This is a genomic window from Microbacterium sp. M3, assembly GCF_033548675.1.
Classification (GTDB): domain Bacteria; phylum Actinomycetota; class Actinomycetes; order Actinomycetales; family Microbacteriaceae; genus Microbacterium; species Microbacterium arthrosphaerae.
In genome coordinates this window covers 284,262-341,932 of record NZ_JAWTZT010000004.1, presented here as the reverse complement: position 1 = coordinate 341,932, position 57,671 = coordinate 284,262, and the positions used below count along the sequence as shown (strand labels likewise).

Annotated in this window: 45 protein-coding genes (2 of these 45 cut by a window edge); 23 read left to right on the top strand and 22 right to left on the bottom strand. The window is 72.0% G+C overall.

Features of this window, described 5'->3' with window-relative positions:
* From R8Z57_RS13815 to R8Z57_RS13805, 3 genes are all read right to left on the bottom strand, one after another.
* Positions 1-493: the 5' portion of a spermidine/putrescine ABC transporter substrate-binding protein gene (locus R8Z57_RS13815; protein ID WP_318354365.1), read on the bottom strand. Its footprint begins 176 nt before the window's first position; the window shows 493 of its 669 coding nt (coding positions 1-493); the start codon lies at positions 491-493; the stop codon falls past the left edge of the window.
* A 103-nt stretch (positions 494-596) separates the two neighbouring features.
* Positions 597-1,193: a hypothetical protein gene (locus R8Z57_RS13810; RefSeq protein WP_318354364.1), complete on the bottom strand. Its 597-nt coding sequence runs from the start codon at positions 1,191-1,193 to the stop codon at positions 597-599.
* 42 nt (positions 1,194-1,235) lie between these two features.
* Positions 1,236-2,261 carry an ABC transporter gene (locus R8Z57_RS13805; protein ID WP_318354363.1) on the bottom strand — a complete coding sequence of 342 codons (1,026 nt, stop codon included), beginning with the start codon at positions 2,259-2,261 and terminating at the stop codon, positions 1,236-1,238.
* Positions 2,262-2,431: 170 nt separating this feature from the next.
* On the opposite strand from R8Z57_RS13805, the gene R8Z57_RS13800 reads away from it, so the two are divergent.
* A complete protein-coding gene (locus tag R8Z57_RS13800; protein WP_318354362.1) occupies positions 2,432-3,088 on the top strand; it encodes a hypothetical protein in 657 nt (218 codons plus the stop codon).
* Here R8Z57_RS13800 and R8Z57_RS13795 read toward each other — a convergent pair.
* Positions 3,085-3,699, bottom strand: coding sequence for a hypothetical protein (locus R8Z57_RS13795; RefSeq protein WP_318354361.1), 615 nt, complete (start codon positions 3,697-3,699; stop codon positions 3,085-3,087). The genes R8Z57_RS13800 and R8Z57_RS13795 overlap by 4 nt on opposite strands.
* Positions 3,700-4,099: 400 nt before the next feature.
* Here R8Z57_RS13795 and R8Z57_RS13790 point away from each other — a divergent pair, with 400 nt between their 5' ends.
* From R8Z57_RS13790 to R8Z57_RS13780, 3 genes are read left to right on the top strand one after another with little or no spacing between them, the layout of a single operon-like run.
* Complete coding sequence (locus tag R8Z57_RS13790; RefSeq protein ID WP_318354360.1) at positions 4,100-4,849, top strand: hypothetical protein; 750 nt, start codon at positions 4,100-4,102, stop codon at positions 4,847-4,849.
* The gene (locus tag R8Z57_RS13785) at positions 4,846-5,265 is read left to right on the top strand and encodes a phage holin family protein (protein ID WP_318354359.1); all 420 of its coding nucleotides are present in this window, start codon (positions 4,846-4,848) and stop codon (positions 5,263-5,265) included. Before R8Z57_RS13790 ends, R8Z57_RS13785 begins: the two co-directional genes overlap by 4 nt.
* Positions 5,265-5,918 (top strand): DUF3618 domain-containing protein, encoded by a 654-nt coding sequence (locus R8Z57_RS13780; RefSeq protein WP_318354358.1) that lies wholly within the window; start codon positions 5,265-5,267, stop codon positions 5,916-5,918. Before R8Z57_RS13785 ends, R8Z57_RS13780 begins: the two co-directional genes overlap by 1 nt.
* Positions 5,919-6,094: 176 nt before the next feature.
* Here the strand turns inward: R8Z57_RS13780 and rpoC are convergent, their stop codons facing one another.
* The 3 genes from rpoC to R8Z57_RS13765 all read right to left on the bottom strand — a co-directional run bounded on the left by rpoC (position 6,095) and on the right by R8Z57_RS13765 (position 14,154).
* Positions 6,095-9,967, bottom strand: a complete 3,873-nt coding sequence (gene rpoC / locus R8Z57_RS13775) for a DNA-directed RNA polymerase subunit beta' (RefSeq protein ID WP_318354357.1) — start codon at positions 9,965-9,967, stop codon at positions 6,095-6,097.
* 46 nt (positions 9,968-10,013) lie between these two features.
* Positions 10,014-13,514: a DNA-directed RNA polymerase subunit beta gene (gene rpoB / locus R8Z57_RS13770; RefSeq protein WP_318354356.1), complete on the bottom strand. Its 3,501-nt coding sequence runs from the start codon at positions 13,512-13,514 to the stop codon at positions 10,014-10,016.
* A 298-nt stretch (positions 13,515-13,812) separates the two neighbouring features.
* Positions 13,813-14,154, bottom strand: a complete 342-nt coding sequence (locus tag R8Z57_RS13765) for a hypothetical protein (RefSeq protein ID WP_318354355.1) — start codon at positions 14,152-14,154, stop codon at positions 13,813-13,815.
* Between the two features lie 194 nt (positions 14,155-14,348).
* Here R8Z57_RS13765 and R8Z57_RS13760 point away from each other — a divergent pair, with 194 nt between their 5' ends.
* The 3 genes from R8Z57_RS13760 (at position 14,349) to R8Z57_RS13750 (ending at position 21,737) form a co-directional block, all read left to right on the top strand.
* Positions 14,349-16,982, top strand: coding sequence for an ATP-binding protein (locus R8Z57_RS13760; RefSeq protein WP_318354354.1), 2,634 nt, complete (start codon positions 14,349-14,351; stop codon positions 16,980-16,982).
* A 174-nt stretch (positions 16,983-17,156) separates the two neighbouring features.
* Complete coding sequence (locus R8Z57_RS13755; RefSeq protein WP_318354353.1) at positions 17,157-19,400, top strand: CHAT domain-containing protein; 2,244 nt, start codon at positions 17,157-17,159, stop codon at positions 19,398-19,400.
* Between the two features lie 102 nt (positions 19,401-19,502).
* Positions 19,503-21,737 carry a caspase family protein gene (locus R8Z57_RS13750; protein WP_318354352.1) on the top strand — a complete coding sequence of 745 codons (2,235 nt, stop codon included), beginning with the start codon at positions 19,503-19,505 and terminating at the stop codon, positions 21,735-21,737.
* Between the two features lie 42 nt (positions 21,738-21,779).
* On the opposite strand, the gene R8Z57_RS13745 is transcribed toward R8Z57_RS13750, so the two are convergent.
* Complete coding sequence (locus R8Z57_RS13745) at positions 21,780-23,471, bottom strand: urea amidolyase family protein (protein WP_318354351.1); 1,692 nt, start codon at positions 23,469-23,471, stop codon at positions 21,780-21,782.
* Positions 23,472-23,484: 13 nt separating this feature from the next.
* Positions 23,485-24,240 (bottom strand): 5-oxoprolinase subunit PxpA, encoded by a 756-nt coding sequence (locus tag R8Z57_RS13740; RefSeq protein WP_318354350.1) that lies wholly within the window; start codon positions 24,238-24,240, stop codon positions 23,485-23,487.
* A gap of 191 nt (positions 24,241-24,431) precedes the next feature.
* On the opposite strand from R8Z57_RS13740, the gene R8Z57_RS13735 reads away from it, so the two are divergent.
* The 3 genes from R8Z57_RS13735 to R8Z57_RS13725 all read left to right on the top strand — a co-directional run bounded on the left by R8Z57_RS13735 (position 24,432) and on the right by R8Z57_RS13725 (position 26,476).
* The gene (locus R8Z57_RS13735; protein WP_318354349.1) at positions 24,432-25,295 is read left to right on the top strand and encodes a fused MFS/spermidine synthase; all 864 of its coding nucleotides are present in this window, start codon (positions 24,432-24,434) and stop codon (positions 25,293-25,295) included.
* 113 nt (positions 25,296-25,408) lie between these two features.
* Positions 25,409-25,936, top strand: coding sequence for a hypothetical protein (locus R8Z57_RS13730; protein WP_318354348.1), 528 nt, complete (start codon positions 25,409-25,411; stop codon positions 25,934-25,936).
* A 48-nt stretch (positions 25,937-25,984) separates the two neighbouring features.
* Positions 25,985-26,476, top strand: coding sequence for a SprT-like domain-containing protein (locus R8Z57_RS13725; protein ID WP_318354347.1), 492 nt, complete (start codon positions 25,985-25,987; stop codon positions 26,474-26,476).
* A 5-nt stretch (positions 26,477-26,481) separates the two neighbouring features.
* Here R8Z57_RS13725 and R8Z57_RS13720 read toward each other — a convergent pair whose 3' ends face one another.
* Positions 26,482-27,123, bottom strand: coding sequence for a 2-phosphosulfolactate phosphatase (locus R8Z57_RS13720; RefSeq protein ID WP_318354346.1), 642 nt, complete (start codon positions 27,121-27,123; stop codon positions 26,482-26,484).
* Positions 27,124-27,217: 94 nt separating this feature from the next.
* Here R8Z57_RS13720 and R8Z57_RS13715 point away from each other — a divergent pair, with 94 nt between their 5' ends.
* The gene (locus R8Z57_RS13715) at positions 27,218-27,832 is read left to right on the top strand and encodes a hypothetical protein (protein ID WP_318354345.1); all 615 of its coding nucleotides are present in this window, start codon (positions 27,218-27,220) and stop codon (positions 27,830-27,832) included.
* Between the two features lie 155 nt (positions 27,833-27,987).
* Here R8Z57_RS13715 and R8Z57_RS13710 read toward each other — a convergent pair whose 3' ends face one another.
* Complete coding sequence (locus R8Z57_RS13710) at positions 27,988-28,581, bottom strand: NADPH-dependent FMN reductase (RefSeq protein WP_318354344.1); 594 nt, start codon at positions 28,579-28,581, stop codon at positions 27,988-27,990.
* Between the two features lie 180 nt (positions 28,582-28,761).
* Between R8Z57_RS13710 and R8Z57_RS13705 the strand changes: the two genes are divergently transcribed.
* Positions 28,762-30,501: a hypothetical protein gene (locus R8Z57_RS13705; protein WP_318354343.1), complete on the top strand. Its 1,740-nt coding sequence runs from the start codon at positions 28,762-28,764 to the stop codon at positions 30,499-30,501.
* On the top strand, positions 30,498-31,928 hold the full coding sequence (locus tag R8Z57_RS13700; RefSeq protein ID WP_318354342.1) for a hypothetical protein: 1,431 nt from the start codon (positions 30,498-30,500) through the stop codon (positions 31,926-31,928). The genes R8Z57_RS13705 and R8Z57_RS13700 overlap by 4 nt, the downstream gene beginning before the upstream one ends.
* Before the next feature lie 105 nt (positions 31,929-32,033).
* On the opposite strand, the gene R8Z57_RS13695 is transcribed toward R8Z57_RS13700, so the two are convergent.
* From R8Z57_RS13695 to R8Z57_RS13680, 4 genes are all read right to left on the bottom strand, one after another.
* On the bottom strand, positions 32,034-33,416 hold the full coding sequence (locus tag R8Z57_RS13695; RefSeq protein ID WP_378723886.1) for an ABC transporter permease: 1,383 nt from the start codon (positions 33,414-33,416) through the stop codon (positions 32,034-32,036).
* 107 nt (positions 33,417-33,523) lie between these two features.
* Positions 33,524-34,312 carry an ABC transporter ATP-binding protein gene (locus R8Z57_RS13690; protein ID WP_318354341.1) on the bottom strand — a complete coding sequence of 263 codons (789 nt, stop codon included), beginning with the start codon at positions 34,310-34,312 and terminating at the stop codon, positions 33,524-33,526.
* A gap of 290 nt (positions 34,313-34,602) precedes the next feature.
* Entirely contained in the window at positions 34,603-35,256 is a 654-nt protein-coding gene (locus R8Z57_RS13685) for a response regulator transcription factor (RefSeq protein ID WP_318354340.1), read from the bottom strand.
* Positions 35,257-35,584: 328 nt separating this feature from the next.
* Positions 35,585-36,772, bottom strand: coding sequence for a sensor histidine kinase (locus R8Z57_RS13680; RefSeq protein ID WP_318354339.1), 1,188 nt, complete (start codon positions 36,770-36,772; stop codon positions 35,585-35,587).
* Between the two features lie 190 nt (positions 36,773-36,962).
* Here R8Z57_RS13680 and R8Z57_RS13675 point away from each other — a divergent pair, with 190 nt between their 5' ends.
* From R8Z57_RS13675 to R8Z57_RS13665, 3 genes are all read left to right on the top strand, one after another.
* Positions 36,963-37,811 carry a nitrilase-related carbon-nitrogen hydrolase gene (locus tag R8Z57_RS13675; protein WP_318354338.1) on the top strand — a complete coding sequence of 283 codons (849 nt, stop codon included), beginning with the start codon at positions 36,963-36,965 and terminating at the stop codon, positions 37,809-37,811.
* 115 nt (positions 37,812-37,926) lie between these two features.
* Positions 37,927-39,360 carry a dihydropyrimidinase gene (gene hydA, locus R8Z57_RS13670; RefSeq protein ID WP_318354337.1) on the top strand — a complete coding sequence of 478 codons (1,434 nt, stop codon included), beginning with the start codon at positions 37,927-37,929 and terminating at the stop codon, positions 39,358-39,360.
* Positions 39,361-39,480: 120 nt separating this feature from the next.
* Positions 39,481-40,497 (top strand): TIGR03842 family LLM class F420-dependent oxidoreductase, encoded by a 1,017-nt coding sequence (locus R8Z57_RS13665; protein ID WP_318354336.1) that lies wholly within the window; start codon positions 39,481-39,483, stop codon positions 40,495-40,497.
* 16 nt (positions 40,498-40,513) lie between these two features.
* On the opposite strand, the gene R8Z57_RS13660 is transcribed toward R8Z57_RS13665, so the two are convergent.
* Together R8Z57_RS13660 and R8Z57_RS13655 are read right to left on the bottom strand one after the other, a co-directional pair.
* Positions 40,514-41,170: a response regulator transcription factor gene (locus tag R8Z57_RS13660; protein WP_318354335.1), complete on the bottom strand. Its 657-nt coding sequence runs from the start codon at positions 41,168-41,170 to the stop codon at positions 40,514-40,516.
* The gene (locus R8Z57_RS13655; protein ID WP_318354334.1) at positions 41,167-42,351 is read right to left on the bottom strand and encodes a sensor histidine kinase; all 1,185 of its coding nucleotides are present in this window, start codon (positions 42,349-42,351) and stop codon (positions 41,167-41,169) included. Before R8Z57_RS13655 ends, R8Z57_RS13660 begins: the two co-directional genes overlap by 4 nt.
* A 175-nt stretch (positions 42,352-42,526) precedes the next feature.
* On the opposite strand from R8Z57_RS13655, the gene R8Z57_RS13650 reads away from it, so the two are divergent.
* From R8Z57_RS13650 to R8Z57_RS13640, 3 genes are all read left to right on the top strand, one after another.
* Positions 42,527-43,216 carry a hypothetical protein gene (locus tag R8Z57_RS13650; protein ID WP_318354333.1) on the top strand — a complete coding sequence of 230 codons (690 nt, stop codon included), beginning with the start codon at positions 42,527-42,529 and terminating at the stop codon, positions 43,214-43,216.
* A 158-nt stretch (positions 43,217-43,374) separates the two neighbouring features.
* A complete protein-coding gene (locus R8Z57_RS13645) occupies positions 43,375-44,691 on the top strand; it encodes an aspartate aminotransferase family protein (RefSeq protein ID WP_318354332.1) in 1,317 nt (438 codons plus the stop codon).
* Positions 44,692-44,758: 67 nt separating this feature from the next.
* Positions 44,759-46,291, top strand: a complete 1,533-nt coding sequence (locus tag R8Z57_RS13640) for a CoA-acylating methylmalonate-semialdehyde dehydrogenase (RefSeq protein ID WP_318354331.1) — start codon at positions 44,759-44,761, stop codon at positions 46,289-46,291.
* 196 nt (positions 46,292-46,487) lie between these two features.
* On the opposite strand, the gene R8Z57_RS13635 is transcribed toward R8Z57_RS13640, so the two are convergent.
* Both R8Z57_RS13635 and R8Z57_RS13630 read right to left on the bottom strand, forming a co-directional pair.
* Positions 46,488-47,456: a diacylglycerol/lipid kinase family protein gene (locus R8Z57_RS13635; protein WP_318354330.1), complete on the bottom strand. Its 969-nt coding sequence runs from the start codon at positions 47,454-47,456 to the stop codon at positions 46,488-46,490.
* Positions 47,457-47,681: 225 nt separating this feature from the next.
* A complete protein-coding gene (locus R8Z57_RS13630; RefSeq protein ID WP_378722993.1) occupies positions 47,682-48,137 on the bottom strand; it encodes an Lrp/AsnC family transcriptional regulator in 456 nt (151 codons plus the stop codon).
* A 105-nt stretch (positions 48,138-48,242) separates the two neighbouring features.
* Between R8Z57_RS13630 and R8Z57_RS13625 the strand changes: the two genes are divergently transcribed.
* From R8Z57_RS13625 to R8Z57_RS13615, 3 genes are all read left to right on the top strand, one after another.
* Positions 48,243-49,673 carry a DUF6421 family protein gene (locus R8Z57_RS13625; RefSeq protein ID WP_318354329.1) on the top strand — a complete coding sequence of 477 codons (1,431 nt, stop codon included), beginning with the start codon at positions 48,243-48,245 and terminating at the stop codon, positions 49,671-49,673.
* A gap of 116 nt (positions 49,674-49,789) precedes the next feature.
* On the top strand, positions 49,790-50,503 hold the full coding sequence (locus R8Z57_RS13620) for an SDR family oxidoreductase (protein ID WP_318354328.1): 714 nt from the start codon (positions 49,790-49,792) through the stop codon (positions 50,501-50,503).
* A gap of 127 nt (positions 50,504-50,630) precedes the next feature.
* A complete protein-coding gene (locus tag R8Z57_RS13615) occupies positions 50,631-51,701 on the top strand; it encodes a low specificity L-threonine aldolase (RefSeq protein WP_318354327.1) in 1,071 nt (356 codons plus the stop codon).
* 700 nt (positions 51,702-52,401) lie between these two features.
* Here R8Z57_RS13615 and R8Z57_RS13610 read toward each other — a convergent pair.
* The 3 genes from R8Z57_RS13610 to R8Z57_RS13600 form a co-directional block, all read right to left on the bottom strand.
* Positions 52,402-54,177 carry a hypothetical protein gene (locus R8Z57_RS13610; protein ID WP_318354326.1) on the bottom strand — a complete coding sequence of 592 codons (1,776 nt, stop codon included), beginning with the start codon at positions 54,175-54,177 and terminating at the stop codon, positions 52,402-52,404.
* Positions 54,178-54,380: 203 nt separating this feature from the next.
* Positions 54,381-56,294 (bottom strand): M3 family metallopeptidase, encoded by a 1,914-nt coding sequence (locus R8Z57_RS13605; protein ID WP_318354325.1) that lies wholly within the window; start codon positions 56,292-56,294, stop codon positions 54,381-54,383.
* Positions 56,295-56,357: 63 nt separating this feature from the next.
* Positions 56,358-56,945 (bottom strand): NUDIX hydrolase family protein, encoded by a 588-nt coding sequence (locus R8Z57_RS13600; protein ID WP_318354324.1) that lies wholly within the window; start codon positions 56,943-56,945, stop codon positions 56,358-56,360.
* Positions 56,946-57,089: 144 nt separating this feature from the next.
* On the opposite strand from R8Z57_RS13600, the gene R8Z57_RS13595 reads away from it, so the two are divergent.
* On the top strand, positions 57,090-57,671 hold the 5' portion of the coding sequence (locus R8Z57_RS13595) for an alpha/beta hydrolase (RefSeq protein WP_318354323.1). Its footprint extends 90 nt past the window's final position; 582 of the gene's 672 nt are visible here — the first part of the coding sequence; its start codon is at positions 57,090-57,092; its stop codon lies beyond the right edge, outside the window.

Genomic DNA, 57,671 nt, shown 5'->3' with positions numbered 1-57,671 from the left:
CGTAGTCGTCGGCGAGCCCGACCTCCTGCCGCAGCGCGGCCTTGGCCTCGTCGGTCAGCGGAGGAAGCGCCGGGACGTCGGCGTCGGCCTGCTCGGCGAGGCCCGCGATCGTGAAGAGGAAGGGCGCGCCGGGCACCGGGTCGGGGTCGAGCGGCAGCCCTTCGAACTCGGGGTCGAGCCCCTCCCCCGGCCGGTAGCTGCGGGCGCGGTTGCGGGCGGCCTGCTGATCGAGCTCGGTCTGCAGCATCGGCAGGTTCACCGCCGTGTACTCGGCGACCGAGCGGTCGACGATCGTCTTGATCCGGGTCGACAGCCCGTGCTGCACGCCGTGGGGCACGTCGGCGCCGAGCCCGGCCGCCGAGAGCACCGGCGACCCGAAGCAGCGGCGGCACGGGGCCGTGCGTCCGCGGTGCGTGGCCGGCTCCCAGCGGGGCAGCCACACGAGCCAGGCGTCCACAGCCTGGCTGACCTGGGTCTCGAGCGACCGCTCCACGGGCTCAACGCTAGTACGCGGCATCCGTTCCCGCCCGGATTCCCGCGGTGGACGGCGGTTCTCACCCAGACGCGGGACGGATGCCGGCGGCCCGACCCGCCGGTCACTCGTCGAACTCGTCCTCCCACGGCCAGCGCGGCCGATGGGCGCGGGTGCGCACCAGCGCGATGCCGGCCCACGCGCAGACGAACGCGGCCGCCGCCACGACGGCGCCGAACCACGAGGTCGCCAGCCGCCCGGCGACCCCGGTCGCCACTCCGAGCGAGGCCCCGGTCACGAGAGCCCCGAGCCAGACCGCGCCGATGTACGCGAGGAACGCGGCCGCCGTCGTCCACGCGGCACCCCAGTACGACGGATGCCGCGCCCCGCGGCCGCGCGTGCCCGCCGCTGGTGCGGGATCGGTCCGCGGGCCCACGCCGGCGGGAACCGAGTCACCGCCGCGGGCTGCGGCATCCGTCCCCTCCGCGCGGCCGATCGTCGCCCACAGCCCGCCGGCGAAGGCGAGTCCGGCGCAGATGACGCCGGCGATGCCGGGCACCTGGCCGAGACCCGGCGTGGCGATGACGTCCTCGCCGGTGGCGAGGCTGGTCATGCCGAGGCCGAAGATCGTGAGCGCCACGAACGCGATCGTGGCGAAGGCGAGGGCGACGGGCGGGCGGACGGATCCGCTCGACAGTCCCGCCCCACCGTCAGCGGTCATGCCGCCAGCCTACGTCGGGGATCGCGCAGGCGGGCGCGGATGCTACGCGCGGACGAGCTGCGGGCCGGCCTCGAGCGTGCGCTCGTACTCGCGCTGCGCCTCGATGTTGAGCTCAGTGACGCGCTTGGCGCGCGCTGCGGCCCAGGCGCCGAACCAGATCGTGAGCTCACGACCGATGACGAACGCGGCGATCGCGAGCGGCGCGAGCAGCTCGGCCTCGACGAGGCGCGCGCCCTCGCTGGCGGTGAGCTCCCAGAACGGCGCCTGGAACAGCGCGCCGAGGATGTGCCCGCCGTAGGCGGCGACGCCGACCAGCAGGCCGAAGATCACCCAGGCGCCCCAGCGGCCGCGGTTGATGATCGCGCCGAGCAGCCAGAACGCGAGGAAGAAGACCACCACCGGCACCCAGAAGGCCGCCGTGGCGAGCGTGCCGAGGGCCCACGTGCCGATGTCGGCGCCCGTGACGTCGCCGGCGAGGGCGTCGAACCCGAGCCGTGCGGCCAGGTACAGCACGGCGAACGAGAGCGCCGCGAGCAGGCCGATCGCCCCCGCGGCGGCACGGTTGCCGCGCGGCCGCGGCGCTTCGGGCGCCTGGACGAAGATGGGCTGCGGTGCGGGGGCCGGCACGACCGCCGGCTCGATGACCGTGGTCTCGGCGACGGTGGGCTCGCTGGGCGTCACGACGGGCGCGGCGACCACGGTGGGCGCGTCCGCGGCGACCGGCGCGGGCGAGGAGTAGTCGAGGGAGGCGGCCTCCGGCGAGTCCCACGGGTCGGGCTCGGCGGGTGCGGGGGCGGGCTCGGCCGTGTTCGGGGCGGCGGTGCCGCTGTCGGCGGTCACGGGAGCGGCCGAGTCGGCGCGGTCTGCGGCATCCGCCTCGGCGCGGTACTCGGCGGCCGATGCGTCGTCGGGGGAGGTGTCGGCGTCTCGGTCGCTGGAGTTCTCGTCGACGGCGCCACGACCGGCGGCCTCCGCCTCGGCGAGGCCTTCGTTCGCACGACCGACGACATCGTCGACGCCGCGCGGCTCGTCGACGGGCTCGCCGTAGGACGACTTGGGGTCACTCATCGCAGGCACTCCTCACGCAGGGCTGATCCCCGCAGAGGCAGAGTAGCCCGCGGTTCCGCCCATCCGGCGGAGGCGTGCCGGGCGATTGCGCGCGTCGTTCTGCGCTGCCGCGGGCTGCGGCGGGCGCGTTGCTCGCGATGCAGCGAGCGGATGCCCCTACCCTGGGCACCATGGCACCCCGAGCGATGCGGCGAGCGGCCGCCCGGCCCACGCACCGCGGGCGTCGGCTCCGCGCGGCGACGATGCGTGCGGCGGGCGCCGGCGCAGCGCTGCTCGTCCTCGCCGGACTCGCCGCCTGCGCGCCCGAGGACGCACCGTCCGGATCCGGTGGGCAGCAGACGCCGTCGGCGTCGACGTCGGCGTCGGCGGGCCCGACCGGGACGCCGACGCCGTCGCCCTCCGCCACCTTCCGCGCCGAGATCCCGGACGACTGCCGGGAGATGCTCACCGCCGCCGTGCTCGACCAGCTCGACGGCGTACCGCTCAACGACCCGGCGTTCGGGGCATCCGGCCCCCAGGCCGACGGGAGCCTCGTGTGCGTGTGGCGCGACCCGGCCGCCGACACGACGGGGCTGATGACGACGATCAGCTACATGTCGCGCGGACCCGCGCTCGACATGCTGAACCAGCTCGTGGCCGATGAGGGCTTCGCCTGCTACACGCCCACCGGCGGCACGCGGTGCGAGAAGACGTGGCCGAACCCGACCTACCCGGTAACCGACGGGCGCACCCTGTTCTGGCGCGACGACATCCTCATCGACACGGTGTACTCCAACCTCGCGCCGAGCGGCTACACCGACGCCGTCGTCGGCGCCATCTTCGACTAGCCCCACACGCCGCGGTCGAGCCGGGGTCCGAAGTCCTCGGGCTGCCAGTCGGTCTCGACGCTCGCCAGCCACAGCCCTTCGCGGAACGTGTGATCCTCTCGCACCGCGCCCACCGTCCGGGTGCAGACGAGCCCCCCGTCGGCGGCCGCGCACGCGAACCCCTCGCCCGACAGCGCGGCCTCGGCGATGGACGAGGCATCTCCCGCCACCTTCGACAGCGTCGAGACGATCCCGCCCGCGTCCGACAGCCAGGTGCAGGTCACGATGACGTCCGGCGCCGCGGCGTCCCGGAACGAGGTCGCGGACGTGGCGGGTGGCGCCGCCGACTGGTTCAGCAGCGATCCCGGCTGCCAGGTGAGCTCGTTCCACAGATCATCGGGATAGATCGTGCGGCAGTCGACCGGCGCGCCCTCGACCGCGGCCTGCGCGGGTGTCGGAGCGGCGGTGACGCCGGGTTGCGGCGCCGTGGCGCTGCGCAGCGTGTCGCCGACCCACGCCACCGTCACCGGCACCATCGGCAGCGCCAGCCACACCAGCGCCCCCACGACCCCGGCGCACACGAGTCCTGCGGGCACGGCGATCCACGAGTTGCGACCCCCGATCCGCGCCATGCCCCCGACCTCCGTCTCCACGGTAAGCCGGGATGGACGGATGCCTTTGACCCACGCCGCGGCGGCGGCATCCGCGCGGAAAGGGGCCCGGGTTCGTGCGCTGATCAGGCGGGTCGTGGGGCGTTGCACGTCGGGAGAGCGCCCTCGAAGGGCACCGACGGACGCGCCGCCGGTTCTCGCGCAGGATACTCCGCAGTCGCCTGGACTGCGACCCCCTCTTTCAAACGCCTGTCATGACCGACGGTAGTTGCCACGGCGGATCTCCCAGGCCCGGCACATGGCCGGTCCGACACCGCGCGTGAGATGGAGGAGGAGCATGTCGACTTACGACACCGATCCGTATGCAACCCCGAGCACGGGCGCGGCCCATAGCACAGGCTCCGGCGACATGAAGGAACGAGTGACCGATTCGGTCGCCGAGGTGGACGCGGGTGCCAAGCACGTCGCGGGCGTCGCCGGCGAAGAGGTCAAGGGCGTGGCGCACGACGCGAAGAGCGCCGCGAAGGGCTTCCTGTACGAGACACGGACCCAGTTGACGGACCAGGCATCGACCCAGCAGCGTCGCGCCGCAGACGCCCTGCGCAGCACGAGCGACGAGCTCTCGGGCCTCGCGGACGGCACCGCCACGGGCTCGGGCGGGGCGGCGACCAGCGCGGTGCGCGCGGTCGGCGAGCATACCCGGCGAGTCGCCGACTGGCTGGAGCAGCGCGAGCCGGCCGACGTCGTGTACGAGGTGCGCAGCTTCGCGCGCCGGCACACCGGAGCCTTCCTGGCCATCGCGGCCGGCGTGGGACTCATCGCCGGGCGCGTCACCAAGGCGCTCGTCTCGGACGCGCGCGACGACAAGGGCACGTCCGGCGGCCAGCGGATGCTGACCGACGGCACCTCCGGGGGCTACGCGGGCACCACGGGCGCGTACGCCGGCACCACCGGCGCCTACGCGGGCACCGGCGCCTACGCGGGCGCGACGGGCGCCGGCACCGCAGCGTACGGCGGAGGGACGCCGATCGGCGACGCCCTCGCCGAGGAGCAGAGCGTGGACCCGCTGTCTGCGGGCGCGGAGTCGTCGACGGCCTCCGGCGATGTCTGGACACCGCCGGCCGGCACCACCGGTGACGAGTGGACCACGGGCGGAGAGGAACGACGATGACCGACATGCCCACGCCGTCTCAGCAGAAGGCGGCCGAGACCTCGCTGGGCGACCTGGTCGGGGAAGTCTCGCGCGACCTCTCCACGCTGATGCGGAAGGAGCTCGAGCTGGCCAAGGCCGAGCTCAGCGAATCCGCCAAGCGTGCCGGGAAGGGCGCGGGGCTCCTGGGTGGGGCAGGATACGCCGGCCTCATGGCCGTGTTCTTCCTGTCCGTCGCCCTCTGGTGGGCCCTCGGCGACCTGCTCGACAGCCTCGGCTGGTCGGCCGTCATCGTGGCCGTCATCTGGGCCATCATCGCCGGCATCCTGTTCGCCATCGGGCGGAGCCGGCTCAAGTCCGTGCAAGGAGCGCCTCAGACGGTCGAGACCGTCAAGGAGATCCCCGACGCGCTCAAGAGGAATGAGGAGAACCGATAATGAGCAACCCCGATCAGATCCGCGCTGACATCGAGGCGACGCGCGACGAGCTCGGCCGTGACGTCGACGCGCTCGCCGACAAGGTCTCGCCGCCGAAGATCATGGAGCGCCAGAAGACCCGCGCCCGCCAGGTGCTGGGCGACGTCAAGGGTCGCGTCATGGGTGTCGCCGACGACGTGGGCGACACGGCCTCCTCGGCCGGGCACGCGGTCGGCGACAAGCCCGGCGCCGCGGGCGACGCGGTGAAGGACCTGCCGAACCGCGCGCGCCGGCAGGCCCAGGGCACGCCGCTCGTGGTGGGCCTGCTCGCCGCCGGCGTCGGCTTCCTCGTGGCGAGCCTCATCCCGACGACCGACGCCGAGAAGCGGTGGAGCACCCAGCTGCGCGACCAGGCGCAGCCGCTCGTCGACAAGGCCATGGACAAGGCGAAGGATGCCGCGCACGAGGTGGCCGACAATCTCAAGGAGCCGGCGAAGGACGCCGTGGAGCAGGTCAAGGAGTCCGCGGTGTCGTCCGCCGAGACGGTCAAGGACGAGGCGCAGGCCACGGCCGACCGCGTCAAGGGCAACGTGACCGAGAACGTCTCCGGCACCACCGGCACGACCGGCACCACCGGCACCACCGGCGACACCGGAGTCACGACGCAGTACTGACCCCGGCATCCGTCCTCAGAAACGACGAAGGGCCCCGGCGATGCCGGGGCCCTTCGTCGTGGTCAATGTCTCAAGAGACCCTCCTCGAGATCTCGATACGCTCGCTGGCGCTCGCTACTCGATCTAGACCCGACTCGCGTCAACGCGGGCTTCGCTCGCATTGACCCGAGTCGCGTCTAGTTGTAGTCGGTCGTGAAACCGTCGGTGGAGAAGCTGTCGAAGTCGACGTAGCTCAGGTCGGCGTCGCTGTACGCGCCGTCCGAGGCGAAGATGCGGTTGGGGTACCGCTCGGACTTCGCCTCCTCCGTCGCCTCGACCGTGACGTTGCGGTACTTCGCAAGACCGGTTCCGGCAGGGATGAGCTTTCCGATGATGACGTTCTCCTTGAGGCCGACGAGCGGGTCGCTCTTGCCCTCCATGGCCGCCTGCGTGAGGACGCGGGTGGTCTCCTGGAACGACGCGGCCGACAGCCAAGACTCCGTCGCGAGCGACGCCTTCGTGATACCCATCAGCTCGGGACGACCCGACGCGGGGCGCTTGCCCTCGCCCACGGCCTCGCGGTTGATCGACTGGTAGCGCTTGAAGTCCACCAGCTCACCCGGCAGCAGCGTCGTGTCGCCGTGGTCGACCACGGTGACCTTCCGCAGCATCTGGCGGACGATGACCTCGATGTGCTTGTCGTGGATCGGCACACCCTGCGAGCGGTACACGCCCTGGACGCCGTTGACGAGGTACTTCTGCACCTCGCGGGCACCCTGCACGCGCATGACCTCCTTGGGGTCGAGCGTGCCGACCTGCAGCGGCTGACCGACGGTGACGTGCTGGCCGTCCTCGACCAGGAGCGTCGCGCGCTTCAGGACCGGGTAGACGTGCGGCTCGTCGCCGTTGTCGGGCGTGAGGATGACCTTCTTCGACTTCTCGGTCTCGTCGATCGTGATGCGGCCGTCGGCCTCCGCGATCGGCGACGCGCCCTTCGGGGTGCGGGCCTCGAACAGCTCCTGCACGCGGGGAAGACCCTGCGTGATGTCGTCGGCCGAGGCCGAACCACCGGTGTGGAAGGTACGCATCGTCAGCTGCGTGCCGGGCTCACCGATCGACTGGGCCGCGATGATGCCCACGGCCTCGCCGATGTCGACGATCTTGCCGGTGGCCAGCGAACGGCCGTAGCACTTCGCGCAGACGCCGACCGCCGAGTCGCAGGTGAGCACCGAGCGCACCTTGATGGACTCGACACCCGCCTCGACGAGCTTGTCGATGAGCACGTCGCCGACGTCCTCACCGGCCGAGGCGACGACATCGCCGTTCGGAGCCGTGGCGTCGGCCGCGAGCGTGCGGGCGAACACCGAGTTCTCGACGTTCGCGTCGCGCACCAGCACGCCGTCGGCGCCCGGAGCGGCGATCGTGAACTCGAGGCCCTTGGTCGTGCCGCAGTCCTCCTCGCGGATGATGACGTCCTGCGAGACGTCGACGAGGCGACGGGTCAGGTAGCCCGAGTCGGCGGTACGGAGGGCCGTGTCGGCCAGACCCTTACGGGCACCGTGCGTCGCGATGAAGTACTCCGCCACCGACAGACCCTCGCGGTACGAGGAGATGATCGGACGCGGGATGATCTCACCCTTCGGGTTGTTCACCAGGCCTCGCATACCCGCGATGTTGCGGATCTGCAGCCAGTTACCACGTGCACCGGACGACACCATGCGGTTGATGGTGTTGTCGGCCGGGAAGTGGTCGCGCATCGCCTTCTGGACCTCGTCGGTCGCCTCGGTCCAGATCTTGATGAGCTCCTGGCGACGCTCGGCGTCGGTGGTGAGGCCCTTCTCGAACTGGCCCTGGACCTTCGCGGCCTGCTTCTCGTAGCCCGCGACGATCTCGCCCTTGTTGGGCGGCGTGAGGATGTCGCTCAGCGCCACCGTGACACCCGAGCGGGTGGCCCAGTAGAAGCCGGCGTCCTTGATGCGGTCGAGCGAAGCCGCGACCTCCACCTTCGGGTACTCCTCGGCGAGCTTGTTGACGATCTGCGACAGCTTGCCCTTGTCGGCCTGCTCGCGCACGAACGGGTACCCCTTGGGCAGGGTGTCGTTGAAGATCGCCTGGCCGAGCGACGCGTCCACGAGGCCGTGGCGCTCGTAGCCCTCGGGAGCCTCGCCCTCGAGGAAGGCGAGCCCGGGGATGCGGATGCGGACCTTGGCCTGCAGGTCGAGGGTGCCCTCGTCCTTGGCCAGGATCGCCTCGCCGACCGAGCCGAACACACGACCCTCACCGGCGGCGCCCTCCTTGACCGTGGTCAGGTGGTGCAGGCCGATGATCATGTCCTGCGAGGGCAGGGTCACCGGGCGGCCGTCCGAGGGCTTCAGGATGTTGTTCGAGGCGAGCATCAGGATGCGGGCCTCGGCCTGGGCCTCGACCGACAGCGGCAGGTGCACGGCCATCTGGTCACCGTCGAAGTCCGCGTTGAAGGCGGCGCAGACGAGCGGGTGCAGCTGGATGGCCTTGCCCTCGACGAGCTGCGGCTCGAAGGCCTGGATGCCGAGGCGGTGCAGCGTGGGTGCGCGGTTGAGGAGCACGGGGCGCTCGCGGATGATCTCCTCGAGCACGTCCCACACCTCGGGACGCGTGCGCTCGACGGCGCGCTTGGCCGCCTTGATGTTCTGCGAGTGACCGAGGTCGATCAGGCGCTTGATCACGAACGGCTTGAACAGCTCGAGCGCCATCTGCTTGGGCAGACCGCACTGGTGGAGCTTGAGCTGCGGGCCCACGATGATGACCGAACGGCCCGAGTAGTCCACGCGCTTTCCGAGCAGGTTCTGGCGGAAGCGACCCTGCTTTCCCTTGAGCATGTCGCTCAGGGACTTCAGGGCGCGGTTGCCGGTACCCGTGACGGGGCGGCCGCGGCGGCCGTTGTCGAACAGCGCGTCGACGGCCTCCTGCAGCATGCGCTTCTCGTTGTTGACGATGATCTCGGGAGCACCGAGGTCGATCAGGCGACGGAGGCGGTTGTTGCGGTTGATCACGCGGCGGTACAGGTCGTTGAGGTCGGAGGTCGCGAAGCGGCCACCGTCCAGCTGCACCATCGGGCGCAGCTCCGGCGGGATCACCGGCACGACGTCGAGCACCATCGAGGCCGGGCTCATGCCGGTCGCGAGGAACGAGTTGACGACCTTGAGGCGCTTGATCGCACGGATCTTGCGCTGGCCCTTGCCCTCCGAGATCTGCAGGTGGAGGCTGTCGGCCTCGGCCTGCAGGTCGAAGCTCTCCAGGCGGCGCTTGATCGACTCGGCACCCATGTGGGCGTCGAAGTACTGACCGAAGCGGTCCTGCAGCTCGTGGAAGATCTCGTCCTCACCCTTGAGCTGACCGACCTCGAGCGTGCGGAAGTCCTCCCACACGCGCTCGAGACGGGCGATCTGCTCGTCGGAGTTCTTGCGGATCGCCGCCATCTCCTTCTCGGCGGCGTCCTTGACCTTCTTCTTCTGGTCGGCCTTGGCGCCCTCCTCCTCGAGCGCGGCGAGCTCCTCCTCCAGCTTCTGGAGGCGGGTGGCCACGCGCGCGTCGCGGCGGTCGGCGAGCGTCTTCAGCTCGAGGCGGATGTTGTTCTCCTGCGTCGCGAGGTCGCGGTGGCGCGCCTCCTCGTCGACGGAGATCACCATGTAGGCGGCGAAGTAGATGACCTTCTCGAGGTCCTTCGGCGCCATGTCGAGCAGGTACCCGAGGCGCGAGGGCACGCCCTTGAAGTACCAGATGTGAGTGACGGGCGCGGCGAGCTCGATGTGGCCCATGCGCTCGCGGCGGACGGAGGACTTGGTGACCTCCACGCCGCAGCGCTCGCACACGATGCCCTTGAAGCGGACGCGCTTGTACTTGCCGCAGGCGCACTCCCAGTCGCGGGAGGGGCCGAAGATCTGCTCGCCGAAGAGGCCGTCCTTCTCGGGCTTGAGCGTGCGGTAGTTGATGGTCTCGGGCTTCTTGACCTCGCCGTAGGACCAACGACGGATGTCGTCGGCGGTGGCCAGGCCGATGCGAAGCTCATCGAAAGTGGTTGCGTCGAGCACTAGTTCTCCTGTGTCTCTGTAAATCGCGAAATCGCTGTCGGCCGGATCAGATCTCGTCGATCGACGAGGACTCGAAACGGCTGGAGATGTTGATGCCGAGCTCTTCGGCGGCACGGAAGGCCTCGTCGTCGGTGTCGCGGAGGTTGACCGCGGTGCCGTCGGCCGAGAGGACCTCGACGTTCAGGCAGAGCGACTGCATCTCCTTCATGAGCACCTTGAACGACTCGGGGATGCCGGGCTCCTGGATGTTCTCGCCCTTGACGATCGCCTCGTACACCTTGACGCGGCCGAGGATGTCGTCGGACTTGATCGTGAGGAGCTCCTGGAGCGCGTATGCGGCGCCGTAGGCCTCGAGGGCCCACACCTCCATCTCACCGAAGCGCTGACCGCCGAACTGCGCCTTACCACCGAGCGGCTGCTGGGTGATCATCGAGTACGGGCCCGTCGAGCGCGCGTGGATCTTGTCGTCCACGAGGTGGTGCAGCTTCAGGATGTACATGTAGCCGACCGAGATCGGAGCCGGGAACGGCTCGCCGGAGCGGCCGTCGAACAGCTGCGTCTTGCCCGAGGAGTCGATCAGGCGCTCGCCGTCGCGCGTGGGGAGCGTCGAGTCGAGCAGACCCGCGATCTCCGCCTCGAACGCGCCGTCGAACACCGGCGTGGCGACCTTGGTGCCCGCGGGTGCCTCGAAGGCCTGCTCGGGCAGCTGAGCGGCCCACTCCGGGGTGCCCTCGACCTTCCAGCCCTGCTTGGCGATCCAGCCGAGGTGCAGCTCGAGGACCTGGCCGAAGTTCATTCGACCGGGGATGCCGAGCGGGTTCAGGATGACCTGGACCGGCGTGCCGTCGGCGAGGAACGGCATGTCCTCGACGGGCAGGATCTTCGCGATGACGCCCTTGTTGCCGTGGCGGCCGGCGAGCTTGTCGCCCTCGGTGATCTTGCGCTTCTGGGCGATGTAGACCACGACGCGGCGGTTGACGCCCGAGCCGAGCTCGTCGTCGCCGTCCTCGGCGTTGAACTCCTTGACCGCGATGATCGTGCCCTGCTCACCGTGGGGCACCTTCAGCGACGTGTCGCGCACCTCGCGGCTCTTCTCGTTGAAGATCGCGCGGAGCAGGCGCTCCTCGGCCGACAGCTCGGTCTCGCCCTTGGGCGTGACCTTGCCGACGAGGATGTCACCGGGACGCACCTCGGCGCCGATGCGGATGATGCCGCGCTCGTCGAGGTCCTTCAGGAGGTCGGGGCTGACGTTGGGGAGATCACGCGTGATCTCCTCCTTGCCGAGCTTCGTGTCGCGCGCGTCGACCTCGTACTCCTCGATGTGGATCGAGGAGAGGGTGTCGTCCTTCACCAGGTCCTGGCTGAGGATGATCGCGTCCTCGAAGTTGTGACCCTCCCACGTCATGAAGGCGACGAGGAGGTTCTTGCCGAGGGCGAGCTCGCCGTCCTCGGTCGCGGGACCGTCGGCGATGACCTCGCCGGCCTCGACGCGCTCACCGGCCGAGACGACCACGCGCTGGTTGTACGACGTGCCCTGGTTCGAGCGGTCGAACTTGCGCAGGAAGTAGTCCTGCGTGCCGCCCTCGTCCAGCTGCACGGTCACGACGTCGGCCGAGACCTCGACGACGACACCGGCCTTGTCGGCGGTGACGACGTCACCGGCGTCGATCGCGGCGAAGCCCTCCATGCCCGTGCCGACCACCGGCGACTCCGAACGCAGGAGCGGCACGGCCTGGCGCTGCATGTTCGCACCCATGAGGGCGCGGTTGGCGTCGTCGTGCTCGAGGAAGGGGATGAGCGAGGTCGCCACCGACACCATCTGGCGCGGCGAGACGTCCATGTAGCCGATCTCCTCGGCGTGGAACAGGTCGACCTCGCCACCCTGGCCGCGACGGGCCAGCACGCGGTCCTGCGCGAAGCTGCCGTCGGCCTTCAGCTCGACACCGGCCTGCGCGACGATGTAGTCGCTCTCCTCGGAGGCGGTCAGGTAGTCGATCTGGTCGGTGACCTTGCCCTCGACCACGCGGCGGTACGGCGTCTCGATGAAGCCGAACGCGTTGATGCGCGCGAACGACGCGAGCGAGCCGATCAGGCCGATGTTCGGGCCTTCCGGCGTCTCGATCGGGCACATGCGGCCGTAGTGCGACGGGTGGACGTCACGGACCTCGACGCCCGCGCGCTCACGCGACAGACCGCCGGGGCCGAGGGCCGAGAGGCGGCGCTTGTGCGTCAGACCCGCGAGCGGGTTGTTCTGGTCCATGAACTGCGAGAGCTGCGAGGTTCCGAAGAACTCCTTGATCGCGGCCACGACAGGGCGGACGTTGATCAGGGTCTGCGGCGTGATCGCCTCGATGTCCTGCGTGGTCATGCGCTCGCGGACGACGCGCTCCATGCGCGACAGACCCGTGCGGACCTGGTTCTGGATGAGCTCGCCGACCGCGCGGATGCGGCGGTTGCCGAAGTTGTCGATGTCGTCGACGTCGAGGCGGATCTCGGCCGGCTTGCCGCCGCGCACGCCGTCGAAGGTGACGTCGCCGCGGTGCAGGCGGACGAGGTACTTGATCGTCGCGACGATGTCGTCGACCGTCAGCACCGAGTCGGTGAGCGGCTTGTCGAGACCGAGCTTGTGGTTGATCTTGTACCGGCCGACCTTCGCCAGGTCGTAGCGCTTCGGGTTGAAGTAGAAGTTGTCCAGCAGCGCGCGGGCGGCCTCGGCGGCGACCTGCTCGCCCGGACGCAGCTTGCGGTAGATGTCGCGGAGGGCGTCCTCCTTGCTGAGGATCGTGTCCTTCGAGAGCGTCTCCTCGATCGAGTCGAAGCCGGCGAACTCGGCGAGGATGTCCTCGCTGGTGAGGCCGAGCGCCTTGAGGAACACCGTCACCGACTGCTTGCGCTTGCGGTCGATGCGCACGCCGACCTGGTCGCGCTTGTCGATCTCGAACTCGAGCCATGCGCCGCGCGAGGGGATGACGCGCGCCGACACGATGTCCTTGTCGGAGGTCTTGTCGGGCGTCTTGTCGAAGTAGACGCCGGGCGAACGGACGAGCTGCGACACGACGACGCGCTCGGTGCCGTTGATGATGAACGTGCCCTTGTCGGTCTGGAGCGGGAAGTCGCCCATGAAGACCGTCTGGGTCTTGATCTCACCGGTCTGGTGGTTCATGAACTCGGCCTCGACGTAGAGCGGGGCCGCGTACGTCTTGCCGCGCTCCTTGCACTCCTCGATGGAGTACTTCTCGGGCTCGAGGTACGGGTTCGTGAACGAGAGCTGCATGGTCTCGCTCAGGTCCTCGATCGGAGAGATCTCCTCGAAGATCTCCTCGAGGCCGCTGACCTCGGGCACATCGGTGCGACCGGCGGCCTTCGCGTCGGCGACGCGGGCCTTCCATGCCTCGTTGCCGACGAGCCAGTCGAACGACTCGGTCTGCAGCGCGAGAAGGTCGGGGACCGTCAGCGTGTCGGAGATCTTGGCGAACGAGAGGCGGGATGCTCCGCGTCCGTTCTTGGGGGTGGTGGTGGGGTTGGATGCGTTGCGCGCAGCAGCCAAGGGGATTACCTCCGTGGGCCCGTGGGGCTCGTTTCCTTGTGATCAGGTGGAGTGCTCAGTCGTCCCCGAAGTCCGCGGCGCACGCCTCGCAGTCACGCGAGTGGGCGCAGACACAGCCGACCACCATATGAGGGCAGGGGGAATCCAAGAGCGCAAAGACCAACTATATCCCGGACGACGCGCCGTGTCCAGTCGGATTCTTGACGACTTTCGGATGCTGCGGTATAAGCCGCCTCCGACGCCGCAGCGCCTGCGCTCCCGGGGCCCGCCCGGGAACGCAGGCGCGTGTTCGAGCGGATTACTCCATCGGCTCCATCGGCGGCAGGTTGCCGCGGCAGGCCATTCCCGGGCTCGGGACCATGGCCTTGAGCCCGGCCTTCACGAACACGCCGTAGCTCTGCACCCCCTTGTAGCCCTTGTCCTGGTTGCCGCGCATCCCCAGCATGTCGTCGTCGAACCCCGGAGGGTTGTTCTCGACGCTGTCGACGGTGTCCTGCCCGGAGAAGACGCACTCCGACGACGCCTTGCCCGGCGCCGGGATGTCCTCGCCGTTGCCGTTCACCTCACCTGCCATCGCGGCTCCGCCGCCGCCGAGCACCAGCCCGACGGCCACGATCGCGCATGCCAAGGCCTTCTTCATCGCATTCCCCTCCCAGTGAGCTCGCCCTCCCCGGTCGGGCGGACGGCTCCCCCATCGGCGCCGTCAGGGCCGCACCATACTCCTGGGCCGGGGCGGGCGGAAGGGCCCTCGCGACATGCGAAAGCCCGGATCCTTCCGGCGCAGCGCAACGGCAGACCATGGCGCATCCGGCGCGATCGGGCCAATATATGCACATGACTGGGGTGGGACACCCCGTGATCCGCACTCCCGACCAGCGGATCCGGGTGTTCGTGAGCTCGACGCTGCGCGAGCTCGCGGAAGAACGCGAAGCGGTGCGGTCGGCGATCGAGCGGCTGCGGCTCGCGCCCGTGATGTTCGAGCTGGGCGCGCGTCCTCATCCGCCGCGCGACCTGTACCGCTCGTACCTCGCGCAGAGCGACGTGTTCGTCGGGATCTACGGCGCCAGCTACGGCTGGGTGGCGCCGGAGGAGCAGGTGTCGGGCCTCGAGGACGAGTACAACCTCGCCCCGCGGGGCATGCCGAAGCTCATCTACGTCAAAGATGCCGACGGCCGTGACGAGCGTCTGGCCGAGCTCATCGCGCGCATCCAGGCCGACGACACCGCGGCATACCTGCACTTCCGCTCGGCGGCCGAGCTCGAGGACCAGGTGGCCGGCGATCTGGCGATGCTGCTCGCCGAGCGTTTCGACGAGTCGCGCGTCCCGAGCGCGCCCGAGCTCGAGGAGGCGCCGACGACCCTCGTCGGTCGCGTGCCGGTGCCGTACACGACCACCATCGGCCGAGAGCCCGACATCGACGCGGTGCGCACGCTCCTCGCGCGCGGCACCGACCGGGTGGTCAGCCTCATCGGCCCCGGCGGCATCGGCAAGAGCCGGCTCGCGATCGAGACGGCGCTCGCGTGCGAGGACCTCTTCCCCGACGGGGTGTACTTCGTGCTGCTCGAGGGGGTGCTCGAGCCGGGTCTGCTGCTGCCGACGATCGCCTACTATCTCGGCATCCGCGACAACGGCGAAGCCGCGCTCGAAGAGCGCATCGCGCACGCGCTGGCCGAGCGGCGGGTGCTGATCGTGCTCGACAACTTCGAGCAGATCGTGGATGCCGCACCCGTCCTGGTGCGGCTGTACACGGTCGCGCCGTCGGCGACGTTCCTCGTCACCAGCCGCGTCGTGCTGCGCATCCGCGGCGAGCGCGTGTACGAGGTGCCGGCGCTGTCGACGCCGCCGGGCGACGGGCCGGCGAGCCTCGACCGCGCCACCCGGTCGGCGGCGGTGTCGCTCTTCGTGGACCGGGCCCGCGCGATCGACCCGGACTTCGACGTCACCGGCGACAACGCGCGCGATCTCGCCGACATCTGCCGCACGCTCGAGGGCCTGCCGCTGGCGATCGAGCTCGCCGCCGCGAAGGTGCGGATCCTCACCCCCGCCGGCATCGCCGAGCGCCTCGGGCAGAGCCTGCCGCTGCTGACCGCGGCGGTGCGCGACCTGCCGGAGCGGCACCGCACCATGCGCGCGACCATCGACTGGAGTGTGAGCCTCCTCCCCGCGGCCGAGCGCGCGCTGCTCGACGACCTCGGCGTGTTCGCGACGCGTTTCACGCTCGAGGCGGTGGAGGCGCTGGGCGCCGGCCGCCCGTGGGAGGGCCAGGCGATCGACGGGCTGGCCGCCCTGGTCGACGGCTCGCTCGTGAAGCAGTACGAGATCGGCGGGCGCCGGGTGTTCTCGCTGCTGGCGATCGTGCGCGAGTACGCGGTCGGCCGCCTCAAGGCGAACGGCGACGCCGACCGGGTGCGGCGCGCCCACGCCGACTACTACTGCGAGCTGGTGCGGCAGGTGGCCCCGGAGCTCGGCGGGCGCGGCCAGGCGGACGCGGTGCTGCGGCTGGGGCTCGAGCTGCCCAATCTTCGCGCGGCGGTGCGGCATCTGGTCTACACGAACCGCCTCGACGACGCCGGCGACTTCGCGTGGAGCCTTCTCATCTACTGGTGGATCTCGGGCTTCTTCGCCGAGGTGCGGGTGTGGATGCTGGAGCTGCTCGAGAAGCAGCACGATCAGCCCATCACGCAGCACACGCGCGCGATCGCCTGGTTCTTCGCCCTGTGGGGCGAGATGTGGCAGCGGCCGAGCGAGCAGGTGGTCGCGGGCCTGGGCGAGTGCGTGCGCCTTTTCACCGAGAGCGGCGACGAGGACGCGGCGGCGATGGCGCTGGCCGCGCGCGCGACGGCGCGGGTGCAGTTCTCGGAGCTCGACGCCGACAAGGCCGAGGCCGAGCTGCGCGAGGCCGTGGTCACCCTGCGCGAGCGCGGCAACACCTGGGCCGAGGCGATCACCGAGGTCTCGCTCGGCCGCCTGGCGTGGGTGCGCGGCGCCACCGGCGACGCGCTGGCGCACTTCGACCGCGCGACGTCGGTCGCCGAGTCGGGCGGCGACCTGTTCACGACGTCGGTCGCCGGCAACCTCCGCTCTCGGCTGAACTTCCAGCTCGGGCGCATCGAGGACGCCGAGCACGAGTTCATCCACACCCTTCTGCTGTCGGTCACGCTGCACTACGAGGAGGGCGTCGCGTACGGCCTCGAAGGCGTGTGCGCGGTCGCCGCGGCGCACGGCGAGGCGTGGCGCGCCGCGGCGCTCGCGGTGGCGGCCGGTGAGATCCGCCGCCGCATCGGCATCTTCGACGTCGAGGCGTTCACGGTGCACACGCCGTACCTCGAGATCCTGCGCGGGCGCGACCCGCAGAGCGTCGCGGCCGGCGAGGCGGCCGGCGAGGAGCTCACCGTCGGCGAGGCCGTGCAGCTGGCGCTGCCCGAGGACGAGTACGCCGCGGTCGCCGAGAAGCTGCGCACCTGGTAGCGAGCGGATGCCGGGGGCCGCGGCATCCGCTCTCCTCCGACGTATCAAGACGACAGCACGGCGCTCTGGTGCGGTGAGGGGCACGCTCGTATGCTGTGCACCGGACTGTGGCTCCTCGGATTGGTCGGGTGACGGTGCCCGTGGGGAATCGGGCACCGGTGCGAGGGGGTCGAGATGGCTCGCGTTCCGGATGCGCCGCGTGGCGTCGTCGAGGTCATCGGCGACCGTGGCGCCGTGGACGTGCGCATCGATCATGCGCCGCCGGATGCCGCGGCCGACGCCCACGGCATCGCGCTGCTCGCCGATGTCGTCGTGCACGCGTTCGCGACGGGGACGGCGACCGTCCGCGTGCGAGGCGCGGCCGACCTCCACTACGCGGCGATCGTCGTGCGGGAGGGGATCGCGGAGTTCGTGCGCCTCGACCGGCTGCCTGGCGGCGACGTCGCCCGCGAGATCGCCGTCGAGGCCGACCGCACGCTGCACCTCACCGTGGTGGCGGGCGCGTCCGCGGATGCCCTGACCGAGCTCGAAGCGGAGGTGATGCGCGGCGGCATGGGCATGGGCGGCGAGCTCGAGTCGGCACCGCCGCCGCCCGCCGTTCCGGAGATCGACCTGGGCGACGCGGTTTTCGACACGGGGCCGATCGGCGGGGCTGTCGGCGGGCGCTCGCCCGGGCTCGCTCCGGCGCCGGATCTCGTGCCGGTGCCGGCTCCTGCGCCGCCGCCGGCCGTCGCCCCCGCGCCCGACCATGCGCTGCCGCATGCGCCGGTGGCCGCCTCGCCCGGGGCCGCGGACGGGGGCGGGGCAGCCCCCGGGCCCGTTGAGGGGCTCGACGGCGCAGCCCCGGTGCCGGCCTTCGTCGATGCCGAGATCCCGTCGGGCATCGTCGCGGGCGTCGCCTTCGACGCCGTGGTGCGGCTGTCGCTCGCCGAGCTTGCCTCGACCCCCGGCACCTCCCGGCGACGCACGCGGGCGCGCTTCGACCCCTCCCGCGACATCGAGGTGAGCGTCCAGCTGCGCGGCCTCGCCCTCGCGGGCGGCGCACCGTCGACCGTCACCACCACGCTGCCGACGACGGCGGACCAGCCGCGGCGGCTCGTGTTCCGCCTCGTGCCCGACGCGCCGGGGCGCGGCCACATCACCGTGACGTTCACGCAGCCGCCCGTCGTCACGCCGCTCGCCGTGCTCGCGCTGAGCGCGCCCATCCTGCCGGCCGACGAAGCCGACGGGCTCGGCGGCGGCGACTCGCACGTGGTCGCGGCATCCGTCGCCGTCCCGCCGCGCGAGATCGCCGACCTGCCGACGCTCGCCATCGACGAGTCGCTCTCGCACGGCACCTCCGAGCTGCACATCACGGCGAAGGTCGGCCGCACCGTGAGACACCACGTCGTGCGGCTTGACGACAAGGCGGGCTACGTCGAGGAGATCTACGCCGAGCTCGCCAGGATCCGCGACGGCTTCGAGCCCGAGGCCGCCGACGACCCGGACGAAGCGGCCGACACCGTCCGCCGCGACGTGCGCTCGCTCGGCGCCCGGATCGCGCGCGAGCTGCTCGGCGACGACATCAACGCCCTGCTGTGGAGCAAGCGCCGGCGCATCTCTCAGCTGGTGCTGCAGACCTCGGGCGAGCTCGACATCCCGTGGGAGATCGTGCACCTGGTGCCCGTCGACCGGCAGCGCGCCGATCCGGACCGGTTCTTCCTCGGGGATCTGGGGCTGACGCGCTGGATGTACGGCACGCCGCGCCCGACCGTCATCCCCCTCGACGCGGAACGCGTCGTCGCGATCGCGCCGGAGTACGTCAACCCCGAGTACGACCTCCCGCGCGCCCGGGAGGAGGTCACCACCATCGGGGCGCTGCTCTCGGCGCCGCCGCGGTCGGCCGCCGATCCGGCGGAGCTGCGTGCTGTCATCGCCGAAGGCTTCGACCTGCTGCACTTCGCCGGGCACGGCCGGTGGCGCGACGCGGCGCCGCTCGGCCAGGAGATCGCCTTCGCGACCTGGTCGGAAGACAGCGACGACGGCACGGGCTCGTATACGGATTCGGACGCCCGTCGCGACCTGCCCGAGCTCGGCGATGTCGTCGGGGCCGCCGACGGCAGTGCGCGAGGCGCGCCGTTCGTGTTCCTGAGCGCGTGCGACGTCGGCCGCCTGCGCGCGGGCGCCACCGGCCTCGGCGGCTTCGCCGAGGTGTTCCTGCGCGGCGGCGTCGGCGTGTTCATCGGCTGCTCGTGGGCGGTGCGCGACGACGTGTCGGCGGCCTTCGTGCGCACCTTCTACGAGCACGCGCTCGGCAGGCGCGAGACGCTCGGCGAAGCGGTGCTCGCCGCCCGACACGCGGCGAGGGATGCCGGAGACCTCACCTCGCTCGCCTTCACCGTCTTCGCCGACCCCCGCGCCCGGCTCGTGCCCCGCTGATCGCCCCCACCGTACGACCCGACCCGACCCGACCCCACCGCCACCGCCACCGCCACCGCCACCACCACCGCCCCCACCACCGACCAGACAGGACGTGACATCATGCCCGCCACCACCACGACCACCCGTGGCGCCGGCCTCAGCGCCGCCGATCTCGCCGCGCTGCGCAAGCACGTCGTGCACACCGCCGACGGCAAGCTCGCCGCGAGCGCCGCCGCCAAGCCGCGTACGGTGGACGACTTCGCCACCACCGCCGACGACGTCCGCCGCATGATCGACGAGGACCTCGCGGCGTTCGTCGATCAGCGCGCGAAGAAGACACCGGCCGGCGAGACGCCCGCGCCGGTCCCGGTGCTGATCTGGGCGCACGGCGGACTGACCGACAAGTCGGCCGGGCTGCTGACGGCGCAGCGGCAGGTGGGGTGGTGGAAGAAGAACGGCGTCTACCCCATCCACCTGGTGTGGGAGAGCGGGTTCAAGACCACGCTCCAGGACGTGCTGCGCGGCAAGGCCGGCGAGCGCGGCTTCACCGACGTCACCGACCTCGCCGTCGAAGCCGCCGCGCGCGTGCTCGGGGGTCGCAAGTTCTGGGACGACATGAAGCTCGACTCCGCGGGTTCCTGCCTGCCGAGCGTCGAGGGCGGCGATCCGGGCGGGGCGTTCGTGCTCGCCGCGGCGCTGCGCGAGTACATGGCGGCCAATCCGGGGGCGGTCGAGCTGCACGTCGCCGGCCACAGCGCCGGCTCGATCTACCACTCGCACTTCGTGCCTCGGCTGTTCGAGGGCGACGATCGCGTCGAGAGCGTGAAGAGCGTCACCCTGCTCGCGCCGGCCGTCCGCGTCGACACGTTCGAGGCGACGCTGCTGCCCCTGGCCGAGACGGGGAAGATCCAGGACCTCGCGATCTTCACCATGGACGAGACGCACGAGAAGCGCGACAACACGGCCGGCGTGTACCGCAAGTCGCTGCTGTACCTCGTGTCACGCGCCTTCGAGGCGGAGCGCGACGCGCAGATCCTGGGTCTCGAGGAGCACCTGCGGCGCTCGGGGCGGACGATGGCCTACCTCGGCGACCGCGGTGAGCGGCTGGTGCTCGGGCCCATCGCCCGCGGCCGCCGCAGCAGCACGCAGGCGACCTCGCACGGGGCCTTCGACAACGACGAGGAGACGATGATGTCGCTGGCTCGCCGCGTGGTCGGCGTGCCCGACAGCAACGAGCCCGATCGGCTCACCGTCTTTCCAGCGCGCTCGCGCGACGTCGTCGCGGATGTCACGCCGGCGCCCCGGGCCGAGCCCACGGCGGCCCGTGGCGCAACCCCCCGCAAGCGGGCGCTGTGCATCGGCATCGACGAGTACCCGCGCGACCCCCTGGGCGGCTGCGTGGCCGACGCGCAGGCGTGGTCGGACGCCCTCGGCAAGGCGGGATTCCAGGTCGAGTCGATCCACAACCAGGAGGCGACGCGCGACCGGATCCTGCGCGCCATGCTCGACAAGGTCTCGTCGTCCCGCGACGGCGACGTGGTGGCGATCCAGTTCTCGGGTCACGGCACCTTCGTGCCCGACCTCGACGGCGACGAGACCGACGAGTTCGGGCGGCGCGACGAGGCGCTGTGCCCGGTCGACTTCCGGGACGGGCAGCTCATCGTCGACGACGACCTCGGCGCCATCTGGGACGCGATCCCCGAGGGCGTCTCGGTCACCCTGTTCTTCGACTCGTGCCACTCGGGCACCGTGAATCGCGAGATCACGCCGGAAGAGGCTGAAGCGCGCACGACGCCGCCCGGCGCGAAGAAGCGCATGACGGTGCTCGACGCCGACGAGGAGGCCCGCTTCCGCGCCGAGCGGGCGGCGGCGCTCGGCGACCCGTTCCGCGCCGCCGCCTGGCGGCAGGTGGTCGCGGTCGAGACCGACCGGGCGGCGGCCCCGCCGTCGGCGCGCGCCGACGGTCGCGAGGTGCTCATCAGCGCCTGCCAGCCCGACCAGGTGGCCCTCGAGACGAACGGGCACGGGGTCTTCACCTCGGCCGCGCTCAGCGTGCTCGCGAAATCACCCGCCTTGACGTACCGCGACTTCACTGCGGCGGTGGTCGACATCATCGACGACGCGTACGAACAGCGCCCCCTGCTGTCGGCGGCCGGCGCCCTGGGCACGCGCGTGCTGCTGTCGTCGGCCGGCGACGCGGCGCCCGACGCGTCTGCCGCACCGGCAGCGGCCGCCGCGGCGCTCGCCGCCGCGGTCTCGGGCGACGGGCAGCGGGCGTCCGCCGAGGTGCGCACCGCCGCCATCGTGGCGATCCTCCGAGCGACCGCCGACCTGCTGGAGGCCGGTGCGGACTGACAGTGCCGGCCGGCGGCTCCTCCGCGGGGTCGCCCGCCCGGCTCAGGGGCGCGGACGGGCGTGCCGGAACCGGATGCGCGTGCCCGGCCGGGCCTGCGCCACGAGGTCGAGCGAGGCATCCGTCATCACCGCGATGACCGGATACCCGCCCGTCACCGGACCGTCGGCCAGCAGGATCGTCGGGCGCCCGCTGGGCGGCACCTGCAGCGCGCCCGGCACCATGCCCTCGCTCGCCAGCTCACCGCTGCGGGCGCGGACGAGCTCCGGCCCGTCGAGGCGCGCACCCACGCGATCCGCCTGGTTCGACACCGTCCAGACGGCGTCGAAGAGCGACGACAGCGCCGTCGGGGCGAACCAGTCGGCGCGGGGTCCGGGGGCGAGCTCCAGCTCGAGCTGGTCGTCGTGCGGCGCACCCCACGCGCCGGGCGGGGCCACGGGGATCGGCTCCCGCGCCCCGTCGAGGAGGGCCACGACATCGCCGGCACGAAGCGGCGGTCGGCCGAGGCCCGCCAGCACATCGGTGGCGCGCGACCCGAGCACGACCGGACCATCGAGCCCGCCGCGCACCGCGACGTAGGCGCGCGCGCCGTGCGCGAACCAGCCGAGCTCGAGCTCCGCGCCGGCGGGCCACGCGTGCGCCTGGTAGGGGTCGACCTCGCGGCCGGCGATCCGCACGGGACCCCAGGCCCCCGTCACCGCCACCCACGCGTCGCGCTCGGCGATGGCGCGCAGACCGCCCATCGTGACCTCGATCGCCGTGGCGTCCTCGGGGTTGCCGACGAGGCGGTGCGCGGTGCGGAGCGCCGACCGGTCGAGGGCGCCCGAGACGGCGACGCCGACGGATGCCGCGCCCGCCCGCCCGAGATCCTGCAGCGTCGCCAAGAGGCCCGGTTCGAGGATCCGGATGCCGCCACCCGACGCCGCCGGCAGGTGCTGGTGCGCCGCTCCCGGAGTCGCAGGTCCGTCGCGGAGATGAGGAGATCTGCGGAACTGAGGACGATTCGGCGCAGATCCTCCTCCGTTCGGCCGATCTCCTCGGTGGGCATCCGCCTCCGCCGGCGCGGGCTCGCGGACCGGGCCGCCCGCCGCAACGACGGCCCGGGGAGCGCGGGCGATGGCGCGGAAGCGGACGCGCGTGCCTGGCGCGAGGAGTGCCGGGGAGGCGGCATCCGGATCGAAGAGCGCTGCGGTCGTCGTGCCGATGAGCCGCCAGCCACCGGGGGTCTCGCGCGGATAGGCGCCCGAGAACGTGCCCGCCAGCCCCACCGCACCGGACGGCACGCGGGTGCGGGGTGATGCCAGGCGGGGCACGTCGAACGGCCAGTCGTCGCTGACCAGATATCCGAAGCCCGGCGCGAACCCGGTGAAGGCCACGCGCCACTCGGCGTCGCCGTGCCGGCGCACCAGCTCGCCGGCCGTGAGCCCGAGCAGGGCGGCCGTCTCGTCGAGGTCGGCCCCGTCGTAGACCGTGTCGAGCTCGACGAGGGGTCCGTGCGTCATGTTCGTCGCCTCGGCCGATGACACCGCCGCGCGCGCCCACGCGTGCGCCGCGGCCAGGGCGAGCCGGCGCGGATCCACCCGCACGAGCACGGTGCGCGCCGCCGGCACGAGGTCGACCACTCCCGGCGGACGCGAGGCGGCGAGCGCGGCGTGCAGCGCGAGCACGTCGTCGAGGGAGCCCGCTTCCACCAGGAACGCCCGCTCCCCCATCGGCAGCACCCGTGCCGTCACCATCTCCGGCTCCTGCTCACCACGGGGCCCGCACCGCGACGCCGTCGGAATCCAGCGCCGCCCGCACCGCGCGCGACATCTCGACCGCGGCGGGTGAGTCGCCGTGCAGGCACAGCGATGCGGCATCCGCTTCCACCTCCGTGCCGTCGACCGCCGCCACCACCCCTTCGCGCACGAGCCGCACGGCGCGCGCCGCGACCTCCGCGGGGTCGTGGAGCAGTGCCCCCGGCTGCGAACGCGGCACCAGCCCGCCGCCGGGCAGGTAGCCGCGATCGAGGAACGCCTCGCGGACGAAGGGAAGACCGACGGATGCCGCGGCCCCCGCGATCTCGCCCCGCAGGCCCAGCAGGGGCAGGGGCCGGCCGAGCGACGCGGCGAGATCGGCCACCGCGCGGGCGACGGCATCCGCCTGCCGCCGGTCGAGGGTGACGGCGTGGTAGAGCGCGCCGTGCGGCTTCACGTAGCGGATGTCGGCGCCCGCCCCCGCGAGCGCGGTCAGCTGCCCGCTCACGGCGGTAGCCAGGTCGGCGGGGTCCATCGACATCGCGACCCGGCCGAAGTTCGCGGCGTCGGGGTAGGACGGGTGCGCGCCGATCGCGACGCCGTATCGGGCGGCGCGGTCGACCGCCGCGCGCATCGAGACGGCATCGCCGGCGTGGCCGCCGCACGCCACGCTCGCGCTCGAGATCACCGCGAACATCGCCTCGTCGTCGGCCGTCGGCACCCCGTCGACGGTCTCGCCGAGGTCCGCGTTGAGGTCGATCTCCGCCATGCCTCCACGCTAGCCCGGCGGCTGCCCGGGCAGTCGTCTGCGCAACTCCACGGAAGCGAGGCCCTTCGGTGCCCGAACCCCGCCAGGCGGGGCTGGGCGCGCCGGATCCGTGGAGTTCTGCAGGTCGCGTCGCCGCGGAGCGGCCGGGACGACGGGCCGCCGGGACGACGGGGCGGGGCTAACGTGGTGGCATGGCACGTTCGCGGGGCGCGGCATCCGTCCCCTCCGTCCGGCTGTCGGACGACACGCTCGCCCGCGTCGTGCCGTCGGCCTTCGGCGGCGGCTGGGAGCTCGACGTCGACGGCACGCCGCAGTCCCACGTCGACCTCGACGATCCGACGCACCTGCACTTCGAGTACGTCGCACGTATGGGTGCGGTGATCGACCGGCTCCGGATGCCGGGGCAGCCCCTGACCGCGATCCACCTGGGCGCCGGGGCCCTGACCATCCCGCGCTACATCGAGGCGACGCGGCCGGGCTCGCGGCAGCAGGTCGTCGAGCTCGAGCCGGCCCTGTGGGACCTCGTCCGCGAGAACCTGCCGCTCCCCCGGGGCGCGCGGATCCGCGTGCGGATCGGCGACGCCCGCGCGACGCTCGGCCGCCTGCCCGCCGGACTCGTCGGCACGGCCGACCTCGTCGTGTCGGACGTGTACTCGGGTGCGCAGACGCCCGCGCACCTGACGACGGTGGAGTTCTTCACCGAGGCGGCGCGGTTCCTGGCACCCGACGGCGTGCTGCTGGTGAACGTCGCCGACGGCGCCGGCCTCGCCTTCGCCCGCCGCGAGGTGGCGACCGTGCAGGCCGTGCTCGAGCACGTCATCGTGCTCGCCGAGGTGCAGACGCTCAAGGGCCGCCGGTTCGGCAACCTCGTCATCGCAGCATCGCGCGCGCCGCTTCCGACCGAGTGGCTGCCGCGGCTCATGGCCGCGGGTCCGCACCCCGCCAAGGTCGCCGAGGGACGCGAGCTGGACGAGTTCGCGCGCGGCGCCCGCGTCGCGACGGACGCCGACGCGACCCCTTCGCCCAAGCCCTCGGCATCCGTCTTCACCCGCTGACGTTCGGCCCGTGTGAAGAGGGACGGATGCCGCGGCCCGGCGTGGCACGACGGGCTCCGGGCGGGCGAGAGGGCACACTGGAACAGCCATCGACGCGGCGAAGGGAGTCAGACGTGAGCTACATCCGCGGGTTCGACCCCGACACTCTCCGCGAGCAGGTGGATGCGCGTCAGTGCTCCGAGCGGCTCGACGAGATCGGCGAGCAGCGGAGCCTCCCCGCGCTCCTCGAGCGCGTATGGCTGCTGAAGGTGCTCGACCGCGCCGAGGACGCGCTCGTCGTCTCGGAGCAGTCCGTGCGCGTCGCGCGCATGGCCGGCACCCGCAAGGACCTGCTGCGTGCCCGCATCCTGCATGCCACGGTGCTGCAGGCGCGCGGCGCGTACGCCGCGGCCGAGCAGGAGCTCACGACGTGCGCCGAAGAGGCCGAGGGGCAGGGCTGGGCCGGCATCGGCGCCTTCGCCTACCAGCACCGCGGCAAGGTCAACTACGACGCCGGCGACTTCGAGGCCGCCCGCAAGGACTTCAAGCGCGCGCTCTTCCTGCGTCAGGAGTCCGGAGCCACCGAAGACCAGCTCGAGTCGACGCTGCTCGCCATCGACGCCGCCGACCGGCGCCGGGCCGCGGCATCCGTCGCCAGCTGAGACCCACCGCCACCATGAGTGTCGGAGATACGTTCTAGTCTCGCGCACATGTCGGAACTGCATCGCGTGCGGCACTGGGCCGAGGCCCTGATCGCCCTCCACCTCGACGACTCGTGGAGCTTCGCCTTCGACAACGCCAAGCGCCGCGCGGGGCTGTGCGACTACACGCACAAGCGCATCAGCGTGTCGCGCTATCTCGCGGCGCGCTACGACGACGACACCAATCACCAGACGCTCCTGCACGAGGTCGCGCACGCGCTGGCGGGTTCCCGCGCGGGGCACGGCCCCCGCTGGAAGGCGGTGGCGCACGACCTCGGTTACGTGGGCGGCACGACCCACAACGGCGAGACCGCGACCGAGCTCGCGCCGTGGATCGGCGTGTGCCCGGCCGGCCACGTCGCCTACCGGCACCGCAAGGCGACCCGGCCCACGTCCTGCGCGAAGTGCGCACCGCACTTCGACGAGCAGTACGCCTTCGCCTGGACGCGTCGCGAGATCACCCGGGCCACCCGCCTCGCGGCGATGACCCCGCGCGACTGACGTCGTCAGAGGGCCACGAACGCGCCGTCACGGAGCACCGGGACGACGGATGCCGCATCCACCGCCGCAGCGTTCAGCACCTCGTCGCGGCGGCCGAGATCGAGCAGCTCCTGCCCCGACCCGCTCGCGGTCAGCAGGTGGCGCACCGCCCCGCGGAGCCCGCGGAACGCCTCGCAGGCCGCGGCAGCCTCGGGTGACGTGTGGTCGACGCCGAGGTCGCCGAGGGCGTCGATGATCGCGCCCGCACCGAGCTGATCCTCGACCGCGAACCGCAGCGCTGCTCCGGGTGCGCGGCCCGCGAGCTCGCCGGCGGCGATGACCGCGATGCTGGTGCGTGCGCCCCGCTCGTGCTGGACGTCGAGCACGGCTCGGGCGACCGCCGCCGCATTGCGGAGGCATCCGAGGAGCACCACGGCTCCGGTCGCGTCCGCGGCCTGCGCCACCGCGGCGCCGTTGAGCGAGACCGCGTGCGCGGCGGCGTCGAGCGGCACGCTCTCGCCGCGGGCCACGGCATCCGTCACCGTCGTCGAGAACCGGAGCACGTCGACGACGACCACGACATCGGCGGGGGCGAGGCGTTGCAGCCCCTCGGCGCCCCAGTCGTGGCGGACCTGGTAGCGGTGCTGGTCGAACGGGCTCTCGGGCATCCGTCCAGCGTAGGCCGCGGCATCCGGCCCTTCCCCCTCAGCGACCGCCGCGTCCAGACCATGTGCCCTCGCCGAGCGCACACGTCATGCGCGCGTGGCATCTCGGCAAGAGCGCATGATGTCGACGCCCGGCGCAAGCCCCGATCTGCGGCACGGGGCGGGTGCGACACTGGAGCGCATGCGGATCCTGCTGAAGTTCGTGATCGACTGCGACGCCGACGCGGCATGGCGCGCGGTGCACTCGCCCCGCGCGGTGGCCGAGCTCTACGGCCCGCTGCTCGACCTCGCGCCGCTCGTGCCGAGCGGCCTGCCGACGTCGTGGACGCCGGGCGACGACGTGCCGGTGCAGCTGTCGGCACTCGGCTCGGTGCCGATGGGGCGCCAGCTCATCCACGTCAGCGAGCGGTCGGTCGACGAACCCGGCGGGCAGGTGCGGATCTTCCGTGACAGCGGCATCCCGCTCACCGGTCCGCTCGCGAGCCTCGACGTGTGGGACCACCAGATGGCGGTGTCGCCGGCGCCGGGCGAGCCCGGCAAGACCCTGTGGCGCGACCGTCTCGTGATCGGCGGGCCCACCGCGCCACTGCTCTGGCCGGTGCTGTGGGGCGTGTGGCAGTGGCGCGCGGCGCGCGTCCGCGCGCTGGCCCCGACGTGGGCGCACGACCCCGAGTCCGACCCCGAGGCCGACGCCGAGACGCCGGCCGCCTGACCCGGCGATTCGGGCCCGACGCCGAGACCCCGGCCGCCTGACCCGGCGATCCGGGAGACGGATGCCGCCACCGCCGCCCGCGGTGCCCTACGGGGCATCGCGCGCGGTCACCGGGCGCCGCGCACGGGCGCGGGCCGCCGGCATCCGCTCGTCTTTCAGTCCTGCGGGATCACCGTGAGGACGCGGGCGATGTACTCGCGGAACTTCGACATGAACAGACGCAGGAACTCCTCGGTCTCGCCGTCGGTGACCCGGCCCTCGTCATCGATGAGCCCGGGGGTCAGCTGGATGTACGCCTCGGGCGAGGTCATCTGCCGCGCGTTCAGGTAGCTGAGGGTGCCGCGCAGGGTCTGCTGCCCCACGGCGGTGCCGATCTTGCCCGGCGAACCGCCGATGACGCCGGTGGGCTTGTCTTCCCAGGCGTTGTCGCCGTAGGGGCGGCTGCCCCAGTCGATGGCGTTCTTGAGCGGTCCGGGGATGGAGCGGTTGTACTCCGGGGTGACGAAGAGCACCGCGTCGGCCGACCGGATCGCCGCCTTGAAGTCCCGCGCCACCTGGGGGTAGTCGGCGTCCAGGTCGCGGTTGTACAGGGGCAGGTCGCCGTAGCGGATCTCGAAGAACTCCAGCTCGGCGGGTGCGAGCTTCTGCAGCGCCTCGGCCAGGCGGCGGTTGACGGATTCGCGCGACAGGCTGCCGATGACGACACCGACGCGGTAGGGCGGTTCGTGCTCCACGATCTCGATCTGCATGAGGCCAGCCTGTCCGGCGCTCGGGCGTGGGCGCACCCCTCTTGACGGATGCCGCGGCACCTGCCAGAGCGCCGCGCGCAGGGGTAGCCTGTCCGGTATCACGGGGCCTGCCCCCGCCCTCATCCAGGGCGGGGGGAGAACGCCTCGACGGCGAGGCGACGCCCCCGCCGGAGGTGTGACATGCCGGACGATGTCGAGTTCGCCCAGCCCGTCGACAAGCCGCGCACGCACACCACGCTGCGGCTGGTGGCCCAGGACCCGTCTGTCCACGGCGACGACGAGAAGATCCTCACGGCGCAGGTCAAGGTGCCCTGGTCGCGCATGGAGGACGGGCCGCGCGGCGCGCGGCTGCACGTCGTCGACTACGACACCGCCACGGGCGAGTACATCAAGCACGTGCCGTTCGGGAACGAGGACGTGTTCGCGGATGCCGAGGACCACACCCTGCGCACCGACAAGGCGTTCCACGCGCAGCACGTGTACGCCACGGCGGCGCGCACGCTCGCGACGTTCGAGACCGCGCTCGGGCGCCGCCTGCCGTGGGCGTTCGAGAGCCACCAGCTCTACCTCGTGCCGCACGCGTTCCCCGAGGCGAACGCGTACTACTCGTTCGACGACCGGGCGCTGCTGTTCGGCTACGTCCCCGCCGCGGCGGAGGCGCCGCCGGTCTACACGTGCCTCAGCCACGACGTCGTGGTGCACGAGACGACGCACGCCGTGCTCGACGGGCTCCGCCGCCGGTTCCTCGAGCCGAGCCTCGCCGATCAGGCGGCATTCCACGAGGGCTTCGCCGACATCGTCGCGCTGCTGTCGGTCTTCTCGATGCGCACGGTCGTCGAGCAGACGCTCGGCACGCCCGACCGTCACGGCCGCATCCATCGCCGGGCGATCGAGCCCGAGGCGCTGCAGGCCAGCGTGCTGGCCAAGGTCGCCGAGCAGGTGGGCAGCGTGCTGACGCAGGGCCGGGGTGCGCTGCGCGAGTCGGCACTGCGTCCGCCGCCGCCGAACTGGGCCGAGCTGCCCGAATACGCCGAGCCCCACCGCCGGGGTGAAGTGCTGGTGGCGATCGCGTTCAACCTGCTCGTGGAGATCTGGACGACGCGGCTGGATGCGGTGCTGTCGATCCCGAAAGGTGCGGACGCGGGCGGCCGCCGGATCACCGTCGATCGCGCGCGGGCCGCCGAAGAGGGCGCCAAGGCCGCGAGTCAGCTGCTGACGATGCTCATCCGCGGGCTCGACTACCTGCCGCCCGTCGAGTTCGACTTCTCCGATCTGCTCAACGCCGTGCTGCTCGCCGACAAGGAGGTCGTGCCCGACGACGACCTGGGGTACCGCCGCCTCCTCGTCGACGGCTTCGGGCGGGCCGGCATCCGGCGCCCCGCCGACCGCGTGACCGACGTCCTCGACGCCGAGCTGCCGCCGCACTACCTCGGGATCAACTTCGCGGGCCTGCGCAACGACCGCGACGAGGTCTTCCGCTTCCTGTGGCAGAACGCCCGGCGACTCGACGTCGCGACAAAGTACTACACCGTCATCGAATCGGTGCTGCCGACGCAGCGGATCGGGCCCGACGGGCTCATCGTGCCGGAGTCGGTCGCGACCTACGTGCAGACGGCCGACATGAGCGCCCGCGAGTTCGTGAACGAGTCGGGTCTGCAGCTCTCCCCCGACATCGATCCGGATGCCGCGGTGCAGCTGTTCGGCGGCGGCACGCTGATCTTCGACCAGTTCGGCCGGCTGAAGCTGCACATCTACAAGCGGCTCGACGACTGGCGGCGCCAGAAGCGGCGGCTGGAGTACCTCGCCGGAACGGGCCGCCGCACTGCGGCGCAGCGGCTGGGCTTCTCGGAGGAAGCCGGGCGCGGTCAGACGTTCGCGGCGCTGCACAGCGCCGACATGAGCTCCGGGGAGGCATGGTGAGCACCCCGGTCCGCGTGCGCGTGCGCATGTACCAGGTGGGCTTCGGCGACTGCTTCCTGCTGTCGGTCGAGTATGACGAGCCGCTGCCCGATGGCCGCGCCGAGCGCCACCTGCTGATCGACTTCGGCAGCAGTCACCCGCCCCGGCCCGGGAAGGCCCGCGGGCGCATGGCCGACGTGGCTGCGCTCGTCGACGAGCACACCGGCGGCGTGCTCGACGTGCTGGTGGTCACGCACCGCCACCGCGACCACCTCCGGGGCTTCGAGGTGGGCGCCGCGGCCGCCGTGATGAAGAAGCTCGCGCCGAAGCTGGTGCTGCGCTCGTGGACCGAGGATCCCGCCCTCGCGCCGACCGCCGACGGCCCGTCGGGCGCGGGTGCCCGAGCGGCCGGACCGGCGTCCGCGGCGGCGGGGGCGGCCGCGACGCGGACGGCCGGGGCGGGTTCGACTGCGGCGTCCCGGGCCGCTGACCGGGCGCCGGCCGCGGGCGGCGTGAGCCCGGCGGCACCGGCGGGCGGCGTGAGCGCTGCGTCGGCACGGTACGCGGCGCTCCTCGCCCGGGCGCAGGAGCACGTCGCGCGGCTGAGCGATGTCGCCGGACTCGACGACGACATCCGCGCCGCCGCGGAGGACCAGCTCAAGAACGCCGAGGCGGTCGCACTGCTCGAGGAGCTCTCTGAGGACGGGCGGGGGCGCTACCTGCACGCCGGAATGGATCTGGACCTCGCCGAGGTGGTGCCGGGACTCGAGACGCTCGTGCTCGGGCCGCCGACCGTCGACCAGGATCCGCGAGTCGCGAAGCAGCGCGAGAACGACCCCGAGTACTGGCTCACGGCCCTCGACGCCTCGCTGCGGGCGGCCGGCTCGGCAGCCGAAGCCGGTGCTCCCACGCCGCCGAGCCCGCCGCCAGGGCCGGTGCGGTGGCTCGTCGAGCGGCTCGCGAGCGAGCGCTCGCACTCGGCGGCGCGTCTCGTGCGCGACCTCGATGATGCGCTGAACAACACCAGCCTCGTCCTGCTGCTGCGGGTCGGCGGGGTGACGCTCCTGTTCCCCGGCGACGCGCAGATCGAGAACTGGCGCCACACCCTCGACCAGCTTCCGCGCGATGCGAAGCTGCGCGCGCGACTGGCCCGCGTCGACCTCTACAAGGTCGGTCACCACGGCAGCCGGAACGCGACGCCGCGATCACTGCACGCGCTGTGGAAGGCGCGTCCCGACGACGCTCCCGGCCTCACCGCCCTGATGTCGACGTGCGAGGGCGTGCACGGCGAGCGCGACAACGCGGTGCCGCAGACGAACCTCGTGAGCGCCCTGCGCGAGGTGGCCGAGCTGATCTCGACCGACGATCTCGACACCGAGGAGTACGTCGAGCTCGTCTCCGACGCCGCGCACGGCCCGTTCGTCCGTGTCGCGGCCCCCGGTCGTTGAGCGAGCGAGGAACGAGCGAGACGAAACGTCCACCGACAGCCCGCGCCGGGTCCGTGCCGTTTCGACTCGCTCCGCTCGCTCAACGACCGGTACTGCCCCCCAGCCTCAGTCGGCCAGCGCCTCGACCGGCGCGACCCGGGTCGCGAGGCGCGTGGGCACGACCGCCGCGACGAGCGTCAGCACGGCGGTGGCGACCACGATGATGAGGACCGGGACCCACGGCACCGCGGGCGCCACGAGCGTCGGCGCCGAGAACGACGGCGGCATCGGCACGCTGCCCAGCAGCGACTGCGCGCCTGCCCAGCCGTAGGCGACCCCCAGCACGAGCCCGGTGACCGTCGCGGTGATAGTGATGTGCGCGGCCTCGAGCAGCACCATCCGGCGCACCTGACCGGTCGACACGCCCAGTGCCCGCAGCAGTCCCAGCTCTCGCCGCCGCTGCACCACGCCGATCGTCAGGAGGTTCACGAGGCCGACGGCGGCGATGACGGCCGACACGGCGACGAGGCCCATCATGATGCCCGAGAAGGTGTCGATCACCGTCGCGAACTCGGTGTCGAGCTCGCCCCCGGCCGAGGTGGCGAGCACGACCTTCACCGTCTCCAGCGCGACCGCGAGCATCGTCACGAGGGTGACGCCCATCACCACGCCGATGGCCATCCGGCTCGACCGCTCCGGGTAGCGCAGCGCGTTCTCGGCAGCGAGACGCGCCGTCGGCGCCTGACCGAACCACCGGCCCACGAGCCGCAGCATCGGGGGCATCACGAGCGTGGCGCCGAGGGCGAGGCCCGTGAACGAGAAGATGCCGCCGAAGAACGCGACGACCACGCCGAGCGGCGTGATGAGGCCGAGCGCGATGCCGCCGGCCAGCAGCGCCCCGCCGATCGCGAACAGCGCGATCGCGGCGCCGTTGCGCGCTCCGCGACGGACGAAGGCGTCATGGGATGCCTCGACCGCACCGCCGAGCGCCTGCAGCGGCGTCACCGTGAGCACCCGCCGTGAACCGGCCCACGCTGCCGCCCACGTGGTGAGGGCGACGATCACGGCCGGGATCACGAGGACCGGCTGCGCGACGACGTAGTCGACGCCGTCGATGCCGAGCAGCGCGACGGCGAGCGCCACTCCCGCCCACGACACGACGGTGCCGCCGACGAGTCCGAGCACCGCGCCGATGATCCCGACGACGAGACCCTGACGGGCGACCTCGGCGCGCTGCGAGCGCGCGGAGGCGCCGATGAGGCGCAGCAGCGCGATGCGGCGGGTGCGCCCGGCGATGACGGTCGCGAAGGTGTTGGCGGTGACGATCGAGGCCACATAGACCGCGACGCCGATGAGCAGGAAGCTCATGATGCCCAGCACGACGGCGAGCGTTCCACTGTCCCCGATGTACGGGTCGGCGCTCAGCACCGCCGCGATGAACCCGGTCGCGCTCAGCAGGATCGCGCCGAACGCGGTCGAGATCGCCGCGACGAGGATGCTCGCCCCCATCCCCCGCTCCCGCAGCCATGCGAAAGGAGCGGTCGCCGCGCGCGGGCGGATTCCGGATGCCGCGGGCCGCGGCATCCGCTCTCCCGTCGTGGTCTCTGCCACGGCGCTCACGAGGCCACCCCCGTCGCCCGGGCATCGGCGCCCAGCTCGGAGGCGAGCATGTACGCCGAGATCTCCTCGGCGCTCTGCCGCGGCTTGTCGGCGACGATCCGGCCGTCGCCGAGGAACAGGACGCGGTCGGCGTGCGACGCGGCGACGGGGTCGTGCGTCACCATCGCGATCGACTGCCCCTGCTCGCGCGTGGCGGCGGCCAGAAGCGCCAGCACCTCGCGCCCCGAGCGGGAGTCGAGGTTGCCCGTGGGCTCGTCGGCGAAGACGAGGTCGGGCGCGGTGGCGAGCGCACGCGCGATGGCGACACGCTGCTGCTGGCCGCCCGAGAGCTGGTGCGGGCGATGGTTCAGGCGCGATGCCAGTCCGAGCCGCTCGACGAGCCCGTCGATGCGCGCGCGCTCGAGCGTCGTCGGCCGGCGGCCGTCGAGGTCGAACGGCAGGAGGATGTTGCCGAGCGCGTCGAGGGTGGGGACGAGGTTGAACGCCTGGAAGACGAAGCCGACGCGGCGGCGGCGCAGGATCGTGAGCTCGAGGTCGGAGAGGCCCGTGATGTCGGTGTCGCCGATCCACGCGCGGCCCGACGACGGCGCGTCGAGGCCCGCCATGATGTGCATGAGCGTCGACTTGCCCGAGCCCGACGGACCCATGATCGCCGTGAACTCGCCGCGGCGGATCCCGACGCTCACGCCGTCGAGCGCGTGCACCGCGCTCTCGCCCGCACCGAAGGTCTTGGTCAGCTGCTGCACCCGGGCCGCCAGGCCCAGGTCGGTCGAAGAGAGTTCCATGTCTCCGACGCTAGGAAGGCGGTTCTGTCGCGCGCGTCCGCCGGGCGAGGCATCCGTCCTACATCTTGAGGATGATCGGCGGCGCGAGGCGGTCGTCGAGCCGGAGCCTGCCGGATTCAGCCTCAGCGTCGGCCACGCGGGCGCGAGGCACGGAAACTCACGGCCAGGCCGCCGAGCGGCTTCGGCCCAGACTGAATCCGGCAGGTCTCAAGACCGAAGACTGGCCGACCGGAGGCCCGGAAGCCCGGCCGGCTCCGACGCCGGCACGACCCCGGGCGCCGGTGCGGGAGCTACACCAGGCCGTGCTCGAAGGCGAAGACGACGAGCTGCACCCGGTCGCGCAGTGCGAGCTTGGTGAGGATGCGGCTGATGTGCGTCTTCACCGTCGCCTCCGACAGGAACTCCCGCGCGGCGATCTCGGCATTGGACAGCCCGCGGGCGGCGAGGGCGAAGATCTCGCGCTCGCGCTCGGTGAGCTCCTCGTAGGCCGGCGGGATGGGCCGGGATGCGGCATCCGTGAATCTCTCGAAGAGCTCGCGCGTCGCGGAGGCCGCGATCACCGCGGAACCGGAATGCACCGTGCGGATCGCCGCGAGCAGGAACTCGGGATCGGCGTCCTTCAGCAGGAACCCGCTCGCCCCCTGCCGGATCGCGCGCGCCGCGGCCTCGTCGAGGTCGAAGGTCGTGAGCATCACGATGCGCGGCGACGGTGTGCCCTCGGTCGGGGGGTCGGCGAGCAGCTCGGCGGTGGCCGCGAGCCCGTCCATGACGGGCATGCGGATGTCCATCAGCACGACGTCGGGCCGCGCCTGACGGATGGCGGCGATCGCCTCGCGGCCGTCGGATGCCTCGGCCACGACCTCCAGGTCGGGCTGCGAGTCGACGAGCATGCGGATGCCGGCGCGGAACAGCGCCTGGTCGTCGACGAGCGCGACGCGGATCATGCCCGGCCTCCTTCCATGTCCCACTTTCTGCCCTTGGTGTCCCACTTTCTGCCCTTGGTGTCCCACTTTCTGCCCTTGGTGTCCCACTTTCTGCCGCAAAACGCCCCGTTTGCGGTCGAAAGTGGGACATGGTCGGCGAGCACAGCACCCCTCATGCCGGGGCTCCGAGCGCGGCGGCCGGCGAGCACGGCACCCCTCATGCCGGGGCTCCGAGCGGGAGGTCGGCGCGCACGGAAGGCATCATGCCGGGGCTCCGAGCGGGAGGTCGGCGCGCGCGGAAGGCGTCATGCCGGGGCTCCGAGCGGGAGGTCGGCGAGCACGGAAGGCATCATGCCGGGGCTCCGAGCGGGATGGTGGCGCGCACGGTGAACGCGCCGGCCTCGTCCGCGACGTCGAGGCGGCCGCCCGCGAGCTGGGCGCGCTCGCGCATGCCGATGAGCCCGTGCCCCGACCGGGCGGCGGCGACGGGTTCGGTCGGCAGCGGGTTGCGCACCGACAGCTCGACGCGGTCGGGCAGCCACGCCAGGCGCACGTCCACCGGTCCGCCGGGGGCGCCGTGCCGCAGCGCGTTCGTCAGCGCCTCCTGCAGGATGCGGTACACCGCGAGCTGCACGGCGGCGGGCGGCTCGCCCGGGGGCGCCGGATCGAGGTCGACGCGCAGCCCCACGCCCGCGGCGCGCACCTGGGCGTAGAGCTCCTCGAGGTCGGCCAGGGTCGGCTGCGGCCCGTCGCCCTGCCGATGGCGCAGCTGGCCGAGCAGGAGGCGCACGTCGGCGAGCGCGGCGCGCGCCGTGGACGAGATCGTGGTGAGCGCCTCGGTCGCCGCCGCGGGATCGGCCGCCGCGGCGTAGCGGGCGCCGTCGGCCTGCGCGATCACGACAGCGAGGGAGTGGGCAACGACGTCATGCATGTCGCGCGCGATGCGCACGCGCTCCTGCTCGGCGATCGCGTCGGCCTCGGCCCGGCGCTGAGCCTCGCGGGTCTCCCGCGCGCGCACCGCGGTGCGCACGAGCGCGCCGATGGTCCACGACAGGCCGAGCGCGAACGCGGCGGCCACGAGCATCACCAGCGCCAGCGGAAGGTTCTGCCACGACAGGCCGCCGCCGGCGAACATCGGGCCCGCCATCAGGTACACCGTGATGACGAGCGCGCCGACGAGCGCGGATGCCAGCCCCGCCCAGTACACGCGCGCGGTCCCGTAGGCCGCGGTGGCATACAGCACGCCGAAGATGGCGACGTCGGAGAGGCTCGGCGGCCGGCCGAGACCGACCTGGAGCAGGGCGCCCGCCCAGGCCAGCGTCAGCGCCAGCGCGGGCGCGAGCCGTCGCACGGCGAGCGCGGCGCCGAAGAACGACGCGATCGCGAGCGCCGACAGCAGCTGCGCCGGGCTTCCGAACGGCGCATCCAGCGGCGTCGAACCCCCGACCAGGATCTCCACCGGCCACGCCACCAGCGCGAACAGCACGCCGAGCGACACGTCGACGGCGAGCTGGTACGGCTTCAGAGCGCGGAACACCGTTTCACGGTACGGGAGAACGGATGCCGCGGCATCCGCCCTGCGGTGTACCCGGCCGGGCGGCGGCATCCGTCGGCCGATGTACAGCGCGCGACGCGGCGCCAGGCCCGAATGGTCGGCCCACCCGACCATTGCGCGGCGCGGAGCGAGGCCCTACTGTCGCGTCAACGGGGGCGACGGACGGAGAACCATGACGACGGTACGCGCGGCCATCTCGCAGACCACCTGGACGGGTGACAAGGAGTCGATGCTCGACAAGCACGAGGGCTTCGCGCGGGATGCCGCCGGCCAGGGCGCGCAGGTGGTGTGCTTCCAGGAGCTCTTCTACGGCCCGTACTTCGGCATCACGCAAGACAAGAAGTACTACCGCTTCGCCGAGGCGGCCGACGGCCCGATCGTGCAGCGGTTCGCGGCCGTCGCGAAGGAGCTCGGGCTGGTCATGGTGCTCCCGATCTACGAAGAGGCCGAGACCGGGGTGTACTACAACACGTCGGTGCTGGTCGATGCCGACGGCACGATCCTCGGCAAGTACCGCAAGCACCACCTCCCCCACCTCGACCGGTTCTGGGAGAAGTTCTACTTCCGGCCGGGCAACCTGGGCTACCCGGTGTTCGACACCGCCGTCGGCCGCGTCGGCATGTACATCTGCTACGACCGGCACTTCCCCGAGGGATGGCGCGAGCTCGGGCTCAACGACGCCCACATGGTCTTCAACCCGAACGCGACGAAGCCGGGGCTGTCGAACCGCCTGTGGGAGGTGGAAGGCCCCGCGGCCGCCGTCGCGAACGGCTACTTCGTGCTGCAGCCGAACCGCGTCGGCCGTGAAGACAACGAGTACGGCGAGCTGGCCGTCGACTTCTACGGCACGAGCCAGGTGATCGACCCGCGGGGTGACTTCGTGGGCGAGCGGGGCTCCGGCACCGACGAGGAGCTCCTGGTGCGCGACCTCGACCTCGACATGGTCCGCGACATGCGCGATGACTGGCAGTTCTACCGCGACCGCCGCCCCGACTCGTACACGAGGATCGCGCAGCCGTGAGGGCGCGGCATCCATTCCTCCGTGTCCCGATTTCGTCTCCAAACCGTGGCCGGAGCGAACGAGATCGGGACATGAGCACGAGAAATCGGGACATGCATGGGGAGGGACTTCTGACATGACCACGACACTCATCACGGGCGGCACCGTCGTCTCGGCGACCGGACGCGGCGCGGCCGACGTGCTCATCGACGGCGAGACCATCGCGGCGGTGCTCGCGCCGGGCTCGCAGCTTCTCGGGACGGATGTCGCGGCATCCGTCGACACGGTCATCGACGCGACCGGCAAGTACGTGATCCCCGGCGGCATCGATGCCCACACCCACATGGAGCTGCCGTTCGGCGGCACGAACGCGTCCGACACCTTCGAGACCGGTACGCGGGCGGCGGCGTGGGGCGGCACGACGTCGATCATCGACTTCGCCGTGCAGCGGTACGGCGAGCGCGTGCAGGACGGCCTCGCCGCGTGGCACGAGAAGGCCGCCGGCAACTGCGCGATCGACTACGGCTTCCACCAGATCGTCGGCGGCGTCGATGACGAGTCGCTCGCCGCCATGCGGGGCCTCCTCGACGAGGGCGTGTCGAGCTTCAAGCTCTTCATGGCCTACCCCGGCGTCTTCTACTCCGACGACGCGCAGGTGCTGAAGGCGATGCAGGTGTCGGCCGAGACCGGCCTGCTCACGATGATGCACGCCGAGAACGGCCCGGCGATCGACGTGCTGGCGGCCCAGTTGGCGGATGCCGGGAAGAAGGCCCCCTATTACCACGGCATCGCCCGCGCGTGGCAGATGGAGGAGGAGGCGACGCACCGCGCGATCATGCTCGCCAACCTCACCGGCGCCCCGCTCTACACCGTCCACGTCAGCGCCAAGCAGGCCGTCGAGCAGATCGCGTGGGCGCGCGACCAGGGCTGGAACGTGTTCGGCGAGACGTGCCCGCAGTACCTGTACCTGTCGCTGGAGGAGCAGCTGGGAGCGTTCAGCGAGGAGTGGGGTCAGTTCGAGGGCGCCAAGTGGGTGTGCTCGACACCGCTGCGCAGCCGGAACGAGGGCCACCAGCACCACATGTGGCAGGCCCTCCGCACGAACGACATCCAGATGGTGTCGACCGACCACTGCCCGTTCTGCATGAAGGGGCAGAAGGAGCTCGGTCTCGAGGACTTCCGCGCGATCCCGAACGGCATCGGGTCGGTGGAGCACCGCATGGACCTCATGTACCAGGGGGTCGTCACCGGCAGGATCACCCTCGAGCGCTGGGTCGAGCTCACCTCGACCACCCCGGCCCGCATGTTCGGGCTCTACGGGCGCAAGGGGGTCATCCAGCCGGGCGCCGACGGCGACGTCGTCGTGTACGACCCGAACGGGCACACCTCCATCTCCGCCGCGTCGCACCGCATGAACATGGATCACTCCGCGTGGGAGGGGTTCGAGATCGACGGTCACGTCGACACCGTCATCTCGCGCGGCAAGGTGATCGTCGACGCCGGGCAGTACCTCGGCGCCAAAGGCGACGGACAGTTCCTCAAGCGCGGCCTCAGCCAGTACCTGATCTGAGGATGAACACCGGTTCGAGGCATCCCATGTCCCACTTTCCACCGCAAGCGAGCGCGCATGCCGAGGAAATCCGGACATGAAGACGAGAAATCGGGACATGCAAGTGAGGGGTGAGCACTGATGGACTTCGGAGTCGTCCTGCAGACCAATCCGCCCGCGGCACGCACGGTGCAGCTGGCGAAGCTCGCCGAGGCGCACGGCTTCAGCCACGTGTGGACGTTCGACTCGCACCTGCTGTGGCAGGAGCCGTACGTCATCCACTCCGCGATCCTCGCCGAGACGAACCACGTGACCGTGGGGCCGTTCGTCACGAACCCGGCGACCCGGGACTGGACGGTCACGGCATCCGTCTTCGCCACGCTCAACGAGATGTACGGCAACCGCACGATCTGCGGCATCGGCCGCGGCGACTCGGCGGTGCGCGTCACCAACGGCAAACCCACGACGATGGCCGAGCTGCGCGAGTCGATCCACGTCATCCGCGAGCTCGCCAACTCGCGGGCGGTCGAGTACAAGGGCGCGACCCTGCAGTTCCCGTGGAGCCGGGGGTCGCGGCTCGACGTGTGGGTGGCCGCGTACGGCCCCATGGCGCTGAAGCTGACGGGCGAGGTCGGCGACGGCTTCATCCTGCAGCTCGCGGACGTCGACATCGCCGCGTGGATGATCAAGACGGTGAAGGATGCCGCGGCCGCCGCCGGCCGCGACCCCGACTCGCTCGCCTTCTGCGTGGCCGCCCCCATGTACATCGGTGACGACTGGCCGCACATGCGCGACCAGTGCCGGTGGTTCGGCGGGATGGTGGGCAACCACGTGGCCGACATCGTCGCGAAGTACGGTCACCACGGCGCCATTCCGGATGCCCTCGCGGACTACATCGAGGGCCGGACGGGCTACGACTACAACACGCACGGCCGGGCTGAGAACGACCACGTCGACTTCGTGCCCGACGAGATCGTCGACCGCTTCTGCATCCTCGGCTCGGCATCCGATCACATCGCCAAGCTGGAGCAACTGAGAGCGCTCGGCGTCACGCAGTTCGCGGGGTACCTCCAGCACGACAACAAGGAGGAGACGCTCCGGGTCTACGGCGAGAGCGTGATCCCCGCCCTGCAGTCCCACCTGACCGCGAAGTCCTGACCGGCCGGCGACCCGCTCAGCCGCCGGGCGTCAGCAGCCCGCTCTCGTAGGCGAACGCGACGGCCTGCACGCGGTCGCGCAGCCCGAGCTTCAGCAGCATGCGGCTCACGTGCGTCTTGACCGTCGCCTCGCCGAGGAACAGCACCGACGCGATCTCGGCGTTGCTGCGGCCCGCCGCGACGAGGCGGAGCACGTCGACCTCGCGAGGGCTCAGGTCCGCGAGGGCGGCCGCTGCCCGCGGGTCGGCACGCGGGGCGTCGGCGAACCGGTCGATCACGTGCCGCGTGATGGCCGGATCGAGCACCCCCGATCCCGCCGCGACCGCGCGCACGGCATCCACCAGCTGCTCCGGCGAGGACGCCTTCAAGAGGAAGCCCGCGACGCCCAGCGAGAGCGCCTCGTCGACGATCTCGTGCTCATCGAACGTGGTGAGCATGAGGATGCCGGGGGCCGCGGCATCCGCCGACAGCCGGCGAGCCGCCTCGAGGCCGTCCATTCCCGGCATGCGGATGTCGAGCAGCACCACGTCGGGGCGATGCCGGTTCACGAGGCGCAGCGCCTCGGCGCCGTCGGACGCCTCGCCCACCACCTCGACGTCGTCTTCGGCGCTCAGCACCATGCGCAGACCCGCGCGCACCATGGCCTGGTCGTCGACCAGCAGCACCCGGATCACGGGACCACCGCAGTTCCTGTCGGGGCGGCCTCGCGGTCGCGCAGCGGCACCTCGGCGACGACCCGCCAGCCACCGCCCAGCGGACCGGCGCTCAGGGTGCCGCCCGCCACGGTCATTCGCTCGCGCATGATGCGGACGCCGTGTCCGCTCGACGGCGCGGCGCCGTCGGCGCGCCGGAACACGCCGTCGTCGGTGACGGTGACGCGCACCGCGTCGGCCAGGTACGCGACCTCGATCGCGGTCGCCGCCGCACCGGCGTGCCGCACGATGTTCGAGAGCGACTCCTGCACGACGCGCACGAGCGCGGTGTCCTGCAGGGGCGGCAGGGCGACCGGGTCGCCGGTGACCTCCAGCCCGATCGGCATGCCGGCGTCGCGCAGCGGCGCCAGCACCCGGTCGAGCCGGCTGAGCGAGGGATGCTCGTCGGCGGCGGGCTCCCGCATGAGGCCCACGACACGCCGCATCTCGTCCACGGCCTCGCGACCGACGCCCTCGAGGCCGCGGAGCACCTCCTGCGCGTCGGGACGCTCGGGCAGGAGGCGCCGGAGCCCTCCGATCTGCAGCACCATGACGCTGACCTGGTGGGCGACCGAGTCGTGCACGTCGCGCGCGATGCGCGCCCGCTCGGCCATCACGGCGGCAGCGGCCGCGGTCTCGCGCTGCTCGGTGAGCTCGACTGTGAGCTCGCGCAGCCGCTGCGACTGCGCGCGCTCGCGACGCACGAGCAGGCCGACGCCGAAGGCGGCGACGTACACCGACACCGTGAAGAGGCCCTCCCACAGCGCCGCAGAGCCGAGCAGTCCGGCGGCGAGCGCCGCGGCGGCGCCCACCCCGAGCGCCCAGGCTGCGCGCCGCGCAGGGAGGACGGCGGCCGCGCGACCGAGGAGGAGCAGGATCGCGAGCAGCTGCACGCCGCCAGGGCCGGGCGCGCCGGCGAGCAGGTTGAGCGGGGGCGTCAGCGCCGCCACGATCGCGGCCGTCAGCGGCCACCGCGGCGCCAGCATCACCACCACGCCCACCACGATCGGCGGGATGAGCGCCTGCGGCGGCACCGCGACGCGATCGTCCAGGAGGAACTCCGCCAGCGAAAGCGCGATCACGAGCGCACCGCCGGTGACGAACAGCAGCGTGGGCGCATGGCGCGTCAGCCGGGAGTGCGGAGCGGGTGCGATCGAGCCCATGCCGGAATGCTAGGGCCCGCGCGGAGCGGCGCGCGTCCGTCGTACGGGGGAACGCGGCATCCGCTCCTTCCCCCGCGCGGCGCGCGAGGTCGATGCCACCGGACGATCCGCCGGCCGGCCGGTCGCCCATAGCTTCGGTGACGGCTCGACGAGCCCTCGAACCGGAAGGACCGACATGACCACCCTCGACACCGTTCCCGCACCCGCCGCCGTCTCCGTTCCCGGACGCCGGCTGACCGCCCTGGGCGGGCTGGCGCTGATCGCCGGCGCGGCGCTGTACACCGCCGGGATCGCGACCTCGCCGCCCCAGGCCTCGGAGGCGACGGCCGACTACATCGCCTCGCTCGCCGCCGACCCCGCACTGACCCAGGCGTCGGCCGTGCTGCTGCACGTCGGCAACCTGTTCCTCGCGCTCGGCTTCCTGGCCGTGCCGGGCCTCGTCCGTGGCGCCCGCGGCGGCTGGCTGACCCTCATCGGCGCGCTCCTCGCGACGCTCAGCCACGCGCTGGTGTCGGGCTGGGTGCTGTTCGACTTCTGGACGATGACGATCGGCATCGAGCTCGACTCCGCCACCGCGGTCGCACTGTCGGAGGCTGTGCAGGGCGGCTCGGTGTTCGGCATCCTCGCGATGCTGCCGATGCTGAACCTCCTCGCGACGCCGCTCGCGACCGCGGGCCTCGCACGCGCCGGCGTGGTGCCGTGGTGGCTGCTCGCCTTCGCGATCGTCCCGTCCATCGTCATGTTCGTGGTGCCGTTCACGCCCCTGCTGTTCACGGCCGTCACCGCCGTGGGCTTCGTGCCGGCCGTCTGGTTCGGCGTGGCGATCCTGCGCCGGGTGCGCGCCGAGCGGGCAATGGGGGCCTGACCGGCCACCCCGGCGCCCCGGACCCGGCCCCGGGCCTCGGCCACCGGCCCCGGACCCCGGCTCCGGGCCCCGGGGCGGCCGGACACTCCGGCCTCCACGCGGGGAACGCGAGACGGAACGCCCTTGACCCGCCGCACGAGAACGGGGAACGTGGCCGCATGACCGAAGACCTCGATGCCCTCGCCAAGGACCTCGACCGCGCGCACGTCTTCCACTCCTGGTCGGCGCAGGCCGGCCTCGACCTGCCGGTCATCGCCGGCGGCTCGGGAACGACGGTGTGGGACCACGCCGGCAACCGCATGCTCGACTTCTCGAGCCAGCTGGTCAACGTGAACATCGGCCACCAGCATCCGGCCGTCGTCGCGGCGATCCGCGCACAGGCCGAGGAGCTCGCGACCATCGGCCCCGCGACCGCCAATCTCGTGCGCGGACGGGCGGCGCAGAGCATCCTCGGCAAGGCGCCGGCCGGTTTCGCCAAGGTGTTCTTCACGAACGGCGGCGCCGACGCGATCGAGAACGCGATCCGCATGGCCCGCCTTCACACCGGCCGCGACACCGTGCTCTCGACGTACCGCTCGTATCACGGCAACACCGGCGCGGCGATCGTCGCGACCGGCGACTGGCGACGGATGCCGAATCAGTACGCCCGCGGCCACGCGCACTTCTTCGGGCCCTTCCTGTACCGCACCGAGTTCTGGGCGACGACCCCCGAGGAGGAGTGCGAGCGCGCCCTCCACCACCTCGAGCGTGTCATCCAGTCCGAGGGACCGGCCACCATCGCGGCGCTGCTGCTGGAGTCGGTGCCCGGCACCGCCGGCATCCTGGTGCCGCCCCCCGGATACCTCGCCGGGGTGCGGGCCCTCGCCGACAGGTACGGGATCGTGCTCATCCTCGACGAGGTGATGGCGGGCTTCGGTCGCACCGGACGCTGGTTCGCCTTCGAGGGCCACGATGTCGTCCCCGACCTCATCACCTTCGCCAAGGGCGTGAACTCCGGCTACGTGCCGGTGGGCGGCGTCATCATCTCGGAGGAGATCTCGGCGACGTTCGACGAGCGGGTCTTCCCCGGCGGACTCACCTACTCCGGCCACCCGCTGGCCGCGGCGTCCATCGTCGCGGCGATCGGCGCGATGGAGGCGGAGGGCATCGTCGACAACGCCCGGCGGGTCGGCGAGGAGGCGATCGGCCCGGGCCTTCGCGACCTCGGGTCGCGGCATCCGCTCATCGGCGAGGTGCGCGGCGAGGGGGTGTTCTGGGCACTCGACCTCGTGAGCGACCAGGACACCCGCGAGCCGGTGGGCGCCGACGTCATCGGTCGCCTCAAGAAGGAGCTCACGGCACGGGGACTGCTCCCCTTCGCCGCCGAGAACCGCATCCACGTGGTGCCGCCCTGCGTCGTCACCGACGGTGAGGTGCGCGAGGCGATGGCGATCTACGATGAAGCACTGACGAGCGTCGAAGAAGACCTCTTCTGACGCGTGCAGCGCGCCGGAGCCGACCGACAGGGAAGGCCTGCGGCGCTTCCGAAGGAGGAACACGACAATGACGGACATGATGGAGCGCACCGACGAGGTGGGCGCCGGCACGGTGATCCTGGAGCACTGGGTGAACGGCGCACCCTGGGCCGGGGCATCCGATCGCACCGGCCAGGTGTTCAACCCGGCACTCGGAACGGTCCAGAAGCACGTGCGGTTCGCGACGCACGAAGACGTGGGTGAGGCGGTGGATGCCGCGTCCACGGCGTGGGAGCAGTGGCGCGACGCCTCGATCGCCAAGCGCCAGGCGGTGCTGTTCTCCTTCCGCGAGCTGCTCAACGCCCGCAAGCAGGAGCTGGCCGAGATCCTCACCGCCGAGCACGGCAAGGTGCTGTCGGACGCGCTGGGCGAGATCGCCCGCGGCATGGAGGTCGTGGAGTTCGCGTGCGGCCTCGGCCACCTCACCAAGGGCGCGTACTCCGAGAACGTCTCGACGGGCATCGACGTCTATACGCTGCGCCAGCCACTCGGCGTCGTCGGCATCATCAGCCCGTTCAACTTCCCGGCGATGGTGCCGCTGTGGTTCTTCTCGATCGCGCTGGCCGCGGGCAACGCCGTGGTGCTGAAGCCCTCGGAGAAGGACCCGACCGCCGCCAACTGGCTCGCGGCGCTGCTCACCGAGGCGGGGCTGCCCGACGGCGTCTTCAACGTCGTGCACGGCGACAAGGAGGCCGTCGACGCGCTGCTCGAGCACCCCGACGTGCGCGCGATCTCGTTCGTCGGCTCGACGCCGATCGCGAAGTACGTCTATGAGACGGCGACCGCGCAGGGCAAGCGCGTGCAGGCGCTCGGCGGCGCGAAGAACCACATGCTGGTGCTGCCGGATGCCGACCTCGACCTCGCCGCCGACGCCGCGGTGAACGCGGGCTTCGGCTCGGCCGGCGAGCGCTGCATGGCGATCTCGGTCGTGCTGGCGGTGGACTCGGTGGCCGACGAGTTCGTGGCGAAGGTCGCGGACCGGATGGCCGGGCTGAAGGTCGGTGACGGTACGCGCGGGTGCGACATGGGCCCGCTCATCACCGGCCAGCACCGCGACAAGGTCACGTCCTACATCGATGTGGCGGGCGATGACGGCGCCGCCGTCGTGGTCGACGGCCGCGGAGTCGAGGTCGACGGCGACCCGGGCGGGTTCTGGCTCGGGCCGACGCTCATCGACAAGGTGCCGACCTCGTCGACGGTGTACACCGACGAGATCTTCGGACCGGTGCTCTCGGTCGTGCGGGTCGAGGGCTATGAGGAGGGCCTCGGCATCATCAACGCCAGCCGGTACGGCAACGGCACCGCGATCTTCACCAATGACGGCGGCGCGGCGCGGCGCTTCCAGCGCGAGGCGACGGTGGGCATGATCGGCATCAACGTGCCGATACCCGTGCCGGTCGCCTACCACTCGTTCGGCGGATGGAAGGCCTCGCTGTTCGGCGATGCGAAGGCGTACGGCCCGCACGGGTTCGAGTTCTTCACTGCCGAGAAGGCGATCACCTCGCGCTGGCTCGACCCGTCGCACGGCGGCATCAACCTGGGCTTCCCCCAGCACGACTGACCCGCCTCCTCTCTCTCGACGACCGGGATCAGTAGGCCCGGTCGCCGAGCGAGGGAGCGCCGGCGACCGAGCCGAAACCCTCGGGAAAGAAGCCCCGGTCGTTGAGCGAGGGAGCGCCAGCGACCGAGACGAAACGCCCCGGACCCCGCGTACCGCCCCCGCGTACCGCCCCGCGTTTCGACTCGCTCCCGCTCGCTCAACGACCCCGGGCATCCCCCGGGGCGAACACCGTCACGGCGCCCGGCACGGCGGTGCAGCGGAGGCGGAAGCCGCCGGGCGCGCGCTGCTCGAGCTCGCCGTCGTGGACGAAGACGGACGGATGCCCCGGCTCGGGCCGCACCTGCAGCTCGAGGTCGCGCACCACGAGCCGCTCGACGTCCTCGTCGCGGGGGAACAGCCGCACCGCGCGCAGCACCGCGGCCGTGCGCTTGCCGAACGCGAGCGAGGCGAGGGCGCGCACCTTGGAGCCGCGCGCGTGGTGGATGCGGACGTCCAGCACGCCCGTCTCGGCCTCCTGCCGCTGCATCGTGGCGACGCGGTCGGGATCGTTGCGCCCGACGCTCACGAACACCGACCACACGCGCGCCCGGCGCCCCTCGCGCACGATGGTCAGCGGCTCCGCGCGGCGGAGCGCCGCCGCGGTGGCGACGACGCCGCCGATCCACTTCCCGAGGCTCGTGCGCCGTTCGCGCTCCTCGATGAGCTCCGGGTACGCGCCCACCGAGACGACGTTGAGCACCGTCAGCGGCTGGTCGTCATCGGCGGTCGCGTCCGCGACGCCGACCTCGACGGTCGTGGCCGCCTCGTACGCGTCGATCGCGGCGCCCACGCTGTCGACTCCGAGCGCCCGCACGAAGTGGTTGAACGTCCCGCCCGGCATCGCGAGCAGCGGCCGCTCATAGCGGCGTGCGAGCTGCGCCATGCGCGACACCGAGCCGTCGCCGCCGTAGATGCCGAGCACGGCGGGCGCGGCATCCGATTCCATCGCCGCTGCGACGACGTCCGCGAGGTCTTCGCCGTCGGCGAGCTCGTGCACCGCCGCCTCGGGAAGGCGCGCCGCGAAGATGCCCGCGGGGTCGGCCCGCACCACGGCCGTGCCCGACGCGGTGTTGCGGACGATGAGCACACCACGGCCGTGCGGTTGAGGGGGCGAGGTGGACGGCATACCGCGACACTACCCACGCGCACGCTGCGGGGCCGGGACTTGCGCTGAGCCCGGGCGCGCTCCGCCGTTGCCCCACCTACCGAGAGGCAGCGAACTCAGGGGTTCGCGTCGAACCACGGGGCGACGACCCCGGTCTCGACGCGAATCCCCGGTTTCGGCCACCCGGCCCGGCCCGGCCCGGCGCGGCAGCGACTCCCGGCGGCTATGGCCGAGACGCCGGAGGCGTCAGGCGGGAAGGAGCGGGCGGTTCTCGTAGAACGTCTGCAGCACCACCGTCGTGCGGGTGTTGACCGATGCCGCGGCGCGGATGTCGCGGATGAGCGACTCGAGGTGCCGGGGCGTCGCCACCCGGACGAGCAGCATGTAGCTGGCGTCGCCGGCGATCGAGTGGCACGCCTCGATCTCGGAGAGGTGCTCGAGCAGCTCGGGGGCGTTGTCGGGCTGGGCCGGGTCGAGCGGCGTGATCTCCACGAAGGCCGCGAGCGGCTTGCCCACCGCCTCGGCGTCGACCAGTGCGCGGTATCCGGTGATGACGCCGCGCGCCTCGAGCCGGCGCAGCCGCGTCTGCACGGCCGAGACCGACAGACCCACCGCCGCCGACAGGTCGGCGAGCGTCGCGCGGGCGTCGTTCGAGACCGCGCGGACGATGCCGGCGTCGATCGCGTCGTCCAGAGGAGCCATGTGTCGACTTTAGCGTGCGCAGGAAACTTTCCTGTCGAATCACGTCCACAAGGGAACTTCTCTAGAATCGTGGGCGATACCGCACTCGAAGATCGGAGGTTCAGCATGTCCAGCAGCACCCTTCACACCGCGAAGGCGATCGTCGGCGAACCCGAGGTCGTCGAGGACGCCCGCGATGCCGAGACGAGCGACGCCTGGCTTCGCCTCAAGGCCGCCGCGACGGCGCTCCAGCCCCTGCAGATCAAGGACGGATCGATTCCGGATGCCGCGTCCCACGACGCAGCCCGCGCGCACGTCGCCGAGATCGTCGCCGGCATCCAGGCGCTCGCCCCCGCGTTCCCGCACGATGCGGAGTACCTGGGCGCTTCGGTGCGCGACTTCGAGCGCTGGACGGACGAGGGGTTCGGCATCCCGGACTTCCTCGATTCGCTCGCGGCCTTCCAGCCGCAGCAGCACCGTGTCGACGGCATCCGTCATCTCGTCGTCTTCCCCATGTACACGCAGAACGGCTCGTCCGACCGCCACGTCGAGGCCGTGCTCGTCGAGGTGATCTGGCCCGAGTTCATCGCGCAGCTCGAGACGGAGTACACGAACAAGCTGTTCGTGTCGCTGCGGTTCCTCGACTTCACGCCGGGGTATGACACCAACAGCGCCGTGCTGTTCCCCGAGACCGTGGCGATGCGCGAGATCCCCGCGTTCACGTGGGGGGCGATCTTCCAGGACCGCGAGGCCGCGCGCTACCGTCGCGTCGTGCGCGCCGCCGCCGGGATCACGAAGCTCGACCTGCCCGACGACGCCGCGCGCATGCTCGACGACCAGGCGCTCACCGAGAAGACGTTCGTGATGTGGGACATCATCCACGACCGCACCCACATGCGCGGCGATCTGCCGTTCGACCCGTTCATGATCAAGCAGCGGATGCCGTACTTCCTGTACTCGCTCGAAGAGCTGCGGTGCGATCTCACGGCCTTCCGCGAGTGCGTCGCGATCCAGAAGCGGCTGAGCGCCCGCGTCGATGCGGGCGAGCGGCTCGATGCCGCCGAGGCCGAGATGCTCGAGCACGCGAAGCTCGTGCAGTACGCCGTCATCTTCGACCGCATCTTCCGGTTCTCGATCACCGGCACGCGCGTGCGCAACTACGACGGGCTCGGTGGCCAGCTGCTGTTCGCGTGGCTGCATCAGCGCGGTGTGCTGCATTGGACCGACACGGCGCTCGCGTTCGACTGGGACGACGTGCCCGCCGCCGTCGTGGCGCTGGCCGACGCGATCGACGAGCTGTACTGGCGTTCGATCGACCGGCCCAAGACGGCGCACTGGCTCGCGGCCTACGACCTCGTGCGCGGCACGCTGACCCCGAACCCCGCCTCGCAGTGGGCGCGCGGGCTGCCCGACGAGGTCCTTGCCGGGGCGCCGAAGGGCTACACCGACGCGGTCCTGGACGACGAGTTCCCGCTGTCGATGTTCTTCGAGGCGCTCGACAAGAAGATGAAGCCGGTGATCGAGTCGACCGCCGGCATCACCGGCCGCGACTCCTGAATCGGCCTGACCGTTCTCGGCGAGATCGTGCGTTCTCGTCGAGAACGCACGTCGTGGGCGACGACGACGTGGTGGCTCGACGAGACCGTACGTCGTCGACGTGAAAGGGTGGAGGTATGAGCGTCGCAGGCAGGCTCGTCGTCATCGCGGGGGCGACCAGCGCGTCCGGACTCGCCGCAGCTCGCGAGCTGCGGGACGCCGGGGCGCGGGTGGTGGCCGTCGGCCGGGACGCCGGCAAGCTGCGGGAGTTCGCCGAGGCGTTGGAGTCGGATGCCGCACCCCTCGCGGTGGGATCCTCCGGCAGCGTCCGCACCGAGGTGTGCGACCTCGGCGATGAGGGCGAGGTGATCGCGCTCGCCGAGCGCGTGCACGCCGCCGAGGGCGCCGTCGACGGTGTGCTCCACCTCGTCGGGGGCTGGCGGGGCGGCGGCGGTCTGGCCGGCCAGAGCGACGACGATTACCGGTTCCTGGAGGGCGCGCTCACGGCGCTGCGCCACGTGAGCCGGGCGTTCGACGCCGACCTGCGCGCGTCGGACTCGGCGCGCACGGCCATCGTCTCGTCGGTGGCGGTCGAGCGCCCCCTGGCCGGCGGCGCGAACTACGCCGCCGTCAAGGCCGCGAGCGAGGCGTGGGCGCGGGCCGTCGCCCAGGGCTTCGCGAAGGACGCCCGCGATGCGGGCAAGCCGCTGGCGGCGGCATCCGTCATCTTCCGCACCAAGAGCCTCTCGGGGCTCGAGGACGCGCTCGCGCAGCGGTTCGCCGACCTCTGGATGACGGACGCGACGGAACTGAACGACACCATCGTCGCCCTCACCGACCCCTCCCTCTGACCGCGCGCTCGATCGACGTTCCCGGCCTGTCGAGCGAGCGAGCAACGAGGGAGACGGAGCATCCCGCCACGACCGCAGCGAGCGAGCGCGTCAGCAGCCGGGAACCCACGAACTAGATTGGACACCCGTGACCACGATCCACGACACGAACCTGCGCGGGTTCGCCTCCGACAACTACTCCGGCATCCACCCCGAGGTGCTCGCGGCGATCGCCGCCGCGAACGACGGACACCAGGTCTCGTACGGCGAGGACGTCTACACCGAGCGCCTGCAGGAGGTCATGGCCGGTCACTTCGGCGACGGCGTGGAGGCGTACCCGGTGTTCAACGGCACCGGGGCCAACGTGGTGGGCATGCAGTCGATGCTGCCCCGCTGGGGTGCGGTCATCGCGGCCGGCACGGCCCACATCAACGTCGACGAGGGCGGCGCCCCGGAGCGCGTCGCGGGCATCAAGCTGCTCACCGTCCCGGCCGACGACGGCAAGCTGACCCCCGAGCTCATCGACCGCGAGGCGTGGGGCTGGGGCGACGAGCACCGCGCGCAGCCGCTCGTGGTGTCGATCACGCAGTCCACCGAGCTCGGCACCCTGTACACCGTCGAGGAGGTGCGGGCGATCGCCGACCACGCCCACTCCCTCGGGATGCGGCTGCACATGGACGGCTCGCGCATCTCGAACGCAGCGGCGTCGCTCGGCGTGCCGTTCCGCGCGTTCACGCGCGACGTCGGCGTCGACGTGCTGAGCTTCGGCGGGACGAAGAACGGCGCGATGCTGGGCGAGGCGATCGTGGTCCTCGACCCCGAGGCGTCGCAGGGGCTCACCTTCCTGCGCAAGCTCGACATGCAGCTCGCGTCGAAGATGCGGTTCGTGTCGGCGCAGCTGATCGCGCTGCTCGAGGGCGACCTGTGGCTGCGCAACGCGTCGCACTCCAACGCCATGGCGCAGCGGCTGCGCGCGGGCATCGAGGCCGGGCTCGCCGACGGATCGATCCGCGGCGTCGCGTTCACGCAGCCGACGCAGGCGAACGGCGTCTTCGCGACGCTGCCCGACGGCGTCGCCGACCGCCTGCGCGCGTCGTTCCGCTTCTACGACTGGGATGCCGCGAAGAACGAGGTCCGCTGGATGTGCAGCTTCGACACGTCCGAGAACGACATCGACGCCTTCCTCGCCGCGATCGCCCGCGAGACCTCGGCCGCCTGACCCGGGCCGGTCCGCGGGCGGGTCCCGGCGGAAGTCGGAGATCCCGCGGGAATCGGCCGCATCACGGCGGATCGGCCGATTCTCGCCCGCTCTCCGAGTCTCGCGCCCGCGCCTTCCGCCGCGATGCGCCGGCGACCGCTATGTCGCTCGGCAGGCCAACCGGGCTTCCACAGGAGAGTTCCGCGCCCGATGCTCCTGCAGAACCGCGGTTGACCTGTTGAAGAGGGGCGGATGCCGCGGGCCCGGGTCCGCCGGTCGTTGAGCGAGCGAGGAACGAGCGAGTCGAAACGCCCCGAGCCCGGCGCGCACCCGGGTCCGCCGGTCGTTGAGCGAGCGAGGAACGAGCGAGACGAAACGCCCCGAGCCCGGCGCGCACCCGGGTCCGCCGGTCGTTGAGCGCGCGAGGAACGAGCGAGACGACACGCCCCGAGCCTGGCGCACACCAGGTCACCGGTCGTCGCGCGAGCGAGGAACGAGCGAGCCGAAACGCCCCGAGCCCGGCGCGCACCCGGGGCCGCCGGTCGTTGAGCGAGCGAGGAACGAGCGAGACGAAACGCCCCGAGCCTGGCGCACACCCGGTCACCGGTCGTCGAGCGAGCGAGGAACGAGCGAGACGAAACGCCCCGAGCCCGGCGCACACCGCGGGCTCGAGGCGTTTCGTCTTCGGGCGCTGGAGCGCCCTTCGCTCAACGAGCGGGGGTCAGTCTTCGTGTGCGCCTTCGCGCTCGGCCGGCGCATCGCCGGGCTGCTCGGCACCGGCCTCGGCGACCTCGGCAACCGCTGGGTCGTCTTCGCCCGCAGTGACATCAGCACCGTCGACCTCGGCGCCCTCGACCTCGGCCTCGCCGCCCTCGACCTCAGCGGCCTCGCCTTCGACTTCGGCCTCGCCGCCCTCGACCTCAGCGGGCTCACCCGCAACCTCCGCCTCGCCGCCCTCGGTGTCCGGCGTCAGGTCACCGGCGGCCTCGCCGATCCCCGGCGCGGCGGCCGCGGCATCCGTCACCTGCGCATCGGCGCCATCGGCGCTGGGGGCCTGCGCCGACGGCTCGTCGGCGCTCGCGGCAGAGAGCAGGCCCTCGGGGCGGATGAGCTCCTTGACCTCGGCCATGAAGCTCATCAGCTGGTGCTGCTGCCACCGCAGCTGGCGGGTGCGGTCCTCGGCGTCGCGCAGCACCGCCTGCGAGTGCGACGTGACGAGGTCGATGATGCGCTCGGCCTTCACGTGCGCCTGCTCGAGGTGCTCGCGGGCGCGCAGCTGCGCGTCGGCCTCGATCTGCTGCGACTGCGCCCGCATGAGGCGCTCGAAGTCCTCGGCCTTCACCGACACACGCTGGGCGTGCTCGAGCGACGCCGCGACCTGCTCGTTCGCGTCCTGCGTGATGCGCTCCGCGTGCGCCACCGCCTGGTTGTGCAGCACGAGGAACTCCTGGTGGGCATCGTCCTGGCGACGGGTGAGGGATGCCTCGAACTCGAGCGCGCGCAGTCGCAGCTCGCGCACCGCGTCCTCGGCCTCGGCCCGGTCGCGGGCCGTCTCGCGTGCGACGGTCGACCGCAGCAGCGCGGCGCCCTTCTCGGCCTCGGAGCGGATGGCGGCCGCCTCGCGCTCGGCCTGCGACACCCGTTCGGCAGCGTGGGCGGTCTCGCGCTCGACGCGCGCCTCGTGGGCGGTCAGCTCGGTGTCGATCTTGAGACGCACCTGCTGCGCGTCGCTCTGGGCCTGCGAGATGATCGCGTCGGCCTCGGCCTGCGCCGACGAACGACGGTTCGCGATCTCTTCGCGCGCTGCTTCGAGCAGCCGATCGCCCTGGATCGTGGCGTTGCGGATGAGGAGGCTCGCCTGGTCTTCGGCCACCCGGAGCACCTCTTCGAACTGCTGGCGGTTCGGCGACTCGGTGGTCGCACCGACGAGCTCGTCGCTGAGCGACTGGACCCGCTGCTCGGCGTCGGCGATCTTGGCGTTGGCCAGTTCGAGCTCGCCCTGCAGCCGCTGGACGACGTCGTCGTCCTCTGCACGGGCCTTCGAGGCGTCCGCGGCCGCGCGCTCGCGGTCGGCGCGGCGGCCTTCCTCGGCAGCCGCCAGCGCCGCCTGGAGCCGGTCGATCTCGTCCTGTCGAGCGGCGAGCGTCGCGTCGACCTCGGCCTGGCGGGCGGCGATGGCGGCATCGACCTCGGCCTGACGACGGTCGACCGCGGCCTGCAGCTCGGCCTCGAGTCGCTCGGCCTTGGCCCGGCTCTGCGCGACGGCGGCACCGGCGCGCCGCTGGTGCTGCTTGAGCTGGGTCACCTCGTCGTTCGCCGCACGCACACGTGCGTCGAGACCGGCGATCGCGGCATCCACCTCGTCCTTATCGTATCCGCGGAACGTCGTGGTGAACCCCGACCCGAAGGCGGTCGTCGTCGTCTCGCCGATGAGATTGTCGAACGGCGTCGCGTCTTCCTGATCGGGGCTTCCGGCGCTCACGGCGTGATCGGACATCCTGTGTCTCCGCTTCTGATTCACGTGTCGGCGAGCGCTTTTCGGCGCGGCGACGCGGCCCGCCGCTCCGCGGGGCGAACCAGGTCGCCGGGCGCGCGACAGCAGGGCCTCATCGCCTCGACGACACCGGGGGGTCTGTGTCGCAGGGGTGACTGCGCAGGGGGTGTCTGAACAATACCTCCCCGCCCCGCGTCCGCGAAACGTCAGTCGCCGGCGAGCCACTCCCGGTAGGCGTCGAAGGTCGACGCGCGCCCGAGGAACGCTTCGACGAGGTCGCGGGCGTCGCGGGATCCACCGCGTTCCAGCACCTCGGTGCGGTACCGGCGCGCGGCTTCCGGGTCCATCAGGCCGTCCGCGAATCCGCTGAGGAGGTCGCGCGCGATGACGAGGCTCCACTGGTACGTGTAGTAGCAGGCGCCGTACCCCGTCAGGTGCCCGAAGCCCGCGTAGGGGTGCAGCCCGGGAAGCGGCTGGACCGGGCTCGTCTCGGCGTAGAGGCGCTCGGTCTCGGCCTGAAGGTCGACCGGCCGGTCGACGTGCAGGTGGTACGACACGTTGGCGTGACCGAGCTGCCGCCGCACCTCCAGCGCACGGCCGAACGCGTCGGCGGTGCGCATGCGCTCCACCAGGGCCGCCGGGATCGGGTCGCCCCAAGCGTCGGCGCTGAAGGAGGCCAGGACTCCGGCATCCCACGCCCACTCCTCGAGGAGCTGGCTCGGCGCCTCGACGAAGTCCCACTCGGTCGCGACGCCGCTGAACCGCGCGAAGCGCTGGCGGCCGCCGAGGATGTCGTGCACGAGGTGCCCGAACTCGTGGAAGAACGTCACGACCTCGTCGTGCTCGAGCAGACCGCGGGAGAAGTTGCACAGCAGCGCGGCCTCCGGCAGCACGCGAGCGGCGACCCCCGGCGCGAGCGGGAAGCACGCGGCGTGGTTGAACTTGCCCTCGCGCGGGTGCAGGTCGAGGTGGATGCGACCGAGCCGGTCGCCCCCGCGCACCACGTCGTAGGTGCGCACGTCGTCGTGCCACGTCGGCTCGTCCACCGCGACGTACTCGACGTCGAGCAGGCGGCCGGTCACGTCGAGCACGCCGGTGACGACGCGCTCGAACGGGAAGTAAGAGCGGACGAGCTGCGCGTCGACGTCGTACTGCTCGCGTTTGATCGCGCCGAGCAGGTACCAGAAGTCGGCGGTGCTGACGACGTCGGCGTCGGGCGCGTCGCGCCGCAGCCGTTCGAGGAGGAGCGGGTACTCCGCGTCGGCGGCCGCGCGCGAGGCTTCGTCGAGGCGCGACAGGAATGCCGGGATCTCGGCGCCCGAGCCGATCATGCGGGTCTCGGTCTCGTAGTCGGCCCAGTCGGCGTAGCCGAGCAGCCGCGCCCGCTCGGCGCGCACCTCGAGCAGCTCGGCCAGGATCGGGTCGTTCTCGGGCCACGCGAGGTCGTTGTAGGTGCTGACGAGCGCGGTCCGCGTCGCGCGGTCGGCGGCGTAGTCGCGGATCGGCATGAGGTCGGGGTAATCCGTGGTGAGGGTCACCCGGCCGTTCTCGTCGGCCGGATGCGCGTCGAGGAAGTCCTGGGGCATCCCCGCGAGCCCCGACGCCGGAACGGTGATCTCGCGACGCCCGTCCCGGATGTTGCGCGAGAACGTCAGCGACAGCTCGGTGTCGCGGTCGGCGAGCTCACGCGCCCGCGCGCGCTGGGCGTCGTCGAGCTCGACGCCACCGCGCCGGAAGTCGCGCCGCAGGTGCGCGAGCAGACGCTCCTGATCGGCGTCCAGCCCGTCGGCCTCGGCATCCGCGAAGGCGTTCCACAGCTCACGATCGAGCAGGCGGGCCGCCGACAGCGACTCGACCGCCTGCACCTGGGTCTCCGCCGTCTCGCGCACCGCCGCGTCGGGATGCGCCTCACTGATGACATACGCCTCGCTCAGCGCCTCGGCGAGCGCGATGTCGGCGTCGTTCCACAGCTCGAGGCGTTCGACCGTGGAGAGCTCGGGCTCGGACGTGAGCCGCGCGTCGATCTCCCGGACGCGCGCGATGCGCTGTGCGGGACGGTCAGCGACGAAGGCCGCCCAGCCGGAGGCGTCGGCGGGGAACGGCAGGGGTGCGAGAGTCACCCTGCCGAGCCTAGGCGGCGGCGCCGACGTCCGCGAGAGCCGGTCGCCGGGGTTCGCGGCCGCTCAGCGCAGGGCGCCGACGCTGGCGAGGGCCAGGCGCACGAGGGTGCCGCGGCCGCCCTCCATCTCGGCGGCGAGCGCATCGGATGCCGCTTCCTCTGGTGTCAGCCAGGTGACTTCGAGTGCGTCCTGACGAGGCTCGCACGTGCCGGTGACCGGCACCACGAACGCGAGCGACACGGCGTGCTGACGATCGTCGTGGTAGGCACTGACGCCGGGGAGCGGGAAGTACTCGGCGACGGTGAAGGGCGTCGGCTGCGGCGGGAGCAGCGGGAAGGCCATCGGGCCGAGGTCGTTCTCGAGGTGCCGGAACAGCGCGTCGCGCACGGTCTCACCGTAGCGCACGCGGCCCGAAACGATCGTCCGCGAGATCTCGCCCACCGGGGTGGCGCGCAGGAGGATCCCCACCTGCGTCACCTGGCCCATGCCGTCGGTGCGCACCGGGATGCCCTCGACGTAGAGCATCGGAAGGCGCCGTCGCGCCTCCTCGAGCTCGATGTCGCTCAGCCACGCGGGGTTCGAGATGTTCCCGGCCGGCGGGCCGAACGGCTCGTCGCCTGCCGGCTCGGGGTCGGGGGTGCGCACGGACATGCCTCCTGTATACCCCGCGCAGCGCCCGCGCGCAGAGGCCGCGACCCGTGTTGCCCCTCTTCCGGCGTCTGCGCGGTTCGGGCGTCGGCCCCGTCCCGGTGTCGGCCCCGTCCCGGTGTCGGCAGGGCGTGCGAGGATGTGCCCATGACCGAAGCGCTCGTCCTCGACGCGGACGCCGTGCTGTGGTCGGCCGAGCGCACCGCGCTCGCCGGGCGCCATCTCCTCCTGCTGCTGCACGGCTACGGCGCCGACGAGCACGACCTGTATCCGCTCCGCGCCTACCTGCCCGACGACTTCGTGGTCGCCAGCCTCGCCGCTCCCCTGGTGCCGCCGTGGCCGGCGCCGGGCCGCTCCTGGTATCCCATCGACGGCCTGGACGGACGCGACCCGTCGCACGTGACACGCGCGGCTCAGGCCGTGCTCGAATGGGTCGACGCACACGCCGGGGGCGCGGCATCCGTCGGTCTCCTCGGCTTCTCGCAGGGCGGTGCGGTGTCGCTGCAGGCCATGCGGCTCGACGCCGAGCGGTTCGCCTACGCCGTCAACCTCTCCGGCTACGCCACGCCGGGCGAGCTGCCCGGCGATGCCGCTCTCGCCGAACGCCGGCCCGCGGTCTTCTGGGGCCGCGGCACGAACGACGACGTCATCCCGGGCTTCCTCGTCGCGCACACGACGCAGTGGCTGCCCGAGCACGTCGAGCTCAGCGGCCGCGTCTACCAGGGCCTG

Excerpts from the sequence above, each read along its gene's own strand:
- R8Z57_RS13635 (WP_318354330.1), bottom strand. The coding sequence starts at position 47,456 with ATGCCGTCCACCTCGCCCCCTCAACCGCACGGCCGTGGTGTGCTCATC.
- R8Z57_RS13750 (WP_318354352.1), top strand. The coding sequence starts at position 19,503 with ATGCCCGCCACCACCACGACCACCCGTGGCGCCGGCCTCAGCGCCGCC.
- R8Z57_RS13725 (WP_318354347.1), top strand. The coding sequence starts at position 25,985 with ATGTCGGAACTGCATCGCGTGCGGCACTGGGCCGAGGCCCTGATCGCC.
- R8Z57_RS13690 (WP_318354341.1), bottom strand. The coding sequence starts at position 34,312 with ATGGAACTCTCTTCGACCGACCTGGGCCTGGCGGCCCGGGTGCAGCAG.
- R8Z57_RS13805 (WP_318354363.1), bottom strand. The coding sequence starts at position 2,261 with ATGAGTGACCCCAAGTCGTCCTACGGCGAGCCCGTCGACGAGCCGCGC.
- R8Z57_RS13800 (WP_318354362.1), top strand. The coding sequence starts at position 2,432 with ATGGCACCCCGAGCGATGCGGCGAGCGGCCGCCCGGCCCACGCACCGC.
- R8Z57_RS13755 (WP_318354353.1), top strand. The coding sequence starts at position 17,157 with ATGGCTCGCGTTCCGGATGCGCCGCGTGGCGTCGTCGAGGTCATCGGC.
- R8Z57_RS13795 (WP_318354361.1), bottom strand. The coding sequence starts at position 3,699 with ATGGCGCGGATCGGGGGTCGCAACTCGTGGATCGCCGTGCCCGCAGGA.
- R8Z57_RS13640 (WP_318354331.1), top strand. The coding sequence starts at position 44,759 with ATGACGGACATGATGGAGCGCACCGACGAGGTGGGCGCCGGCACGGTG.
- R8Z57_RS13780 (WP_318354358.1), top strand. The coding sequence starts at position 5,265 with ATGAGCAACCCCGATCAGATCCGCGCTGACATCGAGGCGACGCGCGAC.
- R8Z57_RS13610 (WP_318354326.1), bottom strand. The coding sequence starts at position 54,177 with ATGTCCGATCACGCCGTGAGCGCCGGAAGCCCCGATCAGGAAGACGCG.
- R8Z57_RS13735 (WP_318354349.1), top strand. The coding sequence starts at position 24,432 with ATGGCACGTTCGCGGGGCGCGGCATCCGTCCCCTCCGTCCGGCTGTCG.
- R8Z57_RS13695 (WP_378723886.1), bottom strand. The coding sequence starts at position 33,416 with ATGGGGGCGAGCATCCTCGTCGCGGCGATCTCGACCGCGTTCGGCGCG.
- R8Z57_RS13665 (WP_318354336.1), top strand. The coding sequence starts at position 39,481 with ATGGACTTCGGAGTCGTCCTGCAGACCAATCCGCCCGCGGCACGCACG.
- R8Z57_RS13765 (WP_318354355.1), bottom strand. The coding sequence starts at position 14,154 with ATGAAGAAGGCCTTGGCATGCGCGATCGTGGCCGTCGGGCTGGTGCTC.
- hydA (WP_318354337.1), top strand. The coding sequence starts at position 37,927 with ATGACCACGACACTCATCACGGGCGGCACCGTCGTCTCGGCGACCGGA.
- R8Z57_RS13760 (WP_318354354.1), top strand. The coding sequence starts at position 14,349 with ATGACTGGGGTGGGACACCCCGTGATCCGCACTCCCGACCAGCGGATC.
- R8Z57_RS13645 (WP_318354332.1), top strand. The coding sequence starts at position 43,375 with ATGACCGAAGACCTCGATGCCCTCGCCAAGGACCTCGACCGCGCGCAC.
- R8Z57_RS13600 (WP_318354324.1), bottom strand. The coding sequence starts at position 56,945 with ATGTCCGTGCGCACCCCCGACCCCGAGCCGGCAGGCGACGAGCCGTTC.
- R8Z57_RS13710 (WP_318354344.1), bottom strand. The coding sequence starts at position 28,581 with ATGCAGATCGAGATCGTGGAGCACGAACCGCCCTACCGCGTCGGTGTC.
- R8Z57_RS13705 (WP_318354343.1), top strand. The coding sequence starts at position 28,762 with ATGCCGGACGATGTCGAGTTCGCCCAGCCCGTCGACAAGCCGCGCACG.
- R8Z57_RS13785 (WP_318354359.1), top strand. The coding sequence starts at position 4,846 with ATGACCGACATGCCCACGCCGTCTCAGCAGAAGGCGGCCGAGACCTCG.
- R8Z57_RS13630 (WP_378722993.1), bottom strand. The coding sequence starts at position 48,137 with ATGGCTCCTCTGGACGACGCGATCGACGCCGGCATCGTCCGCGCGGTC.
- R8Z57_RS13655 (WP_318354334.1), bottom strand. The coding sequence starts at position 42,351 with ATGGGCTCGATCGCACCCGCTCCGCACTCCCGGCTGACGCGCCATGCG.
- R8Z57_RS13740 (WP_318354350.1), bottom strand. The coding sequence starts at position 24,240 with ATGGCGGAGATCGACCTCAACGCGGACCTCGGCGAGACCGTCGACGGG.
- R8Z57_RS13675 (WP_318354338.1), top strand. The coding sequence starts at position 36,963 with ATGACGACGGTACGCGCGGCCATCTCGCAGACCACCTGGACGGGTGAC.
- R8Z57_RS13625 (WP_318354329.1), top strand. The coding sequence starts at position 48,243 with ATGTCCAGCAGCACCCTTCACACCGCGAAGGCGATCGTCGGCGAACCC.
- R8Z57_RS13745 (WP_318354351.1), bottom strand. The coding sequence starts at position 23,471 with ATGGTGACGGCACGGGTGCTGCCGATGGGGGAGCGGGCGTTCCTGGTG.
- R8Z57_RS13685 (WP_318354340.1), bottom strand. The coding sequence starts at position 35,256 with ATGATCCGCGTCGCGCTCGTCGACGACCAGGCGCTGTTCCGCGCCGGC.
- R8Z57_RS13810 (WP_318354364.1), bottom strand. The coding sequence starts at position 1,193 with ATGACCGCTGACGGTGGGGCGGGACTGTCGAGCGGATCCGTCCGCCCG.
- R8Z57_RS13650 (WP_318354333.1), top strand. The coding sequence starts at position 42,527 with ATGACCACCCTCGACACCGTTCCCGCACCCGCCGCCGTCTCCGTTCCC.
- R8Z57_RS13620 (WP_318354328.1), top strand. The coding sequence starts at position 49,790 with ATGAGCGTCGCAGGCAGGCTCGTCGTCATCGCGGGGGCGACCAGCGCG.
- R8Z57_RS13720 (WP_318354346.1), bottom strand. The coding sequence starts at position 27,123 with ATGCCCGAGAGCCCGTTCGACCAGCACCGCTACCAGGTCCGCCACGAC.